45 protein-coding genes and 1 pseudogene (2 of these 46 cut by a window edge) are annotated in these 57,671 nt (G+C 66.6%); 26 read left to right on the top strand and 20 right to left on the bottom strand.

Features of this window, described 5'->3' with window-relative positions; all coding sequences use genetic code 11:
• The 4 genes in view from MKK65_RS26175 to MKK65_RS26160 are tightly spaced (each overlapping or abutting the next) and all read right to left on the bottom strand, a layout consistent with a single transcriptional unit that may run on beyond the window.
• On the bottom strand, positions 1–626 hold the 5' end (the start) of the coding sequence (locus tag MKK65_RS26175) for an O-antigen ligase family protein (RefSeq protein ID WP_243960968.1). The gene continues 910 nt to the left of window position 1, outside the view; the window shows 626 of its 1,536 coding nt (coding positions 1–626); the start codon lies at positions 624–626; the stop codon falls past the left edge of the window.
• Positions 602–1,240 carry a CpsD/CapB family tyrosine-protein kinase gene (locus MKK65_RS26170; RefSeq protein WP_243960966.1) on the bottom strand — a complete coding sequence of 213 codons (639 nt, stop codon included), beginning with the start codon at positions 1,238–1,240 and terminating at the stop codon, positions 602–604. Before MKK65_RS26170 ends, MKK65_RS26175 begins: the two co-directional genes overlap by 25 nt.
• A complete protein-coding gene (locus MKK65_RS26165) occupies positions 1,237–2,811 on the bottom strand; it encodes a Wzz/FepE/Etk N-terminal domain-containing protein (protein WP_243960964.1) in 1,575 nt (524 codons plus the stop codon). Before MKK65_RS26165 ends, MKK65_RS26170 begins: the two co-directional genes overlap by 4 nt.
• Positions 2,808–3,803, bottom strand: coding sequence for a polysaccharide biosynthesis/export family protein (locus MKK65_RS26160; protein WP_243960962.1), 996 nt, complete (start codon positions 3,801–3,803; stop codon positions 2,808–2,810). Before MKK65_RS26160 ends, MKK65_RS26165 begins: the two co-directional genes overlap by 4 nt.
• Positions 3,804–4,435: 632 nt before the next feature.
• On the opposite strand from MKK65_RS26160, the gene MKK65_RS26155 reads away from it, so the two are divergent.
• Entirely contained in the window at positions 4,436–5,539 is a 1,104-nt protein-coding gene (locus MKK65_RS26155) for a helix-turn-helix transcriptional regulator (RefSeq protein WP_243960960.1), read from the top strand.
• 72 nt (positions 5,540–5,611) lie between these two features.
• Entirely contained in the window at positions 5,612–5,812 is a 201-nt protein-coding gene (locus MKK65_RS26150; RefSeq protein ID WP_243960959.1) for a hypothetical protein, read from the top strand.
• Positions 5,813–6,190: 378 nt separating this feature from the next.
• Here the strand turns inward: MKK65_RS26150 and MKK65_RS26145 are convergent, their stop codons facing one another.
• The 9 genes and pseudogenes from MKK65_RS26145 to MKK65_RS26105 form a co-directional block, all read right to left on the bottom strand.
• The gene (locus MKK65_RS26145) at positions 6,191–8,038 is read right to left on the bottom strand and encodes a TniQ family protein (RefSeq protein WP_243960958.1); all 1,848 of its coding nucleotides are present in this window, start codon (positions 8,036–8,038) and stop codon (positions 6,191–6,193) included.
• Complete coding sequence (locus MKK65_RS26140; RefSeq protein WP_243960957.1) at positions 8,035–9,108, bottom strand: ATP-binding protein; 1,074 nt, start codon at positions 9,106–9,108, stop codon at positions 8,035–8,037. Before MKK65_RS26140 ends, MKK65_RS26145 begins: the two co-directional genes overlap by 4 nt.
• Positions 9,109–9,113: 5 nt before the next feature.
• A complete protein-coding gene (locus tag MKK65_RS26135) occupies positions 9,114–9,329 on the bottom strand; it encodes a hypothetical protein (RefSeq protein ID WP_243960956.1) in 216 nt (71 codons plus the stop codon).
• A 51-nt stretch (positions 9,330–9,380) separates the two neighbouring features.
• Complete coding sequence (locus tag MKK65_RS31440) at positions 9,381–11,270, bottom strand: Mu transposase C-terminal domain-containing protein (protein WP_243960955.1); 1,890 nt, start codon at positions 11,268–11,270, stop codon at positions 9,381–9,383.
• Complete coding sequence (locus MKK65_RS26125) at positions 11,267–12,013, bottom strand: Tn7 transposase TnsA N-terminal domain-containing protein (RefSeq protein WP_243960954.1); 747 nt, start codon at positions 12,011–12,013, stop codon at positions 11,267–11,269. The genes MKK65_RS31440 and MKK65_RS26125 overlap by 4 nt, the downstream gene beginning before the upstream one ends.
• A gap of 701 nt (positions 12,014–12,714) precedes the next feature.
• A complete protein-coding gene (locus MKK65_RS26120; protein ID WP_243960953.1) occupies positions 12,715–12,930 on the bottom strand; it encodes a hypothetical protein in 216 nt (71 codons plus the stop codon).
• On the bottom strand, positions 12,923–14,953 hold the full coding sequence (locus MKK65_RS26115) for an AAA family ATPase (RefSeq protein WP_243960951.1): 2,031 nt from the start codon (positions 14,951–14,953) through the stop codon (positions 12,923–12,925). The genes MKK65_RS26120 and MKK65_RS26115 overlap by 8 nt, the downstream gene beginning before the upstream one ends.
• A gap of 183 nt (positions 14,954–15,136) precedes the next feature.
• The gene (locus tag MKK65_RS26110) at positions 15,137–15,502 is read right to left on the bottom strand and encodes a hypothetical protein (RefSeq protein ID WP_243960949.1); all 366 of its coding nucleotides are present in this window, start codon (positions 15,500–15,502) and stop codon (positions 15,137–15,139) included.
• Positions 15,503–15,960: 458 nt separating this feature from the next.
• Positions 15,961–16,212 (bottom strand): annotated as a pseudogene (locus MKK65_RS26105) (hypothetical protein); the annotation flags it as partial.
• A gap of 278 nt (positions 16,213–16,490) precedes the next feature.
• Here MKK65_RS26105 and MKK65_RS26100 point away from each other — a divergent pair.
• The 9 genes from MKK65_RS26100 (at position 16,491) to MKK65_RS26060 (ending at position 25,686) form a co-directional block, all read left to right on the top strand.
• A complete protein-coding gene (locus MKK65_RS26100; protein ID WP_243960947.1) occupies positions 16,491–16,724 on the top strand; it encodes a hypothetical protein in 234 nt (77 codons plus the stop codon).
• A gap of 134 nt (positions 16,725–16,858) precedes the next feature.
• On the top strand, positions 16,859–17,677 hold the full coding sequence (locus MKK65_RS26095) for a cytochrome b/b6 domain-containing protein (protein WP_243961018.1): 819 nt from the start codon (positions 16,859–16,861) through the stop codon (positions 17,675–17,677).
• Positions 17,674–18,606 (top strand): molybdopterin-dependent oxidoreductase, encoded by a 933-nt coding sequence (locus tag MKK65_RS26090; RefSeq protein WP_243960945.1) that lies wholly within the window; start codon positions 17,674–17,676, stop codon positions 18,604–18,606. Before MKK65_RS26095 ends, MKK65_RS26090 begins: the two co-directional genes overlap by 4 nt.
• 268 nt (positions 18,607–18,874) lie before the next feature.
• Positions 18,875–19,663, top strand: coding sequence for an alpha/beta fold hydrolase (locus MKK65_RS26085; RefSeq protein WP_243960943.1), 789 nt, complete (start codon positions 18,875–18,877; stop codon positions 19,661–19,663).
• Between the two features lie 327 nt (positions 19,664–19,990).
• Entirely contained in the window at positions 19,991–21,073 is a 1,083-nt protein-coding gene (locus MKK65_RS26080; RefSeq protein ID WP_243960942.1) for a catalase family protein, read from the top strand.
• Positions 21,074–21,519: 446 nt separating this feature from the next.
• The gene (locus tag MKK65_RS26075) at positions 21,520–22,194 is read left to right on the top strand and encodes a hypothetical protein (protein ID WP_243960941.1); all 675 of its coding nucleotides are present in this window, start codon (positions 21,520–21,522) and stop codon (positions 22,192–22,194) included.
• A 118-nt stretch (positions 22,195–22,312) separates the two neighbouring features.
• The gene (locus MKK65_RS26070) at positions 22,313–23,320 is read left to right on the top strand and encodes a nucleoid-associated protein (protein WP_243960940.1); all 1,008 of its coding nucleotides are present in this window, start codon (positions 22,313–22,315) and stop codon (positions 23,318–23,320) included.
• 10 nt (positions 23,321–23,330) lie between these two features.
• Positions 23,331–24,743 (top strand): hypothetical protein, encoded by a 1,413-nt coding sequence (locus tag MKK65_RS26065; protein WP_243960939.1) that lies wholly within the window; start codon positions 23,331–23,333, stop codon positions 24,741–24,743.
• 160 nt (positions 24,744–24,903) lie between these two features.
• Positions 24,904–25,686: a hypothetical protein gene (locus MKK65_RS26060; protein ID WP_243960938.1), complete on the top strand. Its 783-nt coding sequence runs from the start codon at positions 24,904–24,906 to the stop codon at positions 25,684–25,686.
• A 340-nt stretch (positions 25,687–26,026) separates the two neighbouring features.
• On the opposite strand, the gene MKK65_RS26055 is transcribed toward MKK65_RS26060, so the two are convergent.
• Together MKK65_RS26055 and MKK65_RS26050 are read right to left on the bottom strand one after the other, a co-directional pair.
• On the bottom strand, positions 26,027–26,590 hold the full coding sequence (locus MKK65_RS26055; RefSeq protein WP_243960937.1) for a metallophosphoesterase family protein: 564 nt from the start codon (positions 26,588–26,590) through the stop codon (positions 26,027–26,029).
• A gap of 51 nt (positions 26,591–26,641) precedes the next feature.
• A complete protein-coding gene (locus MKK65_RS26050) occupies positions 26,642–26,878 on the bottom strand; it encodes a hypothetical protein (protein ID WP_243960936.1) in 237 nt (78 codons plus the stop codon).
• A gap of 179 nt (positions 26,879–27,057) precedes the next feature.
• Between MKK65_RS26050 and MKK65_RS26045 the strand changes: the two genes are divergently transcribed.
• The 10 genes from MKK65_RS26045 to MKK65_RS26000 all read left to right on the top strand — a co-directional run bounded on the left by MKK65_RS26045 (position 27,058) and on the right by MKK65_RS26000 (position 46,075).
• Positions 27,058–30,006 carry a DEAD/DEAH box helicase gene (locus MKK65_RS26045; protein WP_243960934.1) on the top strand — a complete coding sequence of 983 codons (2,949 nt, stop codon included), beginning with the start codon at positions 27,058–27,060 and terminating at the stop codon, positions 30,004–30,006.
• A gap of 3 nt (positions 30,007–30,009) precedes the next feature.
• Positions 30,010–34,158: a hypothetical protein gene (locus MKK65_RS26040; RefSeq protein ID WP_243960932.1), complete on the top strand. Its 4,149-nt coding sequence runs from the start codon at positions 30,010–30,012 to the stop codon at positions 34,156–34,158.
• A 252-nt stretch (positions 34,159–34,410) separates the two neighbouring features.
• Positions 34,411–34,818 carry a hypothetical protein gene (locus tag MKK65_RS26035; RefSeq protein ID WP_243960930.1) on the top strand — a complete coding sequence of 136 codons (408 nt, stop codon included), beginning with the start codon at positions 34,411–34,413 and terminating at the stop codon, positions 34,816–34,818.
• 2 nt (positions 34,819–34,820) lie between these two features.
• A complete protein-coding gene (locus tag MKK65_RS26030) occupies positions 34,821–39,395 on the top strand; it encodes a DEAD/DEAH box helicase (protein ID WP_243960928.1) in 4,575 nt (1,524 codons plus the stop codon).
• Positions 39,396–39,398: 3 nt separating this feature from the next.
• Positions 39,399–41,171 carry a DUF1998 domain-containing protein gene (locus MKK65_RS26025; protein ID WP_243960927.1) on the top strand — a complete coding sequence of 591 codons (1,773 nt, stop codon included), beginning with the start codon at positions 39,399–39,401 and terminating at the stop codon, positions 41,169–41,171.
• Complete coding sequence (locus MKK65_RS26020) at positions 41,168–43,336, top strand: UvrD-helicase domain-containing protein (protein ID WP_243960925.1); 2,169 nt, start codon at positions 41,168–41,170, stop codon at positions 43,334–43,336. The genes MKK65_RS26025 and MKK65_RS26020 overlap by 4 nt, the downstream gene beginning before the upstream one ends.
• Positions 43,337–43,373: 37 nt before the next feature.
• Complete coding sequence (locus MKK65_RS26015; RefSeq protein ID WP_243960923.1) at positions 43,374–44,048, top strand: hypothetical protein; 675 nt, start codon at positions 43,374–43,376, stop codon at positions 44,046–44,048.
• Positions 44,049–44,356: 308 nt separating this feature from the next.
• The gene (locus MKK65_RS26010) at positions 44,357–44,566 is read left to right on the top strand and encodes a hypothetical protein (RefSeq protein WP_058191194.1); all 210 of its coding nucleotides are present in this window, start codon (positions 44,357–44,359) and stop codon (positions 44,564–44,566) included.
• A 155-nt stretch (positions 44,567–44,721) separates the two neighbouring features.
• The gene (locus tag MKK65_RS26005; protein ID WP_243960921.1) at positions 44,722–45,252 is read left to right on the top strand and encodes a GNAT family N-acetyltransferase; all 531 of its coding nucleotides are present in this window, start codon (positions 44,722–44,724) and stop codon (positions 45,250–45,252) included.
• Between the two features lie 211 nt (positions 45,253–45,463).
• A complete protein-coding gene (locus MKK65_RS26000; protein WP_243960919.1) occupies positions 45,464–46,075 on the top strand; it encodes a DUF2147 domain-containing protein in 612 nt (203 codons plus the stop codon).
• 16 nt (positions 46,076–46,091) lie between these two features.
• Here MKK65_RS26000 and MKK65_RS25995 read toward each other — a convergent pair whose 3' ends face one another.
• Together MKK65_RS25995 and MKK65_RS25990 are read right to left on the bottom strand one after the other, a co-directional pair.
• Complete coding sequence (locus tag MKK65_RS25995) at positions 46,092–47,315, bottom strand: serine hydrolase domain-containing protein (RefSeq protein ID WP_243960915.1); 1,224 nt, start codon at positions 47,313–47,315, stop codon at positions 46,092–46,094.
• A gap of 57 nt (positions 47,316–47,372) precedes the next feature.
• Positions 47,373–47,882 (bottom strand): DUF427 domain-containing protein, encoded by a 510-nt coding sequence (locus MKK65_RS25990; protein WP_243960913.1) that lies wholly within the window; start codon positions 47,880–47,882, stop codon positions 47,373–47,375.
• Positions 47,883–48,000: 118 nt separating this feature from the next.
• On the opposite strand from MKK65_RS25990, the gene otsB reads away from it, so the two are divergent.
• Together otsB and MKK65_RS25980 are read left to right on the top strand one after the other, a co-directional pair.
• Positions 48,001–48,744, top strand: a complete 744-nt coding sequence (gene otsB, locus MKK65_RS25985; RefSeq protein ID WP_243960911.1) for a trehalose-phosphatase — start codon at positions 48,001–48,003, stop codon at positions 48,742–48,744.
• An 80-nt stretch (positions 48,745–48,824) separates the two neighbouring features.
• Positions 48,825–49,832 (top strand): glucokinase, encoded by a 1,008-nt coding sequence (locus tag MKK65_RS25980; RefSeq protein WP_243960909.1) that lies wholly within the window; start codon positions 48,825–48,827, stop codon positions 49,830–49,832.
• Positions 49,833–49,882: 50 nt separating this feature from the next.
• Here MKK65_RS25980 and MKK65_RS25975 read toward each other — a convergent pair whose 3' ends face one another.
• Positions 49,883–51,355 (bottom strand): MFS transporter, encoded by a 1,473-nt coding sequence (locus tag MKK65_RS25975; protein WP_243960907.1) that lies wholly within the window; start codon positions 51,353–51,355, stop codon positions 49,883–49,885.
• Positions 51,356–51,514: 159 nt separating this feature from the next.
• Between MKK65_RS25975 and MKK65_RS25970 the strand changes: the two genes are divergently transcribed.
• Together MKK65_RS25970 and MKK65_RS25965 are read left to right on the top strand one after the other, a co-directional pair.
• Positions 51,515–51,805 carry a hypothetical protein gene (locus MKK65_RS25970; RefSeq protein ID WP_243960905.1) on the top strand — a complete coding sequence of 97 codons (291 nt, stop codon included), beginning with the start codon at positions 51,515–51,517 and terminating at the stop codon, positions 51,803–51,805.
• Between the two features lie 100 nt (positions 51,806–51,905).
• Positions 51,906–52,847 carry a 2-hydroxyacid dehydrogenase gene (locus MKK65_RS25965; protein ID WP_243960903.1) on the top strand — a complete coding sequence of 314 codons (942 nt, stop codon included), beginning with the start codon at positions 51,906–51,908 and terminating at the stop codon, positions 52,845–52,847.
• 3 nt (positions 52,848–52,850) lie between these two features.
• On the opposite strand, the gene MKK65_RS25960 is transcribed toward MKK65_RS25965, so the two are convergent.
• Positions 52,851–54,830 (bottom strand): acyl CoA:acetate/3-ketoacid CoA transferase, encoded by a 1,980-nt coding sequence (locus MKK65_RS25960; protein ID WP_243960901.1) that lies wholly within the window; start codon positions 54,828–54,830, stop codon positions 52,851–52,853.
• 378 nt (positions 54,831–55,208) lie between these two features.
• Positions 55,209–56,894 carry a 2-isopropylmalate synthase gene (gene leuA, locus MKK65_RS25955; protein WP_243960899.1) on the bottom strand — a complete coding sequence of 562 codons (1,686 nt, stop codon included), beginning with the start codon at positions 56,892–56,894 and terminating at the stop codon, positions 55,209–55,211.
• A 168-nt stretch (positions 56,895–57,062) separates the two neighbouring features.
• On the opposite strand from leuA, the gene MKK65_RS31435 reads away from it, so the two are divergent.
• Positions 57,063–57,671, top strand: partial view of an AraC family transcriptional regulator gene (locus MKK65_RS31435; RefSeq protein ID WP_243960897.1) — the 5' portion only. It continues 198 nt past the right edge of the window; only the first 609 of its 807 coding nucleotides appear in the window; the start codon lies at positions 57,063–57,065; its stop codon lies beyond the right edge, outside the window.

The following is a 57,671-nucleotide window of genomic DNA, read 5'->3' as shown; positions in this document are numbered from 1 at the left end:
TATTGCAAGCCCGCCACCGCGGTCTGCACAAGGCACAGGGCACAGATCGCCAGAGCCAGGGTCCGGATGTCGGCCCCCGACAGGTTCGAGACCGCGACCGAGACCAAGAGCAGGCCCAGGAACCGCCAGGCATCGAACCACAGGTAGGCGGTGTCTGTGGCGTTGCTGAGGGAAAGCAGGCCGGCCGCCAGAAATCCGATCTGAGTCAGGACGAGGGGCCGATCGAGGCGCAGGCCCCGGACGCGCTCGCCGATGCCGGTCACCTTCGACAGGATCAGCGTCAAAGCCACGAGGAGCGCGACGCTGACCGTCAGCCCAGCCCCGCCGCCGATGCTCGGCAGGTATTGGCCATTCGCCTCGAAATGCTGAAAGAAACTGACGTCGAGCTTCACGGTCAGCCCGACCGCGAGGCCGACCAGCAGGAGCGGCGTCAGGCGGTAGCGCTGTCCGGCGATGAGGGCGCTGACCCCGCCGAAGGCAGCCGCCAGCCCGACCACGGCGAATTTGAGAGGCGCAGCGCTCAGCGCCACGGCGCCAGCCGCGGCGGCCAGGCCGAGGGTGGCGATGGGCAAGGCGCGGAGCGCGCGCAGCGAGGCGCCGCTCATCCGAGCCACCGGTACAGCCATTTCGGGATCGGCCGGCGGGTCCCGTTGAGGACGATGCCGAGCGGCGCACCGCCCGCTGCCTTGAGATCGGCGAGCGCCTGCTGCGCCACGGCCCGGCGCGTGCGCTCGGCGCCGATCACCACGACGAATCCGTCCACGAACGGCGAGAGCGCTGCAGCGTCGCCGATCTCGGTGATCGGCTCGCAGTCCAGGATGGCGAGGTCGAAGCGGTCGTCGACCAGCGCCAGGAAGTCCTCCACCCGGCCGTCGTCCAGGGTCGCCCGCTGAATCGCCCTGTCGTTGCCAGCCGGCACGACGCTGAGGCCGTCCGCCACCGGGTGAACCCCGAGGCTCGGTGCTACGTCGCCGGCGACGATGTCGGCGAAGCCCGGGCGGCCGACGAGCCCGTAGGCCTCCGCGAGCGATGGCCGTGACCAGTTCGCCTCAATCAGTACGGCGGTGCGGCCGCGGCGGGCATAGGCGCCGGCGAGTTCCCGGGCGAGGGTACTGACACCCTCGCCGGGCTGGACGGCGGTGATCCCGACCCGGCGGAGCCGGGCCTCGTGGCGGCTGAGCTGGACGAGCGCCGGCTCCAGCACGGCCGGGTCGATCAGCGGGGCGTTGGCGGTGATCATGCGGCGGTTCCGCCGAAACGCGGGCGCCGCCCAGGGCCCGAGCGCAGCGGCACGGCGGCTAGGACCGGCACGCGCAGCGAGCGGGCGACCTCGGATGCGCTACGGTAGGTCTGGGCGAGTATCTCGGCGAGAGCGACATAGGCCAGCGCGGCGAGCAGCCCGAGGCCGGCTGCCAGGCCGAGGATCAAGGGCCGGTTCGGGCCGGAGGGCAGCCGCGGCGGTACGGCGCGCGCGACCAACGCGGAGGAGGTCACGGACTGCGCGTCAAGCCCGGTGCCTGTGCGCAGGGCGTCGATCCGCTTCTGGGTGTCGGTGATCTCGTCGCTGAGCAGGCTCTTCTGCTGCGCCAGCCGGCCATAGGCCAGGGCGGCGTCGCTCTGGCCGATGGCGGCTCTGCGGCGGTTGGCTTCGATCCCCGTGATGGTTTGAATCTTCTCCGACAGAACCGAGAGCCGCGCCGTGTCGGCGGCGATCAGCGCTTGGTACTTCTGCCGGGTCAGGGCCGCGAGGTCCCGGTCGAGGCTGACGAATTCGGGCGCGGTCGGCCGGAACCGGACGGCGATCTCAGCGCGCTTGGTCCTGAGATCCGCCCAGCGCGTGTCGAAGGCCGCGACCGTCGGGTCGGCATCGGGCGGCGTCGGCTGCCAGCGATCGGGGCCGGTCTCGCGGGTGCGCTTGAGCCGGGCCTCGACGCCTTCACGCTCGATCTGCGCGGCCGATTTTTGGCGGGCGAGGTCGGACAGCGTCCCGAGGTCATTCTGCTGCTCGATCTCGAAGCTCGCGGTGTTGTTGCCCTTCAGGGATTTCGCGAGCTGTGCATCGATGGCGGCGAGGTCGGCGCGCGCCCGCTCCAGCTTGCCCTGGTAGAAGGTCGCCGGGGTCTCGTCGGCATAGACCTCGACATGGCGGCGCTTGTAGGCGTCGAGCAGCCGATTCAGGGCCTGGGCGGCGAAGTTCGGATCCGTCCAAGTGAAGCCGGTCAGGATCACGTCCGTCTCCTTGACGAACACGACCTTGAAGGACGCTAGGTAGGCCTCGTAGAGCTTCTCGTCAGGGCTCAGGTGGCGCAGGAGGCCGAGCGCCTCGAACGGGATGCGGGCGATGTCCACGATCCAGGTCTTGACCGCCTTGGCCCCGCGCATGGCGACACGGCCCTGGTAGATCAGCCAATCCATAAAGTCCTCGGGGGGCGGCCCGAGATCGCCCGCCGGGGTGATCGCCTTCAGCGCCGCGAACTCGTCGCGCACGATGCTCGGATCACGCAGGATTTCGATCTCGTTGTTCACGTTCTGCGCGCGCTCGGAGAACATGTAGTTCTGGTTGGCGCCGCTCTGGATCGGGGCGGCCGACTTCTCGCGGCCGAGGCGGATGATCAGCTTGGCGTCGGCGGTGTATTCGGCCGGCGTCAGCAGGAGGTAGATGCCGGCGCCGAGGATCGCGGCGGCCAGGATCAGCAGGGCTGGCCGGATATGCCGGAACAGGGCCGCCAGGGCGTCGCGGAGATCGAAGGCGATATCCTCGAACGCGTCGGGCGTGGTCCGGTCGGGCCGGGACAGGTCGGACTTCGTCACGTCCCGGACCTCACGGTTGCGCTGGTGGAGGTGTTGGCGGACGGACCGGTAATGTAATTCACACCGAAGCCGGTACCGTTGAAGAGCAGGATCTGGCGAACCACCAGATCCACGGCGCGGGCGGTCTTGGCCAGCAGTGATGGCGGCACGTAGACCGTGGCGTTCGGCGGCACGATGATCGTGTCCGCCAGCCCCGGCTGGCCGATATCGACGATGCGGACGCTGCCCGCTGCCTCGGCGTCGAACCGGATGATGCGCACGGCCTCGCCCGCGGCGGTCGGCAGGATGCCACCGGCCGAGCCCAGGACCTGCGCCAAGGTGCGGGCGCCCTGAAGGGTCACGGGCCCAGGAGCCCGGACTTCACCGAACACCATGGTGTTGGCCGGCACCAAGCTCGCGAGCCGCACGCTCGTGCTCACCGTGGCGAGCTGGCGGTGGTAGGCCGCGGTGAGGCTGCCGGCGAGTTCGGTCACGGTCTTTCCGGCGGCCTGGACCGCGGGCACCATCGGCAGGTTGATCTTGCCGTCCGGCTCGATCGCCAGGACCTTCACGCGGCCCATATCGGCCCGCTGGGTGAGTTCACGGAAATCATCGGTCACGGTGCGGAATTTGCGCAGCATGATCGTGACGACCGGGTCGATGAGGACGTCGTCGTAGCTGTTCTTGATCAGCGCGGCCGCGGCTTCCGGCGACAGGCCGGCGACCTTGATGCCGTTCTTGCCCGGCAGCGAGATCCGGCCGTCCGGCCGTACGATCACCGTACGGTTGTATTCTGGGTGGGTGCGGAAATCGACGTCGAACTCGTCGCTGGGGTTGAGACGGTAGGTCGGCTGAACCACGCTGGAATCGATCAGGAACGAGACTTCGAGGTTGTCGCCGACGTTGAGCCGATAGTTGGCCAGTCCCAGGCGCATCGTGCGCCCGACCTCCTCCTGGGCAGCCGCGACCAAGGCGGGCGGCAGACCCTCGGTAATCGAGCCGGTCTGCGTCACGTCCGGGCCGGTTCGCCCGGCGGATGTGAGTTTGCCCGACATACAACCGCTTAGCAGCGGTGCGCAGGTCAGGACCGCCAGCGCGGCCGCACGACTTCGCGGATGAGCCGCGAGGCCGGATGCCCGGGAGACGCGCCGGGTCGCCGCGCTGAGGACCGCAGACAGGATAAACGCCATCGACCTTCAGCCGCACCATGCTCGACTGCGCCCGTCCGATGACAACTCGTGATCGAACCGCGCTGAGCGATACAATCGACGGGTTTGGTTAACGAGGCTTGAAGCTCCCCCGTCTCGAATCTATCAGAAGTTGTGATCTTGGCCGCGTGGCAGAGTACGGAGCTGTGGTCGGGCGGCGGCAGGGCCGGATACCCCTTCTGGGTTCAACCGACGCCGTTCCATCTGCCGGATCGACGGCGCTTACGTTCATTGAGCCACCTGATACCCAGGAGCCACCCTCGGGAATAATCAATCCATCAACCTGGATCGACCTATCAAAATTGCCATCCGTTGAGCTGATTGCTCGGTATTGAGGGTTAAAATGACGAAATACGATTGATCCTCGGGCGTTATTTTGACGAAATGAATGTATAACGATCCTGATGGCCGGTTTTGCCGGCTCGGAGTCGAGCCCCATGCCCGGCCTGAATCATGATCCCGTTGCGCGCTTGCGTGATGATCTGGAGATGACCTTCCGGGAAGATCTGGAAGAGGCGGTGGTCGATCCGGTGCGCTGGCCGGACCTGATGGAGCGAGTTGCACAGGCTTCTGGGAGCGAGGGGGCGCTGCTCCTGCGCACCGACCGGACGGGTCTGGACGCGATCACAACGGCCTCGTTGGCCGAATCCTCGAGGCGCTATTTCGAAGAACATTGGCATCGGGAGGATCACCGCTTTCGCGGACTGCCGATGATCCGGGCCCGGGGCATCGCCGTCGACCAGGATTTCACGACGCCCGAGGAGATTGAGCGGCTGCCGTTCTATCAGGATCTGCTGGCCTCCAGCGGCCTGCGCTGGTTCGCCGGCATCGGCTTCGAGGTGAAGGGCCGGCTTTGGTGCCTGGCCTTGCAGAGGACCGTGGCGCAGGGCCTGTACGAGCCCCATGAGCAGGCGCGTCTCGCCACCCTGTCACCGCTGCTCCGACGTGCCGGGCTCCTCACCGCGGTGGTCGAGAAGGCGCGACTGGCCGGGCTGACGGAGGCTTTCGACGTCCTTGGGCGTCCCGCCATGATCCTCGATTCCGAGGGGAGGGCCATCCGCTGGAACACGGCGTTCAGTACTCTGCTCGGTCGCGATCTGAAACTGGCGGGTGGACGTCTCATCGCCGAGGAGGGCGAGGCTGCGCGACAGCTCGAGGCGCTGTCGCGGCCGTCCGGGCGATCGCCGATCTCCGCCGTGGTGGTGCCGCGGCGCGATGCCCTTCCGATCGCGATCCACGTCGTGCCGCTGGTCGGCCCCAGCCGCGGATTGTTCGCGGGCGGGCGTACGCTGCTGATCGCCAGCGTCCCCGGCGCTCTGCCGGTTCCGCCTGCCGCCATCCTTCAGACCGCCTATCGGTTGACGCCTGCGGAGGCGCGTTTGGCCCAGGCTGTATCCGGCGGTCTCAGCCTCGCCGAGGCGGCGAACCAATTTTCGATCACTGCTGCCACGGCACGCTCGCAGCTGAAGGCGATCTTCGCCAAGACCGGCGCGACCCGGCAATCGGACCTGCTGCGGCTTGTGACCGGGCTGGCGCGGTAGGCTGCCCGAGGGTGGGAAGCGGAACGTCTTCGGTCACGCGGTCGTTGCCAACAACACATTCGGAGAACCGCAATGACATATCGGATTGCACTGGCTTCCGCGCTGGCGATCGGCACTCTCGTGCTCGGCGCGCCGGCCGAAGCGAAAGGCTGTCTCAAGGGGGCGGTCGTTGGTGGGATTGCCGGGCATATGGCCGGTCACGGCAAGATGGGCGCCGCCGCTGGCTGCGCGGTCGGGCATCACCGGGCGAACAAGAAGGACAAGCAGGGCTAATCCAGCCCTCTCGCTCGACCCATGCACCGGCCTCGACGGGGCGGTGACGTTGAGAGACCCACAGCCTCATGAAGCCGGATCCCTGAGGGGGGATCCGGCTTCTTCCGTTTTGGATCCGCGTTCGCCGAGCGGGATTGGCCGAACGGCACCAAGCGAACCGTCGCTCCAAGCTGCTGGACGACCCTAAATTTGTCGAGCACGATCACTCTAAGTCATTGGATATCCTAGGCTGAGGATCAAAAGACATGGGATACCTGTCGATGGCGCCAGTGTATTGGTGGCGAAAATCGGCCACGGATCCTAGTTCGACGCACAAACAAAAAGGCCCCGGAATCACCGGGGCCTTTTTGTTTGTGCATAGACGAGTGTGAATGAGCGTCAGGTTCTTGAAGCGATCGTACGTCTTTCTCGCACCAGTGGCGGCGCGTCGGTTCTCCGGTAAAAAGTCATCCTCGGCGCCGTCGAGAAAATGTCTGGCTTGGCATTCCGGAGCTCGGGATAGCATCGGCCTTCGTTGGAAAGCACACCGCGGGCGATGCACAGATCCTTCCAATCCACGAACGCGTGCTTGAAGGCGACGATGGATTTCTTCGAGATCATCGCCGCTCGGTAACCGCTCAGCGCGACTTCGGCCCTTCCGGTTTCGAGATAGCCAGACCCGACCAAGACCGTCAGGGCTTCCGTGCTGACGCGGAGTTTCTCCGCGGCCTCGGCCCAGGGCAACCCCGGGTAAGCACGCGCTTCGAGGTGCGCCCGGACCTCCTCGGGTCGGACGAGGAGCCCGCGAACGCCCGGACGGTTCACGAGTTGGCCCACGTGGCCGAGCGCCCCTTCCAGCACGAGCATGAAGATATCGATCTCGGCGACCCCTGTGGTGTCAGCCGTCCATGGAATGCCCGCCTCGTCGCCGGCGGGCTTGAGGACCGGCGTGGCAACGGCCTTCATCCGCGCCAGCAGCCGGTCGAGCTCCTCCCTGACGAACATCGGCGCCTGGCTCCCGTTGCCGGGGTTGGAGCGGCTGACGATGCCGCGGGCCATCATCGAACCGAACAGGGCGAGGTCGCAGCGGAGGTGATTGGCCGCCGCCCCGAGGGGCATGTCCGCCCCGGCAAGCTCGGCAGCCCTATCGGTCAGCCCCGTCTGACCGTTGCCCGTCGGCATGATCATGGCTCCCGCCCGGGAGCCATCCGTCGCGAGGAAACGATACTTCTCGTGTCCCATGTCGGTGTCCTTCAGCCTGACTTTGAGGTCGTACGATCCTTCGGCGGCTCGGCCGCGTTTGAACTCGACGTCTGCGTCGCCGCCCTCGGCGAGAAATCTTTCGACGAAGGCGTGGAGGCCGCTGTAGGCCGTGTCTCCCGACGCCTTCTTCAGCCAGGCGCGGAACTTCATGAACGGCGTCTCGGGCGCGGCCCTCGCCCTGAAACCGTAGGGGGTCATGCGCCTGAGTTCGCGCAGGGCATGCCGCACCCCGTCCTGTCCGGCGCAGGCGATGGCCATGCCCGTCGCTCCGGCGAGGTGCCAGTCATCGTCGGTGAGGCGGTGCATCCTGAGGCCCCGGCCGAACAAGACGCTGGCCCCGAGCACCTCACAGAAGCGCGCGGCGGCGTGCAGCTCGATGTCGTCGAGGAAGGGCACCGCCACGGGATCGCCCCTGAGACGGTTCGCGACGTAGCGCTCCAACTCGGACTGCGGCCGAAGGGTCGCGCCCTTGGAGAACGCGTCCAGCAGTCGGAGGCTCGGGCGGATCACCGCAGTGAAGTCGTACACGGTTGAGAAATCGCCAGATCCGAGATCCACCAGCGCCATCCCGTGGACCGGGCAGGTCCGGAACGGGATGACCTGCCAGATCAACCTGCCGTAAGCAGCCGCATCCGGTTCGAACATCGACCCGGCGATGTCGTCCTGCAGGCAGGCCGGACACACGTGGAAGGTCTGGCGGCGGAGAAAGGTAAGTGTCAGGCGATTGTCGCCGAGGAAGAGCCCCTCCCTCCGCCGGACGACGTTGCCGGCGTCGAGATCTGCGATGGAGACGCCCGCCACCTCCGCCAGCCGGTCGATCGCGTCCGGCTCGCCGTTCCGCAGGCTGGTGAACCCGATGCCGACATCCTGGCAGAACAGCCTCGCGAGCTTGATGCCGTTCCGGGCGGCAAGGCGACACACGAACGCGAGGGTCGCCTCGCCGCGCCCGAACGGTACGTTCAGCCTGAGGGGGACCTCGATCACGACTTGTCCCCCTTGCTCTTCTTTTGCTTGCGCTGATCGGTCGAGGCCACGGGCGCCGGTGCGTGGGCGAGCACGCGGGTCGGATCGACGGCGAGATAATCCTGCGCGAGGTAGGGGTTCCACGGCAGGAAATTGCCGGTCCGGGCGGCGAAGGCGTCTGCGAAGTGCTTGCGCTCCAGGATGGTCGCGCCGGACTTCAGGGCTGCCCGGATCGCATCGTGGATCTCCTCGATGGTGATGCCGAGCTGATAGCAGCCGGCATGGATGAGGCGGGGAACCAGGTCCGGCCCAGCGTCGGGCGCGACCTTCAGAGCCGCGGTCTTCGCCAAGTGGACCACCGCCGCGGCGATGGCCTCCTTGTCCATCTCGACGGTGATGGGACCGAACAGGTGCCACCGACCCCTCCGCACCGAGGACCTGTCCGGCCTGAGGAAGGTCTCGAACTCCGCCTGGCCGGACATGATCAGGCCAATGGGGTAGTCCTCGTCGACGAGCAGGCTGCGGAGCAGGTGCCGCAGCTTGACCTTCTCGTCGGCCTTCAGCGTCTCGTGGGCGTCCTGCACCTCGTCGAGGTGCAGGACGAGGATGCCGAGGCTGCGGATCCGGCTGCGCACCATCGTCCAGATCTCCGGCGCGGTGGCCCTCCGTTCCAGGTCCCAGCCAGTCGCACTGAGGACGGCCTTGCCGAGCTCGCCCACGCTGCACGGGCAGGGAACCCGCACCGTGACGATATGGGCGTCGGGACCGCCGTAGTTCGGGGACAGCTTATGGCTGGAGAGGAGCTTCCTCACCGCCGTGGTCTTGCCCGCCCCGCTGCCGCCGAGCACCACGAGGATGTTGCCTTCCAGCCGCTCGGCGCGCTTCTCGGAACACTCCCCCGTGCTCAGGTGCCGGCTTTCGGCCAGATCCTCCATCATCAGCTCGAAGGAGTCCTCCACGGCCTTGTCGCGGTCCATTCGCAGGTAGACGTGCCTCACGCTCTCCATGAGCCCGGACCGCCGGCGCGCATCCTCCCCCAGGGCCGCGCGCATCTGGTTCAGGGGGCCGAGATTGATCATCTTCCTGGTCATGGGCCTCACTCCTCGAACTCGAAGCTGCCCGGCTTGGCGATGGGGTCCGGGACGTCCACGGGGCCAGTGACCTCGATGCCGCCGTCGAGGGGATCCGCGCGGTCGCCGGGCTCCGGCTGAGAGTGGCTGGCCGGCATGGTCCAACCTTGCAGGATCTCCCGCTCGGCTCGTTCGACGTCCTCGACGGTCGGGGGCAGGGACGTGATGCCGATGCGGGCCATTGCCTGGTCCGCGACCATGCGGGCGGCCCGGATCGCGGCGTTGACTGCGGCTTACGTCCTGGCGGCGCCGCGGCGGTGATGAGCGGCGAGGTCGCGGGAGGCCTGGATCCACGCCTCCATCGTGACATCCTCGAACCCCTCGCGGGTGCAGGAAGCCGCATGCCAGGTGCCGTTGATGAGGACGGAGACCTCGGACACGTCCTCCGGGTCGAGACGGACGTCGATGTCCGCGTCGCCCCTGTCCAGGAAGTGCTGCCGGAGCGGCTCGCACCAGTACCGCAGACCCATGAGCAGGATGCCGCCGTTACCGAGCCTCCGCTTCAGCGGGATCCCGAACGTCGCCCGGAGCCGGTTTCTGTCCGGTCCGTCCTGGATGTGGTAGAGCCGGATGTTACGGTTCCAGGCATCGTGCGGGGTCTCCCCGGCAAGTCCGTCGTGGGGACTGCCATGGTAGGCGTCGACGATCCAGCGTGTGATCAGCGACGCCAGCTCGTCGGCCTCGATGCAGGCACGCCCGTCCTCGTAACCGCGGCGGTCGACGACGTTGCTGAAGGTCTTGCCGGGCAGCTTGGCCACAAGCTGCATCCCGATGGTTCGGAAGAAGGACTCGATGGTGCCCCGGAGCAGGGGGACGCCGCCGGACGGGAAGTTGGGGCTCTGCCCCAACATGGCCACCGCACCGATGAACTCCGCGTTGTTGAACTGGGGGCCGCCGTCGGCGTGCAGCGTCTCGAACATGCCGTGCTGGTCCCAGGGCAGCGTCGCGCCAGCGGCCTCGGCGTAGGCGCGCTTGCTCGTCACGGCCATCCGCAGCACCTTCAGCGCCGCAGCCGTGGTGGGGGTTTCCGAGGGGCACGCCCCGACCATCACCTTCGTGCACACATCGACGGCGGCACAGAGGTGCAGGCGAGCGACCTTCTTACGGACGTTTTCGTCGAGAACGTCCCAGATGCCCTTCAACGTCAGAATGCTCTGGACGTCGACCAGCCAGCTGTCGATCTCGATGCGCTCGAAGGGGCGCGTGGCCGCGACGCCGGACGTAGTGACCGCGAACTTGAGCTTCGCCTTCTCCATGCCGTGCCGGCCGGCGTACACCCGGAACTTGCTCAGGCCGGAGATGTAGCGGCGCAAGGCCTCTTCGCTCGGGCAGGCGATCTTCTCGACTTCCGACAGAGTGAGGTTGTGCTCGTCGATGGCGGCCTTGAGCTCGCGTTGGAGGGTTCGCACCGTGGGGCGCTCGGGCGTGGCGTAGCGGTCGCCAGCGGCGACGAGGAGCCGGAGCGCATCGCCGGTGATGCGCCGGGCGCGGCTCCCGCTGCGGTAGCGACCGTCGCGGAGGCTGCTGGGCCGCCAGCCACGGGTTTCCAGCTTGTTGATCCACCGCTGGACCGAGCGGGGGCTCGGCCGCTCGCGCACGACCATGACGACCTTGTTGCCGGTGTAGTTCTTCCGCCCCCGCTTGCTCCCCGACTTAGCCTTCTTCGTCGCGCCCTTGGGGTGCAGGGCGATATCCAGGACCTTCAGTTCCTGAAAGACGTCATCGATGGCCGGCAACATCAGCTCAGCCTCCATCCCGCACTCGCCAGCCTCGTGCAGGCGCCTGATCCGACAGCAGAACTCCCACCGCCAGATCGTGTCGGGCTTCTCCTTGCCCTTCAGGTCTTCAAGGCCGTGCGCCTCGGTCTCCAGGTGCAGCCGCGCGGTCTCGGGGGCGAACCAGAGCGGGTCGTGCCGCCAGTCCCGGCGGCCCTTCAGAAGCCAGAGCTCCTGATGGGTGAACGCCTCGGTCAGGTCCGGGGCATCGACCCTCCGGAGGACGTAGCCGCGGTCGAACCGGGCGGAGTTGGTGTAGTGGATCTCGCCGATCCGGATGCGGTCGGTGGGATCGAGCCGCAGCATCTGCACGCGCGGCGGGACGGAAGGGACGGAAAGGTAGTTCACTGCCGGGCTCCCTGCTGGGTGACGGACGAAACCTCGGTGCCGTAGGCGATGCGGCCGCCGTGGGGTCGCCGCAGGACACCCTTGGCGATCAGTCGGACGATGGCCCTGAACCCACGTCCTTCGAGGCCGCTGGCAGCGACGAGCGCTCCGACGGTGGTGGTGCCGACCAGGCTGATGGCGAGGGCGTTGACGACCCTGTCGTCCTCGGGGCGGCGATCCGCGCGGGCCGAATGGATCAGCGCCGCGTCATGGACCTGGTCCCGCGAGGCCTCGCGGTCGGTCATCATCACGACGCGATCCGCCATTCGCTTGGGCACCTTCCGCGCGATGAGCGCCAGTTCGGGCTCGAACTCGGGATGCCGCAGGACCCAGCCGGAATGCTTCACTGCGACGAGGATCCTCGTGCCGTCGCTGCGCGTGACGAGGAAGTCGAAAGTATGCTTCCGCGGGATACCGTCCGCGTCCGCGTAGGAGACCGGCTCTACCTGCTCGCGCAACTCGACGACGTCCGGCCTCGCGAGCAGGACGAGCAGCACGCGGCGCTCGACGTTGCTCTCGTAGGTGATGACCCTGGGCCGCTCGCTTCGCGTGACGAGGGCGCCGCGGAGCGAGCCCTTGTCCGGCACGACGATCCGGCGGGCGGCGGTGGACCCTTCCGGCGGGGTGAAGGGCGGCGGCAAGGCGCGGCCGCCCTCGGCCGGAGCGGAGCGATCCGCCCGGTTGGTTGCGTTGGATGTGGACACTGGGTTTTACCTCGGCTCAACGAGGTCGGGCCATGCCGGAGCAGCCTATGGCTCTTGCGTTTCGCAAGCCGCCGTGCACGATCGCTCCGTGACCCGCGCTCGCGGGGAACAGACGTCGACCTCGCGGTCGACGGCGGAAACGACGTCACGCGTTGGCTTAGCGGGCACCGGCGTGGCGTCGTTCGAATTTCGGGCGCATCGGGCTTCGAACCTGATGCGCCCTTTTTTCGAAGCTACGTTTTCTTGATCATCGTGGGATTCCCTTCGTTGCTTTCGGCCAGGACGGCCCTGTCCGATCAGCTGGCTAGTTATCGATGGCATCGCCGATAGCGTCCAGGGGCACCCGCCCCATGATGAGAATTCCAGAAAGCAATTTAATCACATGGACTTAGGTCAGAATCCAAGGATCGAATAGTCTATCCTTTGGCTTTGTTTTTAGGAAAATATGACTGATCATAAGAATTTTTAACTAGCAAACTGAGTGGCCCGGGGATCATTTGAAATGCAGCTGATTCAATGACTTGAGGAGACCAGGGCCGCCCGTCACCGGAGCGACGGAGGCCGTCGATCTGAAATTAACCATGATGGCCAAGAGCCTGTTGAGACTCGCTTTTTTAAGTTTCGACGGGATTTTCGAGACGTTCGAGGACCCTGCTCGCTCACCGTTCGTTCGCCGTCCAGACGATGATCATCCCTCACGGTCAGGTATCGGGGGCATGCAGCGCGAACGGGAAAACGATGACGTTACTCATCGCTGGTGTTTGCGCGCGTCTGAATGCGGCACGTTCCGCCTCGACCATCACCTCGGCCGCGATGGCAAGGCGCGCCCGTTCGAGGGCGGCGTCGTAGACGTTCGGACCGAGCTCGGTCTTGATCTCCACCAGGCTTCCTAGAAAGGCGAGCAGGGCCTCATCCATGGCGCGGCACTCCCTGCCTGGGTGCGATGGCCGCGTGGCCATGGAGGTCGGCCAGGCGGAGGAAGGCCTGCTCGTCGACGACGCGCCGCTCGACCAGCAGGCGGGCGACGGCCTCGACGAGGGGCCTGTGCCGGCGGACGAGGACGAGGGCGACCGCGTACAGGCGTTGCAGCTCCTCCTCCACCGCGGCGCGGACCCTGGGATCTCGCTCAAGGACGTCGGCGGCGCGCTCGATGGAGGAGCGTCGCACGAGCGTGCCGGCCATGCCGAGCGCCACGTGGCGCGCCGCGACGAGCGTGGTCGCCTCGCCGAGGTCGCCGTGGCTACCGGACGAGACGCCCAGGCCGAGGGCTTCCTCGGCGGCACGTCCGCCCAGCAGGCCGACGACGTGGGTCTCGATCCCGGCCGGCGTCACCATCGCATCCTCGCCGGGCATGGAGACGGTCATGCCACCGGTATCGCCGGACGCGACGATGCTGATCCGCTTCACGGTGCCGCCGCCACCGGCATGCACGCAGACGCCGTGGCCCGCCTCGTGCACCGCCCGACGCCAGGTCGCCGCCTCGGACCGATCCTCGGCGGGCGCGGCCCGGCGGATCAAGTCCTCGACCGTCATCGCCCTGCCGTCGAGCCTCGCGGCATGCCGGGCACTCTCCACCCACGACCTGGCCTCCGCGCCGGTGGCGCCGACCCCGACCGCGGCGACGCCGTCCAGGTCCGCGCCGGCGAGGTCGCCGCGCAGGTGCTGGCGCAGGATGCCGGCCAGGGCGGCGGCGTCCGGGGGATCGATGCGGATGACGCCGCCGAGCCTGCCGGCTCGCAGCAGCGCCGCGTCGATCCGATGCGGCGCGTTCGTGGCGGCGACCACGATGATCCGCGACGCGTCGGACCCGTGCAGGCCAAGGCCATCCAAGAATGCCAACAATGCGCCCAGGATCGGCATCCAATACGACGCGTGCCGGTCGTCGCCCCCGGCCCTCGTGGGCAACGCGTCGGCCTCGTCGAATGCCAAGATGCAAGGTGCGGCAGAGGAAGCTCGCAGGAGATCGTCCTGCATCCTGCGGATGACGTCGTCCAGGAAGCCGGAACCGGCGAACCAGCTTGCGACGGAGGTGGTCACGACCGGGATCTCGCAGGATCTCGCGAGACTTCGCATGAGCGTGGTCTTGCCCAGGCCCGGGGCGCTCGCCAGGCACGCGTTCAACGTTCCGGCGGGCCATGGGCCATCGCCCGCGCGCCATGCCCGGACGCTGGCGACAACCCTCCGCGCCCATTCGCCGGCCTCGCCGTAGCCCACGAGGTCCTCGACCGGCGGCGCATCGTCCGCACCGCCGGTCACGAACGCCCTGGCCTTCGCGGTCGCCTTCAGGCGCCCGACGGCGGACGCGGCGGTGCCGCCCGTCCGGATCGCCGCGAGGAAGTCGGGGTGGTCAAGACCCTGGACGGACGCGGGCAACCGGCGCGGGCGCGTCCCCGTCGCCGCATGGATCACGGGCCGCAGCACGGCGGCGGTGGGATGGCCGACGACGACCCGCATGTCGCAGGCGTCGACGTACGAACGGGGGGCGTAGCGCTCCGGCAGCCATGAGACGACCGCGACGCGCCTTCCCGCCGCCAGGAGCTCGACCAGCGCCGCCTCACCCTCGTCGGCGCGCATCTTCGGCTTGGCGGCGGCATCGCGCGCCTCGCAATGGTCCCATGATCCCATCGCCGAGACGGCGCGGCGGAGCGGCTGCACCCAGGCCGGGGTCGGGGCCTCGATCAGGACGGACAGGCCGCGGGCGGTGGCGAACCTGCGGGCCTGGGCACGCGACATCGCGGCGGCGAGCGCGGTCTTCGCCAGCGTGTGGACGGGGGAGGCGACGGTTACCGACGCGGCTTCATCGGGCTCGCCCTCGCCTTCGAGGAACTCCTCGGCGGTGGGCAGGTCGCCCGTATCCTCGTGCTCGACGGCGGCCTTGCGGGAGGCGCGCGTCAGGTGGTCGAGGCCCTTTCGCGGAGCGTACTTCTTCGTGGAACTCATGGCGGCCTCCATCGCGAGGCCGCCGAGCGCGTCGATGCGCGCCGGTCAGGCCCCGGGGGGTGTCTCGGGTCGGACGAGGTGACGGTGCGCCGCGGGCATGCGGCGGCCCCGCCGGTCGGCGGTGCGAGGTTTCGGTTTCAAGCGTTCGGGCGGGGACATCGGATGCTCCTGGGCAGCGGCAATCTATTCGGCGGGGGCGATGTCGAACCCGTCGAAGTCGACGCGACGCGCGGTCGCCGAGACCCTGACGCCGGACCGAAGCGGTGCGGCGCGCTCGCGAAGCCTCTCGGCCTGCCGTTCGGCCTCGACGAGGACGGCCTTGCCCAGGGCGACGAGCACCGCGGCCACGATGCGGCCGAAGGCCTGCCCGGGGAAGGTCTCGGCGGCCAGGACCAGCCGCCTGAAGATCTCCCCGACGTGACGGGCCGGGTCCTCGGTTTCGAGCGGGGTTGCCGCGAGGCACGACGGCACGGTGGGGTGCCCGACCTTGGCCGGGTCGTCATCGCCTCGGGGCCGACCGTCGGCGGTGTTGGTGGAATTCTCGATCATGGTGGCTGCCTCCGCGCAGGGGCAGCCAGGCGCGCTCCGGCGCCGGGTCAGCCCTGGGGGGTGTCGGGAAGGCGCGAATGCGCCCGTGACGTCTCGCGGCCGGGACGGACCCGGGCCGAAGGCAGCCGTTTTCGGAAGGGACGGGACGTGATCATCGGGAGGTGTCCATCAAGGGGAGCCTCCCGGAGCGGCGCGATGGTGCGCGCGGCTATCCGCGGGAGGGGGAATCGGCGCGCGCCGGCGAGGCCTGGGCCACCCGGTCCGCCGTGCGTTTCGTCTGCGCGGTCATGAGCCTTAAGTGCAGGCACACGGATGGAAGTGCAAGTCTTCTCGAAAGGGGATCGTCTCGTTACTGTGGAAAAACTTGGCTCAAATCGGTCGATCAAGTGAAGGCTAATGGCCCAGAAATACCGTGGCGATCGGGAAAGCGATTCATCTTCAAGGGCCTGGCACCAGGTCTACCCTCGTCGCGCGGTGATGAGTTCCTTGATCCGCGAGGCGAGCGCCTCCATGGCGAGGGGCTTGGTAAGCACCTCCATGCCGGGTTCGAGGTACCCGTGGCCGAGCACGGCGTTCTCGGCGTAGCCGGTTACGAACGGCACCCTGAGGTCGGGTCGCCCGACGCGGGCCGCATCAGTTTTCTGGCGTCCGTTCATGCCGCCGGGCAGGCCGATGTCGGTGACCAGCAGGTCGATGCGCGCATCGGACTGCGGCAAACCCAGCAAAGCTGCTTGCAAGGGCTCGGGCAGTCATCCGCGGCATCCTGACCGCCGGTGTTGATACCTGAAACTTAAAATCAGCTGGTGTCGTACCGCCTACAGACGACCCATTGACGTTCGTGCCGAAGGCTCTGCTTTGGTAAACGCTACCGCTTGGCCGAATGGTGAATAACCATCAATTGACGAGATTTTATAGATCGGAACAATGCCGGAAAATTCCTGTTGTGACGAAGGTTGAATATGGCATTCAGCACTACAGGAGATCTTGCATGAAGAATTTCACACTCGCCCTCACCGCATTGACCGCCCTTGGCGGCATCGCCCTCGCGTCCGGTTCGGCCTCCGCCGCCCCGATGTCCGTCAACGGCCTCCAGTCCGAGAGCGGCGTCACCCAGGTCCGGATGATGCACGGCGACCGGATGATGATGAAGAAGCGCATGATGCGGAAGCAGATGATGAAGCGCCGCATGATGAAGAAGCGGATGATGAACCGCGGCATGTGATCGCCGACGCATCCGGAGGCCCCGTCACGGGGGCCTCCGCCCTGGACGACCGACATCCCGAGGGAGACCGTTTGCCTCGCACCTACCTGACGCGCTCCGCGCCCGACACGGGCGAGGTCGAGCGCCGCCGATGGATGTTCCGGCACCCGGTCGTGATCCGCGTCACCCACTGGGTCAACGCGATCTGCCTCTTGGTGCTGCTGATGAGCGGCCTTCAGATCTTCAACGCCCACCCGGCCCTGTACTGGGGCAAGGTCTCGACCTTCGATACGCCGCTGATGGGGATGTCCTCCACCGAGGACGATCCGCCCAAAGGCGTCACGACGGTCCTCGGGCATTCCTTCGATACCACCGGGTATCTCGGCTCATCCACCGGTGGCGACGGCGAGGCGGCCGACCGCGGCTTCCCTAGCTGGGCGACGCTTCCGAGCGACCAGGACCTCACCGGCGGTCGCTCCTGGCACTTCTTCTTCGCCTGGGCTTTCGTCCTGAACGGCCTCGCCTACCTGCTCTACGGGCTGGTCAGTGGGCAGCTCCGGTTCCGCGTGATCCCGTCACGCGACCAGATCCGTCACTTCGGGGCGTCGATCCGGGAGCACCTGACGCTGCGTTTCCCGCAGGGCGACGAGGCCAAGCGCTACAACGTCATCCAGAAGCTCACCTACCTCGTGGTCCTGTTCGTGCTCCTGCCGGTTCAGGTCCTCGCCGGCCTCGCGATGTCGCCGGCGATGGACGCAGCCTTTCCGTTCCTGCTGACGCTGTTCGACGGGCGCCAGTCGGCCCGCACGGTCCACTTCGTCGTTGCGGCCCTGCTGGTCCTGTTCGTGGTCGTGCACGTCGCCCTGGTCCTGCTCTCGGGCTTCTGGAACAACATGCGCGGCATGCTCACCGGTTGGTTCGTGATCGAGCGCAAGGTCGAGCCGGCACCCGTCACCGGGGAGACCCGGGCATGAGCCGCCTTCCGAGCCGAAGGGCCCTCCTGACGGGGGCTTCCGCCGCGGGCGCGGCGGCCATGCTCGGCGGGTGCGACCGCCTGGGCAATGAGGAGTGGTTCCGGCGCACCCTCAAGACCGGCGAGGACGCCAACCTGTTCTTCCAGCGCCTGCTGCTGACCAACCGGACGCTGGCCCCGGAATACGCCGAGGCCGACATCTCGCCGTGGTTCAAGCCGAACGGCACCGAGGATCCGCCGGACAGGGACTACAAGGCGCTCGCGAAGGGCAGGTTCGCCAAGTACCACCTGCAGGTGGACGGCCTCGTGGAGGCGCCCTTCAGGCTGTCCCTGGCCGAGCTCCGCAAGCTTCCCGCCCGAACCCAGATCACCCGGCATGATTGCGTCGAGGGCTGGAGCGCCATTGGCAAGTGGACCGGCGTGCCGCTCGCCGACCTCCTGAACCGGGCCAAGCTCAAGCCCGAGGGGCGCTACGTGGTGTTCCACTGCGCGGACACGATGGACCAAGGAGAGGACAACGGCGGAGCGGACACCGCGGAGGATGGCGGCTCCGACGAAACAATCCCTGCCGGCAATGCCAACCCAGCCATGACGAAGCAATCGGGCGGTGGGGAGAGCAGGAAGGACTCAGGCGGCCAGCAGGCGTCTGATGACACTGCGGCCAGTGGTGGATCACCGGTCAGGTACTACGAGAGCATCGACCTCGTGGACGCGTTCCACCCGCAGACGATCCTCGCCTACGACATGAACGACAAGGCGCTTCCGGTCTCGAACGGCGCCCCGCTGCGCCTGCGGGTGGAACGCAACCTCGGCTACAAGCAGGCCAAGTACGTGATGCGCATCGAGGTGGTCGAGAGCTTCGCCCATCTGGGCGATGGCAAGGGAGGATACTGGGAGGACCAGGGCTACGCCTGGTACGCCGGCATCTGAGTTGGCGCGGACGTGACGTCTACGTCTCCGCGAGCATTGGAAGCGCATCTCTCCTGGCGAACTCCGGGGGGGCCTTCGCGGCGACATCCGGCCCTTGCAAAGCTGCAAAGTACAGTCAGCGCCGCGCAGCTGGCTATCAGACCGGCGACTCGGCCTCGAAGCGTCCGAAATGAGCGGCCCGCGAACCTGACCGGCGCATCCGGCCTGACGAAACCTGCGACGGACCAATGTTCGGACTGCAGCGCGAACATTGAAGGACGATGCCGTCATGTCCCTACATTTCGAACGCCTCGGCACGGGCCGGCCGCTACTGATGGTCCATGGGCTGGGGGCCAATCTCCGTACCTGGGATCCGCTCTTGTCCGCATTACGCGGCTCGCGCGAACTGATCTTGGTCGACCTGCCGGGACATGGCAGATCGGCCCCGCTCGCGGGCCGGCAGACGGTGGAGGCCTATGCGGACGCCCTCGACGGCTTCGTGCAGTCGCAAGGCCTGACGACAGCGGACCTCGTCGGCAGTTCGGTGGGGGGCCGGCTGGTCCTGGAGCTGGCGCGGCGGGGCATCGGTCGGCACTGCGTCGCACTTGATCCCGGCGGTTTCTGGCGCGGGTGGGAAACACGCTGGTTACACTGGACGCTCGCGGCATCGATACGCCTGGTGCGATTGCTGCGGCCCTTCCATCCCGGCCTGTCGCGCCACGCCGTCACCCGTACGCTGCTGCTGGCCCAACTGTCGGACCGTCCGTGGGCGCTGCCGCCGCAGCTCGTCGTAGGGGAGCTGCGGAGCCTGGTGGCCACACCGGTGTTCGATGCGATGCTGCGTGAACTGGCACGCGGGCCGTTGCAGCAGGGTTCGGCAAGGACGCCCGGCCTTGTCACCATAGGCTGGGGCCGCCAAGACCACCTGCTGCTGCCGCGCCAGGCTGCACGCGCCCTGGCAGCCTTCCCGTCGGCCCGGCTGCACTGGTTCGAGAACTGCGGCCACTTCCCGCATTGGGATCAGCCTGCCGAGACGGCGCGCGTGATCCTTGAGACGGTTGGGAAGGATGCGCCTTGAAATGGCTCGTCGCACACCCGAGCCCGCGGTCGTCCACGGGTCGTCGAGCATATCGGCCGAGCTTGCCGCCTCCGCCCTGGAGAGGGTCCGTGGTCCGGTCTTCCATGGCCGCAAGAACGTAGCAGCGCTTCAAAGCCAACTTATAGCGCAGCCAAATTCAGGCAGACCTTCTACGGACGCAAGGTCGTCCTTGCCCGGGAACGGCCCCCGGCCCCCTCGATGTTCGGAACGGGATCCCGTTTCCGGCTCAGTACGTCGACCCCCGAATTCGCCGCGCTCTTATCCGCCGCGGTCCGCTTCAGTTCCCCGATCACCGTGAGGAAGATCATGACCTACCTTCGCTACGCACCCGACATCGAGAAGCCCGCCGCGGACGAGCAGGAGACCATCGACGGCATCATCAACGGCATGACGCAGCAATCGGAGACCGTCGAGACACGCGAGCACCATGCCGTGCGCGCCAGCCACGCCAAGAGCTCGGCCTGCGTCACCGGCGAGTTGACGGTCGCCGCCGGCCTGCCGCCCGAACTGGCGCAGGGGCTCTTCGCCAACCCCGGTACCCACCCGGTCGCCGTCCGCTTCGCTCAGGGTCCGGGCGAGACACTGGGCGACCGCGTCTCGACCCATCGCGGCATGTCGATCAAGGTGTTCGATGTCCCCGGCGAGAAGCTGCCCGGCCACGCCGTCGACACGCAGGACTTCGTGCTCGCGACCGGGACCACCTTCCCCTCGGGCACGGCGGCCGGCTTCCTGCGGGACGGCACGGTCATTGGCAAGTCGACGGGTTTGCCGGAGGGGGTCAAGAGCGCGGTCTCGTCGACCATGCGCAACCTCAACCGGGCACTGCACGCCTTCGGGACGGAGAGCGCCCTCGCCGACTTCTTCGGCCATCCCTACAGCCACCCCCTGGCCGACAGCTACTTCAGCCAGGCGCCGGTTCGCTTCGGCGATTACGTGGCCAAGCTCGGCGTCGTGCCGTCGACGGAAGGCCAGCGCGCCCTGTCCGAGTGGCGCCTCGACCCGCACCAGGACGAGGATGGCTTCCGCCACGCCACGGTGGCCTTCTTCCGGGAGAACGAGGTGGTGTTCGAGTTGAAGGCCCAGCTCTGGGCCAACGCCGAGAAGCAGCCCATCGAGGACGCCTCGGTCGATTGGCCCGTCTCGATCAGCCCCTATCGCACCGTCGCGACGCTGCGCCTGCCGCGCCAGGATGCCTATGCGCCGGACCGCGTGCGCTACTTCGACGAGGTCATGACCTTCCGCCCGGCCCACAGCCTCGCGGCTCACCGGCCGCTCGGCTCCGTGATGCGGGCGCGCCTACAGGTCTACCGGGCGTTGAGCGACTTTCGCCACCGCAGGAATGGCGTCGCATCGGAGGATACGGCAAGCATCGGTCTCGTGCCGGCCTAGCTGTAAGAACCCGACGCTTGGTACCCGCTCCGAACGTCCGCACCGAGTGAGCGGCAGACCTGCGCATCGGCTTCGCCCTGGTCCCGCGCATGTTCCGGGACGAGGAGCGGACGCTGAAGGCCCGGATGGGCAACGTGCAGGCTTGACTGGAGCAGGCGGCGCTCGCCGCCTTCATCGACGAGGGCCATTTCGACCGGCACCTGCGATGTCCGAGGCAGGTCTACAGGGCTCGGCGCGACTGCCTCGTCGTGGCGCTGAGGGATACCTTCGACGGCGACGTTCTCTCCGGGCACGATCGTGAGGTTCGCAGAGCAACGGACGGTGCCTCGCCATCGTCCGCAGGAGATCCCGGCGCTCGCCCTCTGACCGGTCGGCCTGCCCCACGGCGTCAAGCGCGGCCCGCCCCACCTCCATGTCCCCGAGACCGACGGAACGAGGACCACGCCTTGCCGACCTTCTTCCGTGGCATCGCCGTGCCTCGCACCTCCGTCGACGAGGTCGTCTCAGACATCCGTTCCGGCGGTCTTCGGGAGAGCGGGCGCTCCTGGCTCATGCGTCAGCAACGTCCGCCCGACCCGGACGTCCTCTTCGGCAAGCCCGACCTGTCGCTCGACGACACGCGCGGTGAGCACGTCGTCGAGCATCCGGCTCTCTGCGCATGCGGGGAGATCGACGGGGCGGCGCACTACGCTTGGCGACACAACCGCACCGACGAGGACGATACGCCGATCCTGATGGAGTTCGCGGCGCCCATCGAGGCCGTCGCGGTGGATGGGCGCGACTTCCTTTACACCGCGTTCCAGCTCCGCGAACCGGATCGAGCCCGGGTTGTCCTGGACCGGCTTTTCGGTCCGCGTGTCCTCAGATACGCGGAGCGTGCCTGGGACCGAAAGGAGAAGGGATACGACATCGCCATGTGCGACCTGGCGATCCACGATCCGGAGGTGATAGCCGCCCATCACGCCAACGCCACGGTCATCGGTGGGCGATACCGGACCGTCTTCCGCAACGCCTTCACGGTTCGGATGCCGATCCCGCCCGAGGCGATCGTCAGCGTGTGGTCGCCGCGCGATAAGCCACCCCGCACCGTACCGGAAGTCACGCTCGATGCGATCCGATGACCGGTTGCGCCGGCGGCGTGGTCGGTCTCGGCCTGTCCTATGCCGGGAATCGTGCTAATTAGAACAAAATGCGAACCGCGTTGGCAGGGCCACCGGTTATCAAGGGGGAGCGGACCGGATGCCGGTATTGACCGACGAGGAAAAGGCGACGCTCCGGGTCGAGCATTTCATCTTCCATTCCGTTCATCACGGGAAGCCCGATCCCACGCTGCGCAACAGGGTGCACATCGGGAAGTTCGAGCCGTTCTTCGTCGCGCGCGTCATCGACACGCTCAAGGGCAACCGCTTCGTCTTCGACACCGCGTCGCCGACACTTGCCGCCCTGCGGGGCGCGGAGGAGGACCCGACGACCTTCGTCGAGATGTCCAAGGAGCTCGCCCGCCAGTTCCATCGCGAGGACGACCAGACCAAGCACGACGGGCGCTTCAAGCGCGGGATCCTGATGGTGGCCATCCTCAGGGCAGGGGATCGCCGCTTCCATTCGCTGATCAAGTTCGACCACGGCGGGCAAGTGATCGACATCGTCGAGGAGGATGCCGACGCTACGCTGGCCGAGGTCCTGAACCCCCTGACCGAGAACAAGAAGGCGCTTCAGAAGTCGGCGCTGATCGAGCTCGACGCCGACGGCGGCAGGCTGGTCGTGATCGACCACAGCAAGCGCTCGGGCATCACCGACTTCTTCCAGGAGTTCCTCGGGGCGCAGCGCGCGAAGGAAGCTCCCGAGCTGACGGACGCGGTTGTCAGGGGTGTCCTAGCGACGGTCCGCGCCCATGCGACCGAACTGCCGCCGCAGGTGTGCGCGCAGTGGCGCGAACGACTGACCGATATCGCCCTACGTCGTCAGGAGTTCGACGCCGATCAGGTATTCTCCGACTTGTTCGGCGCCGGCGGTACCGAAGCCGTCCGGTCGACTTGGGACGCCCAGCTCGCGGCCAACGACGTCGAGGGTGAGGGCTTCTCGTTCGACCACGGATCGCTGCCTTCGACGGGACCGCGGAAATACCGCACGGCCGAGAACATCGAGATCACCGTCCCGCCCGGGGCGAAGGACACCTTCGTTTGGGACGAGCAAGACGACGGCTCGGTCATCGTGACGATCAGGACAAGCTCCCTCGTGGCCCGGTGAGCGTGGCGCGATGACCGCAAGCTTCGACAATACGGTCGCCGATACGCTGCGGACCCTGGCGGGGCAGCCCGGTGCCGTGCTGTCGGAGACCCTGGCGGTCTGTCGCGTGGACGGGGCGTCCTGCCCCGACGCGCGCGCGCTCGCCGATCTTGCGGCGGCGGCGAAATTCGTCGCCGACCACGGGTACGGCGGTCTCGACGTCTTCGGCACCATCACCGGGCAGTTCGATCCCGCCGCCATCCCTTTCGATCAGATCGGTGGAGAGGCGCTTCAGATCGTCCTTCGTAAGGAACGAAGGGATGGTTGGTGCTACTTCGTCACGGCAAAGGGCTTCGGCGCGACACTGAACGACGGCTTGGTCGCGGAACCGCTCACCATCTGGGTATCGGAGACCTTCGAACCCTTCTCGGCGCTCACCTTGACGGTCTCCCCGTGGGACGGACCGACCACGCCGCCGGTCGTGGACCGCCTGCCCGAGCTTCCACGGAAACTCGTTCGTGACCAGAGCCACGGTCGCGCGCCCTCGGCCATCGGGCCGTGGTTGCTCGTCGCTCGCCCTGCCAAGCCCTCGCCGGTCTTCTCGGCCTGGAGCCGCGCGGCGGTCGAACGCCTGGCGTTCGTGCTGCCTTACGAGATCCGCGTCGTCGACGGTCGGGACACGGTGGTGCTCAAGGGGCCGCGTTCGAAACCGGTCGAGGTCTCGGCCCCAGTCGCCGGTCGGCACGAGGAGCTCCTCGGCCCGCTGACGGAGGCGGCGAACTGGGTCTACACATCAGGGCGGGACGCCGAACCGCGCTTCCTGTTCCTCAACAACCACCTGTCGCTGGACTGGCGCGACGGCCAGACATGGCCCGAAGGCGCGCTCCTCGTTCTGAAGGAGAGCCTTTCCAGCGCCCGCGAGGCCTACGCCTTTCACCTCCAGGATCAGAGCAAGGACGCCCTCAAGTCCCTCGGCGACCTGCGCAAGAGCCTGCAGGAGGAGGTGGCGAAGGCGCAGTCCGCCACGCGGGACCTGCTTTCCGCTCTCTGGCGTGACCTCGCCATCGCCGGCGTCGTGCTAGCGCTCAAGTCACCGACCGCGCAGCAGGTGACCGGCTCGGAAGCCTTGCTGGCGATCCCGTTCGCGACGGCGGTTCTATTGGTCCTGAGCCTTCTCGTGACAGTCCTGGCGAACTGGCGGTTCAACTGGCTCGCCGACAAGGGTCGCAGGGACTGGCGTCGGAAGCTGTACGCGTTCGTCCCGGAGGAGGAATGGAGGAGGGTGGTGGAGAAGCCGATCTCCCAAGGCCGATGGGTCTATCGAATGACGTTGCCGTTCGTCGGGGCCTTGTACGCCGCCGCCGCGTGGTACCTGATCTCGCTGACGGATCCGACGGTCCTGGCGGCCATTCGGACCTTCGTCCTTCACCCGTTCGGCGGATAGGACCCGAACCCATCTCCAACCTCTCGGGAAGGGTATGGTCGGTCCGGTGACCTCTCCTTCATCGGTCCTGGCGCATGATGCCACCCATACGACGGGGCGGCCTCCAGCTTGTGTGCGGTTTTCATATGATATTGCAATTTAAGCTGGAAGGATGACTGAAATGACGAAACAACAATGGGACGCGCTTAGTGCACTTGTCGCAGATCGCATGAAGGCGGCCACGAGAAATTTTGTTACGCCAGTAATTCATGAAGCCCTCAATGAACCAACACACATCGGCTCTGCGACATATGTTGAGCTTCCCAGACAGGTAGGTGGCACGACGCTAATTACCTGTGAACACATCACACGTTATCAAGATCAAAAACATCTTCCTTTTGGAAGCAATTCCCCTGTCAATCTCTCTGGAACGACTTGCTCAGATCGCGAGCCCTTGGATGTCGGAACGATTAAGTTGAACGATCCGACATGGCAGCTTCAGAAAGAACAGGCCGCTATGGTTGGCTGGTCCAGATTTTCACAAAATCATTCACCTGTGCCTGACGAATTGCTATTTTTTTATGGACTTTCAGGTGAAAATACTTATTCTGGCTATGGCGATTTTCATAAAATAATGGTTGGTTATTGCAGCCAAGAAAAGCGCGGCACAGGCGATTCGGAGATATTCGAGATATTCTGGGAACCAGAGAACACTAGCATCACACCTGGAACATCGCTAGAAATTTATAATAAAACCAAATATAGCAATGCCGGTGGATACAGCGGGTCTCTCGTTTGGGATACGCGTTTTGTACAAAAAGGATGCGACATAAATTCTTGGAGTCCATCTGATGCAGTTGTTACAGGTCTACTGCGCCGTTGGGATACCGCAACACGTACTCTATTAGTTTGGCGGGTCGAGCATCTCCGGAAGTGGCTCGCGGGGCGACCCACTTGGGCCTAACAAGCGCAATCGGCTAACTGTGAATGCGGTCTTCAGCTTCCTGATGGTACAAAGCCATGCTGTTGCTGTAGCGCTATCCGTTACGCGCTACCCACCGAGTCGTCCCCATCGATCTGCTATGGGAGCGCCGACACGCGGACGGGCACCTCGATCACGGTCTATCCAGGACCCACGAACCTTCATCGAGACGGCCTCGCGGGTCACGGACCATCCGCGCCGTCAGTCCAAGCGATCCGCGACCATGGGCACGTGCGCGTCGTTCCAGGCATCGCGTCTTCACAGGATTCCAGGCGGTCCCGTGTCTGGCTACAAGACTGGCACAAACGCGATCCGGAGGCGCTTACTTCCCGCCCCGCGATCGTTCGGACTCGGCTACGGCGTTCTCGGCCAACCGCTCGCGGATCCGCTCCAGCGTCACGGGTTGGAACCCAAAGCAGTCGACGCCGACGTCGGTGCTCGCCGCCGTCCCCGGCAGGTTGCCGTGGGAATGACCGTAGAGATGGATGGCCCCTCTATGGGCGGCCGGCCACGTCCGATGTGCGTAGTGGCTCAACCAGATCTCCTGCGTGCCGCCATCCGGATCGGGAAGGTGGATCCGAGCCACGTCGCGGACCGGCTCCGCCCACGGCAGGCGCTCGCTCACGCCATCGTGGTTGCCCCGGACGAGGAGCTTGCGCCCGTTCAGACGTCGGAAGACCTTGAGTGCGTAGGCCTCGGTACACTTGTGGGCGAAGTCGCCGAGGTGCCAGACGGTGTCGTCAAGACGCACGACCGCGTTCCAGAGCGCGATCAGGGTCTCGTCATGCTCCTGGATCGAGGCGAACGGGCGCGGCTTCGCGGCCTTCGCGCTGATGACGAGCGGATGGCCGAAGTGATCGTCGGCGGTGAAGAATATCTTGGACATGGAAGCCTCGCGAACACACGGAGGCTCGGCACGCGGCACGACACTCCGGGGTCAATTGGACTGGTGTGCGGCCAAGGCTTTCATGATGATCTCTCCTGATCGGGGCGCATCGATCGCCTGGACGGCGGCCCGGCGCAAGGTCGCCCGTCGACTTGTCCCTGGCCGGCTTGATCCGGTGCCCGGATAGGCCTGACGGTCGAAACCTTCGACCTCGTCGGAGCCGACGTGAGCGGTGCGCCCCAGGCCTTCCCCTGCCTCGACGGAAATATCGCCCAGGAACAAGGGCAAGCCTAAGGTTGCAAAGTTTTGACGAATCCAGCTCCTAACGAAGGGGCCATGGCGCGGCAGACAACGAGCCGGGCGCGAGGCGGGGGGCACGTGGCGAGACCGAGGACAGACAACGCTCCTGAGCGTTACGCGACGGATGCTCCCGGACCAGCCGAGGTCACCTCGATGGCGTGGTTCGCATGAGCTTGCCCAAGGCGTCCTTGGTCGCCGGTGCGCGCATCCGCGTGCGCGATACCGAATGGTTGATCAGCCACGTCGAGCGCAACGCGGTCTCCGGGGCGCTGGTGCACGCCACCGGTCTCTCGGGCATCGTCCGCGACAAGGAGGCGATCTTCGTCGAGGACGTCGAGCGCAAGCGCGGCCTCGGGATCGAGGTCGTCGACCCGGCCGATGTCGCCCTGGTCGCCGATGCCTCGTCCGGCTACCTCGACACCCTTCTCCACGTCGAGGCCGCCCTGAGGAAATCCGCGCCGACCGGCGAGGCGATCCAGGTCGCGGGCAAGGCGGCCATCGACGACCTGGACTTCCAGCTCGATCCTGTCCGGCTCGCGCTCAAGGCTCCCAGGACGCGCATCCTCGTCGGCGACGACGTCGGCCTCGGCAAGACCCTCGAAGCCGGACTGCTCGCGTCCGAGCTCATCCTGCGGCGGCGGGCCAAGCGCATCCTGGTCGTCGCGACCAAGGCGATGCTCACCCAGTTCCAGCAGGAGTTCTGGACACGGTTCTCCATCCCGCTGGTCCGGATCGACAGCACCCGCATCCGTCAGATCCGCACGCGCATCCCGCTCAACCACAACCCGTTCGACCAATTCGACAAGGCCATCATCTCGATCGACACCCTGAAGAACGACCGCCAGTACCGCACGGCGCTGGAGACGGCGTGGTGGGACCTCATCATCATCGACGAGGCCCACAACGTCGCCGAGAGGAAGGGCGCCGGCGGCGTCAGCCAGCGAAACCAGCTTGCCGAACGGCTCGCATCGCGATCCGATGGACTCGTACTGCTCTCGGCCACCCCGCACGACGGATCGCGCCGAAGCTTCGCCAGCCTCATGCGGATGCTCGACCCAACATCCATCGCCGACCCCGAGCGCTACGGCCCGGACGACATCAAGGGCCTATTCGTACGCCGCTTCCGCACGAACCCCGCCGTCCGGGAGGCGATCAAGACCAAGGTAAGGCCCCGCGCCACGGAGAAGCTCACGTTCAGCCCGTCCGGCGCGGAGGAGGCGGCGTACGGGATCCTGGCGGAGCTCACGCTCGCCGAGGACGAGACCGCCCGGAACAAGGGCCAGAGGCTCTTCAAGACCATCCTGGAGAAGGCCTTGTTCTCCAGCCCGCCCGCCTGCGCCGAGACGCTCACGAAGCGGCTGGCAAAGCTCGAAGGCGACACCTCGCCCGGTTCGGTGGCGGATCGCGCCGCCCTGACGGAACTGCTCCATGCGGTGCAGGCCATCGGTGGCGACGACTTCACGAAGTACGCGCGCCTCGTCCGTCTCCTCGCGGACATCAAGTGGCAGGCTCGCCGGAAGGACGATCGGATCGTCGTCTTCTCCGAGCGCATCGCCACCCTCGAATGGCTCGGCGAGCATCTGCGCCGCGACCTCGGCCTCACCGAGGATCAGGTCCGCACGCTCCACGCCTCCGGTCCCGACGCCGACGCGAAGGCCCAGGCGCTGGTGCGCGACTTCGGGTTGGAGAAGTCGCCCGTCCGCATCATGCTGGCCTCGGACATGGCGTCCGAGGGCCTGAACCTCCACTACCTCTCCCACAAGCTGGTCCACTTCGACCTGCCCTGGGCGCTCCTGACCTTCCAGCAGCGGAACGGGCGCATCGACCGGTACGGCCAGGAGCGGCAACCCCAGGTCTGGTACCTCGTCGCGCAGCCGGCGCAGCCGAAGATCCGCGGTGACCTCCGCGTCCTTGAGAAGCTCATCGAGAAGGACGGGGCGGCCGGCGAGAACATCGGCGATCCCTCGGCCTTCCTTGGGACCAACGACGAACTGGAGCAGGAGGACGTCGTCGCGAGCGCCATCGAGAACGGCGTGTCGGCCGAGGCCTTCGACGCCCAGATGGACGCGCGCGCCGCGGCGAACGACAACGCAGGCGACGATCCCTACGCGTCGCTGGAGGCGTTCTTCGGTCTCGCCCAGGACGAGACGACCGTCCCCACCCCGGGCATGGATGGTCGTGGCGAGGGGCGGCCGACGCTCTTCCCCGACACCTTCGCCTTCACCGTCGCCGCACTCCGGCGCCTGGATGTCCCGGGCGCGTCGTTGAGGTGCGAGGTCGCCCAGGGTGAGAGGGTCATCACGCTGCCGATCCCGAAGGACTTCCGTGAGCGGTCCGAGACCGGCGGGCACGCCACCGGGGTCATCAACGCGCGCTTCATGCCGCCCGAGGCCGAGCCGGAGGACGGGATGCTGCGGTTGACCGATGATCGCTCCCTCATGAGCGACCGGATCAGGACGTCCCGGCAAGGCACCGGCGGCGGCTGGCCCGACCTCCAATACCTCTGGGACGTGCATCCGGCGGTCGACTGGCTCGCGGACAAGGTGACGACCGTGTTCGGTCGCAGGTCCGCGCCGGTCGGGCGCCTCGTCGGTCGGCTCGCCAAGGACGAGGCGGCCTTCGTCTTCAACGGCACCGTGCCCAACCTGAAGGGGCATCCCCTGGTCGACGAGTGGCCCGTCGTGGTCTTCCGCGCCGGCGAGGTCGTCGGGGTCGAGCCGATCCGCGCCTTCATCTCACGGACCGGCCTGGGGACCGACGAGATCCCGAACGTCGGCGCCACGGCCGTCGAGGACCTGCGCGCCCTGGTGCCGGAGGCCGTGCAACGGGCCCAGACCTTCGTCCACGAGGCGCGCAAGCGCTACCAGGGCGAGATGGACACCGAGGTGCTTCGCCTGTCCGAGCGTCGAGACGCCCTCCGCGCCCGCCACGTCGAGGTGCTCCAGCTGCGCTTCGACGGGATGGACGAGCTCGCCCCGCAGCGGAAGCGGAAGGCGGACGAGGAGGCCGGCCTCAAGCGGATGTTCGACGGCTGGTGGGACTGGGTGCGTCAGACCCGCGAGACGCCCGACAATCCCGATCCGTACGTGCGCCTCGTCGCTGTCTTCAGGGGATAGGCCATGCCCATCGAGCTCGCCGGCATATCGAACGAGAACGAGTTCTACTCGGAGCACTACCTCACGACGGTGTTCGAGGGGGACATCGAGGAGACGCGCGCCGCCTGGCGCGCGGCCGAGAGGGACGGTCTCCCGTCCCCCCGGCGCAGCCTGGAGAAGGTCGCCAAGGCCTGGGGACGGCTGCAGGCCGACTACGCCGCCGAACGCGACCACGAGAAGCGCCTCCTCCTCGGAAGGGAGTTCGCGCACCAATTCCTGGATGCCCTCGGATACGAGCGCCGCTCTGAACTGATCCTCGACGCGGAAGGCAAGCTCATCCCGGTCCTGGCGCGTCGCAGCTTCGGCGACGAGGATCAGGTCTGGGTCGTCGAGGTGCCGGCGCCTTCCGGCGACGATTTCGAGACCGACCCGCTCCAGGTAAGGTTTCGCTGCGAGCAGTTCGAGAACATCGAGAGCGCGCAGGACATCGCGCGCCGTCGCAAGGACACGGCCGAGACGGCGGTGACGCGGGGCGTGTTCGGGCTGGCCGCGCCGCCGCGCTTCGTCATCCTCCTGAGCATGTCGCAGGCCGTGCTGATCGACCGACGCAAGTGGGCGGACAGCCGCCTCCTGCGCTTCCGGTTCACCGAGATCTTCGGGCGGTCCGAGGGCACGACGCTCGACGTGACCGCCGCGCTGCTACTAGCGGTCTCGCTGGCGCCAGGATCCGGGCCGCCCCTGATCGACCGGATCGACGAGGAGAGCCACCGCCACGCCTTCGGCGTCTCGCAGGACCTGAAGTTCGCCCTCCGGGAAGCCATCGAGATCCTGGGGAGGGAAGCCGCCGAGCTCGTCGTCGCCAAGCGACGCGCGGGCAAGGAAGCCGTCTTCTCGGGCGAGAACATGCTCGACGCCGGCAGGCTCTCCACCGAGTGCCTGCGGTATATGTACCGCCTCCTGTTCCTGTTCTTCATCGAGGCCCGTCCCGAGCTCGGGTTCGCCCCGATGAGGGCCAAGGCCTACCGGACCGGTTACAGCCTGGAGAGCCTGCGCGAGCTTGAGCTCGTGCCGCTGGAGACCGACGAGGATCGCGACGGCCACTACATCTCGGATACCCTGGACGCCCTCTTCGCCCTGGTGTTCGACGGCACGCCGGCCGCCGGGAACGCGGGCGAGGCCTTCACCTTCCACGCGGTCCGTGCGCGGCTGTTCGACCCCGACGCGGTCGCGACCTACCTCGGCGGCCTGCGCTTCCGGAACGAGCCCCTGCAGGCGGTCATCCGCCTCCTGTCGCTCTCGAAGGGCGACCGCGGCAGGAGGCGCGGGCGCATCTCGTACGCCCAGCTCGGCATCTCGCAGCTCGGCGCCGTCTACGAGAGCCTGCTTTCCTTCTCGGGCTTCTTCGCGACCGAGGACCTGATCGAGCTCAAGCCGGCCGGCAAGCCAGCGCCCGGCCCCCTGGAGGCGGCCTTCTTCGCCCCCCTGTCGCGGGCGGGGGAGTTCCTGCAGGCGGCCGACCCGAAGGACGGGCAGATCGTTTACGCGGGCAACCTTCCCCAGGTCCATCCGCGCGGGACCTTCATCTACCGCCTCGGCGGCCGCAACCGCGAGAACTCCGCCTCCTACTACACGCCCGAGCCCCTGGCCCGGGTGCTCGTGAAGTACGCCCTGAAGGACCTCCTTGCCGGCAAGACGGCCGACGACATCCTCTGCCTCAGGATCGTGGAGCCGGCGATGGGCTCCGCGGCCTTCTTGGTCGAGGTCGTCAACCAGCTCGCCGACCGATACCTCGAAATGAAGCAGGCCGAGGTCGGCACGCGCATCCCGCACGAGTCCTTCGGCTACGAGCGGCAGAAGGTCCGCGCCTACCTCGCCGACCGCAACGTCTTCGGCGTCGACCTTAACCCCATCGCCGTCGAGCTGGGACAGGTGTCGCTCTGGCTCAACTGCCTGCATGCCGGTGGCTTCGCACCGTGGTTCGAGGACCAGGTCCACGCCGGGAACTCCCTCGTCGGGGCCCGGCGCGCCGTCTTCCCGGTCGGGTCGCTCATGCGCCGCAAGGAGGACGAGCGCTGGTATCGGCAGCGGCCGCGCGAGATCGGGTGGTCGGGCGAGGCCCGGGCCGCCGACGAGGTCTGGCACTTCCTCCTGCCGGATCCCGGCATGTGCGGCTACGACGCGAAGACCGTCGCGCCGCTGGCCGTGAAGGAGGACTGGGAGACCCTGACGCGGTGGCGCAAGGACTTCGTCCAGCCGTTGACCACCGACGAGGTCCGGACGGTCGTACGCCTCTCCGCCGCGGTGGACGTCCTCTTCGAGGAGGTCGCCGACCGCCTGCGAGAGATGCGCGCCGAGGTGAACGACGACATCTCCATCTGGCCGGCCGCAAGCCAGGAGGGCGAACGGCACGTCGACTTCCAGGAGAAGATGCGCCGGCTGGCGAAATTCCATGGCGACGGGGTTCGGAACTCCGTTCCGTGGCGGCGCCTCCGCGCGGCTATGGACGCGTGGTGCTCGCTTTGGTTCTGGCCCATCGACAAGGCCGACCTCCTGCCGTCCAGGGCGACCTTCCTGCAGGGCCTCGACCTCGTCCTGACGCAAGGCGCGGACGGGCAGAGCGTGACGACCCGCGCGTTCGCCACAGGCTCCGCCCAGGGGCGCTTGTTCGAGACGGTCGCCGTGCCCGCCGGGAAGGGCGGCGACAGCCTCTTCCGCGCGGAGGAACGCGTCTTCGAGATCCGCAAGGATGACCTCTTCGGCGACGTGAACGTCGAGCACCTGATCGAGGCCTCTCCCTGGATGCCGACCGCGATGCGCGTGGCGGGGCGCCAGCGCTTCATGCATTTCGAGCTTGAGTTCGCGGACGTCATGCGCGAGCGCGGCGGCTTCGACCTCGTCATCGGGAACCCGCCCTGGCTGAAGCCCGCGTGGATCGACGCGCACGTGCTCAGCGAGGTCGAGCCGATCTTCGGCATCACCGAGGTGTCGGCCGCCGAGGTCGATAAGCGAAAGCCCGCCCTGCTATCCGATCCCTCGGCCCGCGCCGCCTACCTGGAGGACTACACGGGGACCGGCGGCCTGCAGGCGTTCATCTCCTCGCCGACGTGCTACCCGTTCCTGGCCCAGGGGCAACCCAACCTTTACAAGTGCTTCATGGACCTAGCCTTCCGCGTGACGGCGCGAGGCGGCTACGCGGCCCTGATCCACCAGGATAATCATTTGTCCGACCCGGATGGCGGTTTGCTCCGGCGGACGTGGTATAGGCGCATCCGGCGACACTATCATTTCAGAAATGCCATCACCCGGAGAATGTTCGCAGAAGTAAGCGACCGCAAGACATTCAGTCTCAATGTTTACGCCGGTTTTGAGCAGGAAGTCGGCTTCGATCATATCGCCTCGTTACTTTTGCCCAACATGGTGGATGACAGCTACGAACACGACGCTGTTGGACCCGTCCCCAGCATGAAGCGACCCGAGGGCGGTTGGGACACACGTGGACATCGCAAACGAATAGTTCGTGTCGATCTCGCGACGCTCAAGTCCTTCGCCGCAGTGATCGAGGACGAGAGCACATCAGCAGATATGACCCGTTTTCTATTTCCGTTCTCGACTGAAACGCTTTCTATATTCGATGCATTTTCGAGTTCGCGAACATCATTTACTGAAGCGGCGCGCCCGTTTCAGATGCGTCGTCTATGGGACGAAAGCACCGCCACAAAACGTACACATACCCTTGAACAGACGGTCTGGTTCCCAGGCGCCGCTAATGAGGTAGTTCTTACCGGATCCCTTATCTACGTTGGTAACCCCATGTACAAATGCCCCGATATCAAAGGGCGCAGAGAAAATGAAATTGACCTTTGTGATGTCAATAGTGAATACTTGCAAAGGAACTATTATAGGCGAGTAGCAAGCAAAGAAGTTTATCTTCGTGGCCTCCCTGCCCTTCAGTGGGACACCACGAAGAGGCACATCGACGCATTTCGACTTGCTTTCAGGCGTATGATGAGCCCACCAACAGAGCGCACCCTTATCTGCGCACTCATTCCCCCGGGCGTAGCGCATGTCGATACCGTAGAAAGCCTTGCGTTCGGCGATGATCAGACACTTGTTGATGCGGCGCCGCTATGGATGTCGCTACCTTTTGATTTTATTGTTAAGGCAACTGGGTAAACTGATTTTAGAGAGTCAAGTCTTCGTTTTTTCCCCTGGGCGAATGTTGCTGATACTGCTAAGCATCGCGCTCTACGATTAAATTGCCTAAGCAGCCACTACGCAAGCCTCTGGGATAGGCACATTGGATCTCTCAATGTGATGTCTTGGAGTTCTAGCGATCCTCGGCTGTCAGTTGAAACTCCGCATATTTTCAAGAACGATGCATCTTGGAACCAAGGGGTTGGTCTCCGGTCCGACTTTGCCAGACGTTTGGCCCTGGTCGAGATCGACGTGCTGGTCGCGCAGGCGCTTGGCCTCACGCTCGAACAACTCATCGAGATGTACCGGACCCAGTTCCATGTCCTCGACGAGAACGAGCGCGGGACTTGGTACGATCTCAACGGCCGCATCGTCTGGACCTGCTCGAAGGGACTGAGCGGCCTCGGATGGCGCAAGCCGGACGGAAAGAAACCGAGCGCCCGTGATTGGGTCGAATTCTATGCCGACAAGCCCGAGGGCGAGTCCCTCGACTGCGAGTTGACGGTCGACTTCCTTCCCGAAGGACCGACCACGATCACGCGCAGCTATCCGGCGCCGTTCGTCACCTGTGATCGCGAGGCCGACTATCGGCGCGCATGGGCCTTCTTCTCCGCCCAGAACATGAAGAAGGCTGCCTGACCATGCTTCCTTCGATCCTGGCACGTCAGGTCCGGAACGGCGTGGAGGACCAGCTTCGCGCCACGTTCGCCCCGTCGTCGCCGGGGTTCCACGATCTCATCGAACGCTTCGTGGGCGAGCGCGACAGCTTGGTCAAAGGCCCCTGGCTGTCCCTGGACATGCCCTTCAGGCGCAGCGGACGGGTCGGGGAGTTCTTCCCGGCCATCTCGATGGGCTTCAAGCCGTACAAGCATCAGGAACTGGCGTTCCAGCGTCTCTCGTCGGACCGCCCCAGGTCCACGCTGGTCGCGACCGGTACCGGTTCGGGCAAGACGGAATGCTTCCTGCTGCCCATCCTGGACGCCTGCCGCAAGGCCAGGTCGGAGGGGGGCATCAAGGCAATCTTCGTCTACCCGATGAACGCCCTGGCAGCGGACCAAGCACGCCGCATCGCCAGGTTGATCGCGAAGACGCCGGGACTGAAGGGTTTGAGGGTCGGCCTCTACGCCGACGAACGTTCGAAGCATCCTACGAACGGAATGACCGATCACAGCGTGATCGATGACCGGACGACCTTGATCGGAAACCCGCCGGACATCCTGCTCACGAACTACAAGATGCTGGATTACATGCTCGTCCGACCGGACGAGCGCTCGATCTGGGGCGGGGAGGGGAAACCCGCGCCGCTCCGATATCTGGTCGTCGACGAACTCCACACCTTCGACGGGGCGCAGGGCACCGACCTAGCGAGCCTCGTCCGTCGATTGAAGGCCCGTCTCGCCATAAGCCGCGGAGACCTTTGCTGCGTCGGGACATCGGCCACACTGGGTGGCCCCGAAGCGGTCGACGACCTGATCGCATACGCGGCGGAGATCTTCGACGAGCCGTTCGACAAGGACTCGATCGTCCTGGAGGACCGGCATTCGGTCATGGAGTACCTCCAACCCCTCCAGGTCGAATATTTCGACGTGCCCACCGAGGCCGACGCGCGGTCGGTTGTCGAGGCCATCGACGATATCCTACCCGACGAGCTCGTGCGCCGGGCCTTCAGGCTGTGGTTCGACCAACCTCCGGGTGATCTTTCCGAGATCGACGGTCGTTTCGCGCTGGGGAGGATGATCGACGCGAACCTCTTCTTCCAGAACCTCCTGAAGGTCATGAAAGGGCGTCCGACCTCGTATACCACCCTCCGTGAGGAGCTTCGCGGCAACCGGCTCTACCGCGTCTTCACCGATATCCATCTGGATGCATTGCTCGACACCCTCACGGCGTTGATCGCCCATGCGCGACGCGCCGATCCGGACGTGTGGGACGAGCATGGACGGCCGATGGCGTTGCCGTTCTTCAACGTCCGCAACCAGCTCTGGCTTCGCGAGATGCGCCGCATGGTCGCGACCGTCGAGGCATCGCCCTGGCTAAGGCACCACGACGACCTCGGGCAGGACGAGCAGAGGCGGGCCCTCCCGGTCATCCATTGCCGTGGCTGCGGGGGCGCGGGCTGGGCGACGGTGATGCCGGCCGACGAACGGCGCGCGCTCTGCGCCGAACCCAAGGACGTCTACCAGGCGTACTTCGGGTACTCCGACCGGTTGAGGTTCCTCCTGCCCGAGGAACCGGTGCCAAGGACCAAGAGGAAGCTCTCCAAGCAGACCCTCGGGGCGTGGCTGTGCACACGGTGCCTGGTGCCGCACTACGACGGGAAGCCTGAGAAGGGCTGCAGCTCCTGCAAGGCGGAGCCCACCTCGCTCATCGAGCTCTTCGTCCATAAGCCCGGCCATCTCGCCGACGAGCGCTTCCGGGTCGATCACGATTGCCCGTTCTGCGGCAGCCCGAGCGGGATGGGCATCCTTGGGGCTCAGTCGGTCACCATGGTCTCAGGGATGGTCGGCACCCTCTTCGCCTCGGATCACAACGACGACCCCAAGATTTTGACCTTCTCGGACTCGGTGCAGGACGCCGCGCACCGGGGTGCCGTCCTGCAGGCGAGGAACGCCTCAAGCGTGTTCCGCGCGGCGCTGTCCCGCTTCGTGTGCGAGGAGGTGGTCGCAGACCTCGGGACCGTCTCCGGGCGCGCCCCGGACGCGATGAAGGCCGCGCTCGGACCCGGCGCCGACGACGCCGACTTCGTCGCCACGTACCTGCCCCCCGACATGGAATGGCGCGACGATTACCGGAAGCTCCTCGGGGCCGACGAGCTCCCGGCCAGGAGCAAGCTTCCCGATTACCTGCGCGAGCGCCTCGCGTGGGACACCTTCGCGGAGCTGACGTTCAGGTCCCGCCTGGGCGCGACCGTCGAACGTCTCGGCATCGTCGCGACCCACGTGAGCGTGGAAGCCATCGAGAGGGTGGTGAACGAGTTCGGCCTCCGGATGCCCGAGGCCCTCGGGAGCGCGGCGGACGCCATCGAGCCGCGGGACATCGTCCACTTCGTTGTCGGCGTGCTCGACCACATGAGGGCCAGGGGAGCGGTCGTCACGGACGTCACCCGGATCTACGTCGGACACGAGGCCCGATGGTTCGCGGTGACCAAGGGACATCCGTCAGGGAAGTCCCTGCCGCAGTACGCGCCGGCGTCGCCGAAGCCGGTCTTCCCGTCCAACCGCATCCTGAAGGGCTTCGAGACTGTCGCGAGCGACGGCGTGGGCGGCTGGTACGTGCCCTGGTTCCACAAGTGCTTCGACCACGCCCTCACGTTGACGGGCACGCTCTTTAGGGACGCCTACCAGCTCCTCTTCAGGATCATGGAGCGGCAAGGCATCGCCGAGCGCGTCACGGTGGGCTTGGGGCGCGACCCCGTCACGAACGCGGCCTGGGGGCTGCTGCCCGAAGCGATCCAGGTCCACACGGATACCCAGCAGGTCCGCTGCGACGCCTGCGGGTCGGACCACAACGTCCCGACCTCGGCGACCGTATCCTGGGTTGGGATGCCGTGCACCCGCGTCGGATGCAACGGCAGCCTCGAACTGGCCGAGAACGGCGCGAGGACCGCCATCCGCACCCGCGTGATGACCAGGGGGCGGGTCAAGCGCGTTCTCTCCGCGGAGCACACGAGCCTGCTCGACCGCGAGGAGCGCCAGCGGGTCGAGGAGCGGTTCATGTCCGCCACGCCTCGCACCTGGTATCCGAACCTCCTCTCGGCGACGCCCACCCTTGAGATGGGCATCAACATCGGCGACCTCTCGACCCTGATCCTCTGCTCCGTCCCCCCCGAGCAACAGAACTACGTCCAGCGCATCGGCCGCACGGGGCGTCGCGACGGGAACTCCCTGAACGTGACGGTGGCCAACGGCCGGCCCCACGACATGTGGTACTGGACGGACCCCCAGGAGATGATCTCCGGCAAGGTCCGCACGCCCGGCGTCCACCTCAAGGCCGTGGCCATCCTGAAGCGCCAGTTCGCCGCCTACACCCTCGATTGCTGGGTCAAGGAAGGTGCGGCGTCGAAGGGCTACGGCAAGATCGGCGGCGCCTTGGCGGCGATCCAGACGGGGGACCGCGCCTCGTTCCCGCTCTCGTGGTTCGAGTACCTCGCCGGATCCGGGAAAGCGGAGGCGCTCTTCGATGGCTTCTGCGGCCTGTTCCCGCGGATCCGGGACGACAGCGAGACGGCGGAGACGCTGAGGGCCTTCGCGGTCGGGGGTGAGGACGCAGGGCTGACCCACCTCGTGGCGTCCGAGTACGTGGATGCCGGCAAGGAGATCGCGTCGGTCCTCAAGCGGGTCAACGACTGCGGCAACCTGATCAAGCGCCTCGGCGCGATGGTCCCGCCGCCCCTGGACGTCGACCAGCAGGTCGACGCCCTGAAGGCGGAGAGGAGCGCGCTGCGTCGCATCAAGCAGGGGATCGAGCAGGGCGACAACCTGGGCTTCCTGACCGACCGCGGCATCCTTCCCAACTATGCCTTCCCCGAGCAGGGGGTGACCCTCAAGTCCGTCCTCTATCGTTCCGAGCCCTCGGACGACGCGAACAACGAGCCGGCGGTCACCGAGTACATGCGGCCGGCGGCGGCGGCGCTGTCCGACTTCGCGCCGAACGCGGTCTTCTACGCGCAGGGCCGGAAGATGAGGATCGACCAGATCGACCTCTCCGCCTCGCCCGTCGAGCAGTGGCGGGTCTGCCCGGAATGCACGCACATCGAGCTCGACCAGGTCGGGACGACCGAGGCGCCATGCCCGTGCTGCGCCTCGCCGATGTGGGCCGACACCGGCTCGCGACGGCCGATGATCCGCCTGAAGCAGGTGCTCGCGATCGGCAGCGACCGGAAGTCACGGATCGGGGACGACGCCGACGAGCGCGACCGCCACTACTTCGACCGGGACTACCTGCCCGCATTCGAACGGGACCAGGTCGGTGACGCCTATGCCATCGACAACGGCGAGGCCCCCTTCGCCTACGAACACCTTCGCCGCTGCACCTTCCGGGAGGTCAACTTCGGAGAGCGCGGCGACGCACCGACCGGCCAGAAGGTGGCTGGGGAGAAGCGGTACGGTCACGGGTTCTCGATCTGTCGGAGCTGCGGCAAGGTCCAGGCCGGTGACGAGTTCTGGAAGAGGAAGCGCGAAGGATCGAAGCTCGGCGTCCACGTGCCTCGCTGCTAGGAGGTGAAGTCCGAGAGCGCCGACACCTACGTGTCCGTCGTCTATCTCTACCGGGAGTTCACCTCCGAGGCGATCAGGATGCTGCTGCCGCTCGCGGCCGCGGACGATGCCGACGCCGTCAAGTCGCTGCGCGCCGCCATCGACCTCGGCCTCCGACTGCATTTCAGGGGCAAGGTGGATCACCTGCGCTCATCTCTGGTCGAGACGAAGGAAGGGCCCCTCAGCCGGCGCCATCTCTACGTCTACGACACCGTCCCGGGTGGCACCGGATACCTCAAGCAGCTCGCGACGAAGCCGGAGGAACTCCGGTCGGTCTTCGCGCACGCCTTCGAGCACATGCGGACCTGCGTCTGCAACGACGACCCGGCGAAGGACGGGTGCCCACGATGTATCCGCTCGCACGCCGCGACCTTCGGGCGGGGCGAGATCTCCCGCGATGCGGCCATGCGGATCCTGGCCGACATCATCGCCGGCTGGGACAGCCTCAAGCCCATCGCCACCGTAAACGAGATCAAGTTCAACAAGCTGATCGAGAGCAACCTGGAATACCGGTTCCTGCTGCGTTTCGAGCATGACGTGAAGGCGTCGGATGGCGGCAAGTTCGCCAAGATCGTCATCTCGGGCAAGCCTGGCTACGCCGTCACGTACGGGAGCGGCAAGTGGCGCCTCGAACCGCAGGTCGACCTCCATAAGGTCTATCCAGACGTCCCGAAGACGCGGGCCGATTTCGTGCTCTGGCCCGCGGTGCCGCAGGAGGGGCTCAGGCCCGTCGCCATCTATGTCGACGGTTGGACCCACCATGCCGACATCGTCCCCTACGACCTGACGCTGCGGCAGCGGCTCGTCAGGAGCGGCAGGGTCCACGTCTGGTCCGCCTCGAAGAACGACGTCGAGCAGGGCGCGAGCTCGCCATCGGCGCATTTCTGGGACCCCCTGGCGAAGCTGCCCCACGACGCCCTGGCGAAATTGGCCGACGGCCAGGAGCGGGTCACCGAGATGCGGGCGGCAGTGGACGAGCCGCCATTCCTCCAGTTCCTTCGACTGGTCCGGGAGGCCGACCCCTCCAGATGGACGAGGAGGGCGGAATCCGTCGCCGCCGGCCTGATGCTCCTCGGTCGGGCGAGCGGCCGGGATCCGGTTGCGCTGTTCGATGCCGTGGAGGCGATGGCCGGCGATGGCGGTCGGGCCACGTTGGAGGATCTCGTCGGGAACCACCTCCTCGGCAAGGTCGAGGAAGCGGCCGTGGGGGCCGTCGCCGTCGCCATTGCGCAGGCGTGGAAGCCGCCCGCGTGGCCCCGGGCCGACGAGGTGACCGTGGTCGCCGGCTTCGAGCGGCGGACAACGATATCGCCACACGGGCAGGCGGCATGGAACGGGGGACTTCGCCTCCTCAACCTGCTTCAGTTCCTGCCGTCGTTCTACGTCGGTTGCGCGGAGGGGCTTGATCTACCCGCCATGGAGCAGCCGTCGCCCAAGCCCGGCCCGGCCACGGCGGATGCGGCCTGGGCGGAGGTCGAGGAACTGGCGCTTCCCGAGCTCAAGGGGCTCATCGTCTCCCTGCGCCTGCGCACGCCACCGGTGCCCGTTCCCGAGGCGCTTTACGAGGTCGCGTCGGAGGACGGGCTCGTGCATGGCACCCTCGAACTGGCATGGCCGGACATCCGGCGCGGCGTCGTGATCGACCCCGCGCTCGCCGACGTGTTCCCGGGTTGGGACGTGGTCGTCTACACCGGCCAGGAAGACGTGCTCACCGACGTGATGGGGGTTGCGGCATGACCGCCAGGAAGCGCGACGTCCACATCATGATCGACGCCCTCATGGCCCAGAACCGGCTGCCGAGGGCCGTGCAGGACAAGGCCGCCAAGCTGATCCTGCAGCTCAAAAACGATCCCGGCGCCAACGGCATCAACTTCGAGAAGGTTGTGAACGCCCGCGACCGGCACATGAGGTCGGCGCGCATAGACCAGAACCACCGTGCCATCATCTACGACCGCGGCGGCGCGCTTGTTGTGATGTGGATGGACGAGCACGACGCCGCCTATAAATGGGCGATCAACCGGGTCGTCGACGTCAATCCCGTGACCTCGGCGGTCCAGGTCACCGACATGACCCTGGTGGAGGCCGCCGCCGAACCGCGCACGGCGAGCCCCGCCACCCTGGAAGCCAGCCCGCTCTTCGCAGCCATCAAGGATGCCGACCTCGCTCGGCTCGGTATCCCGGTAGCCCTGATCCCCGCCATCCGGGCCATCCGATCCGACGCGGAGTTGGAGGAGGCCGGCAAGGGCATCCCCGCCGACGTGTACGACGTCCTCATCTGCCTCGCGGCAGACTTCTCGGTCGACGAGACGTTGGAGGAGCTGGAGCGCGGTAAGTCCAAGCCCGTCTCGGACGACGATTTCGCCGCCGCCCTGCGCACCGACGAGAGCCGCCGGTCGTTCTGGCTCGTCGAGGACGACGACGAGCTGCAGCGGATGCTGGACGAGCCGTTGGAGTTCTGGCGCATCTTCCTGCATCCCTCCCAGCGCCGGCTCGTCGAGCAGGCCTGGAGCGGCCCGGTGCTCGTGCGGGGTGGTGCGGGCACGGGCAAGACGGTGGTCGCGATGCATCGCGCCCGTCATGTCGCCCAGAGCCTCGTGGACAGGGGCGACGCGAACGGTCGCGTCCTCTTCACGACCTTCACGTCGAACCTGGCCGCGGACGTCCGGGCGGACCTCAGGAACCTGTGCTCGGCGGACCAGATGACCCGGATCGAGGTCACCCACCTGGATGGATGGGTCACCGACTTCCTGCGGAAGCAAGGCTATGCTCGGGAGATCCTGTACGCCGAGGACGGGAGACAGAAGGAGGCCTGGGATCACGCCATCCTTGCCAAGGGCAAGGACATCGGCCTCGGCGTCGAGTTCCTGAGAGACGAGTGGCGGCAGGTCGTCCAGGCGAACGGCATCAAGGACCTGGCATCCTACCTTCGGGTACAGCGGGCCGGGCGGGGTACCCCCATCGACCGCCGCACCAAGGAAAGGGTCTGGGCGATCTTCGCGGCCTACCGGGCCCGCCTCGACGCGGAAGGCCTGTCAGAGCCCGAGGACGCCTACCGCGACGCCCGCGAGATCCTGCAGAACAAGCCCGCGCTGCTACCGTACAGGGCGGTTGTGGTCGACGAGGCACAGGATCTCGGCATGCAGGCCTTCCAACTCGTCGCCGAGCTGGCGCCTAAGGTCGAGGGCGCAGCGGCGCCGGGGAGCATCTTCATCGTGGGTGACGCTCACCAGCGCATCTATGGCCGCCGCGCGTCGATGACGAAGTGCGGCATCAACGTCCGCGGCCGCAGCAGAAAGCTTCGCATCTGCTACCGCACCTCGGACGAGATCCGGCGTTTCGCGGAGGCCATCGTCCAGGGCGTGCCCGTGGACGATCTCGACGAGGCCACCGACGACCTGAAGGGCTATCGCAGCCTGTTCCATGGTCCGGAGCCGGAGATGATCTCGGCATCCTCGTCCGCCGCGGGCATGGCGGAATTGTCAACGTGGATAGAGCGGTGCCGGGAGCAGGGGATCGAGGACGGCGAGATCTGCGTCTTGGCACGGACCAACGACCTCGTACGCAACGCCGCCGAGGCCCTACGCGGGAGCGGCCATTCGGTCGTGACGTTGGCGAGGAAGACGGCCGACGACCGTAGCAAGCCCGGTGTCCGCGTCGGCACCATGCATCGCGCCAAGGGGCTCGAATTCGCGGCCATCGCCCTGGTCGAGGTCAACGACGGCATCATACCGCCGAAGTGGCTGCTGGATGCCGCGCCGGACGCCGCGATCAGGCGAGCCGTCGTGGATGCGGACAAGGCACTGCTTCACGTCTCGGCGACACGTGCGAAGAAGCGCCTGCTGATCCTCACGACCGGCACGCCCAGCCATTTGCTTCCGCCGACAGTACAAGAAGCGGCGTAGGGCAGCTCAGTGGTTTAAAGGCGGGGAGCAGGGATCGATGGATTATTCGGTCAGGATTTCGGACGAAGTTCTTGAAAGCATGTCTTTGGCGGCCATCGAGGCATACTGCCTGGGAGACGGCAACAAAAAGAACAAGGAAAAGATAGAGACGCTAGGGTATATATGGGGATTTAAGCGCGTCGAAGCAGAGCATACCGTATTCTTTATTTCAAAGTTTTCAATAAGCATATCAGCTCTGAGAAATTCCAGTTGGGTTGCCCCAAATCCTCATGCGCTCACGTTGAAAAATGCTTTCGTGAAAAGGTGGTCGCCTCAGTTGACGCTCTTGGGCGATTTCCATACCCACCCTTATGATGATCTCACTGACGTGAAACGGAATACCGGTTTTGAATTTTCAGATTCTGATTTCATACATTTTAAAAATGAGGATGAAATCTGGAATGACAGCAATGATCAGCCACTGATGCTGGCCATGACAATTTGTCGACTGACGCGTGTGCGGGATAGCTGGGCCACACAACCGCGGGATAACGTCTGCAGCTACTCAGTTGGTGAGTTTAGGTTTTGGGTGAATGCTTCAGTCGGTTTTTTGAACGAAGATGGAGAAAGAGATTGCACGGGCAACGCTCGTTCGCCCGTTTTTGTTGACCTAAACTCGCGTTTCTTCAACATGAGCGGCGATCGGGTCCAGGAACGGCTTGAAGCGATCTAATACCTTCGGTGGCGAATTTTTCTAGAGGATAGCGACCCGGTCACGTTGCTATACCGAGTAGCTCGCCCACGGAGCGCTTAGGCCCGGGGCGAGCAGGTTGGCGCGAATGCCACCGGGGAACCACCGGCACATATGCGTTCGTTTCCTCGCCGACCTTACTCGTCCTACGCCAACTTTACGTTCGTCCTGCACAAGCCGCCGCCGGAGGTCGCGTCGCCCTTGACGCTTCATTGGAGTTGTTCTAATTAAGAACTGAGACAGGCCAACTCGACGACCTGCCGAAGCCTTCACGACGACGGAGAGACACCATGACCGGTACCGCGAACGCCGCGTGCGAGAGCTGCCGCTTCTTCGACGATCACAAGCTTAACGGCGCGCAGGCGCAGGGCGACGAGGGTCTCTGCCGCTTCAATCCGCCGGTCAGCCAGCCCGCACCGCAGTCCAAGGGTCTGTGGCCGGTGGTGGCCTCCAAGGATTGGTGTGGCCACTTCACCGCCGAAATGACCGCGGCCGAATAATCGGATCGCACGGCGTATCGACTGCGGACCGGATTTGCGTCCATCCCCGCGCAATCCGGCCACGGGATATTCCGTGATGATCCGGGCGCGATCGCCCGGCCCCTCGGGGTGATCGCGCATTGCCGGTCTGAGCGTCGGGCAGATAGAAGTGGACCGTGACCCACACGATCCGCCCAGCGATCGAAGCCGATCTCCCGGCCATCGCATCCATCTACGGCGATGCCGTCAGCACCGGCACGGCCAGCTTCGAATTGGAGCCGCCGAGCGTCGTTGAGATGGCTCGCCGTTTCGCTGTCCTGAACGAGGGCGGCTTCCCGTATCTCGTGGCTGTCCGGGATGGCACGGTGGCCGGCTACGCCTATGCCGGCCCTTATCACCAGCGCGCGGCGTACCGCTCGACCCTCGAGGATTCGATCTATGTCGCGCGGTCAGCCCGGGGCGAAGGATTCGGCCGCGCCCTGCTCACCGCGTTGATCGCCGAGAGCGAGCGCATTGGTGGCCGGACGATGGTCGCGGTCATCGCCGAGAGCGACGGCACCGCCTCCGTTGCGCTGCATGCCGGCCTCGGGTTCACGCCGGTCGGCACCCTGGCAGGCGTTGGCTACAAGCATGGCCGCTGGCTCGACGTGACTCTGATGCAGCGGCCGCTCGGGCCCGGCCGCAGCGCACCGCCTACGCGTGCCTGAACCATCCGCCATCGATACGAAGACTTGCCAATACGCCTCAGCCCAAGGCTGCGCCGTCATGATGCGGACAAGTTCGCGCGGGACAGGGCGGGCAGGACGCGCGCGTCGCCAGGTTCTGGACCCGGCGACAGCGCGATGACGCGACCGAGGGGACTTTCCGCATGGCGGGTGGTTGCGCTCCTTCAGGGTCGCGAGGCAAGGGAGTTCGGGTATGACGATGTCTTCGATCGGTCGGCGGATCGCGCCGCTCGCGGTCCTTGCGCTCGCCGCGCTGGCGGCTCCCGCGCAAGCCGCGGCTCCGGCCGACCCCAGCGGCACCTATCTGACCGAAGACGGCCGCGCCCGCGTTCGCCTCGAGAAGTGCGGTGCGGGCAACGACCGTCTGTGCGGCTACGTGGTGTGGCTGAAGGTTCCGCTCAACGATAAGGGCGAGCCGCGGATCGACTTCAAGAATCCCGACCCGAAGAAGCAGGCGCGCCCATCCCTCGGTCACCAGTTGATCATGGGTCTGAAGCCGAACGCTGACGCCCATTACGAGGGCAAGATCTACAATTCCGAGGACGGCAAGTCCTACGACGTGACGATCTGGACGGACGCGCCCAACGAGTTGACGGTGCGTGGCTGCCTGATCGCGTTCCTGTGCAAGTCGCAGACCTGGAACAAGGTCGTCGACCTCGCGCCTGGCCAGCTCACAGGACCCACCAACGCCCCGAACGGCCCGCGCAGCGATCCGGAATTCGCCGCGGGGTCGAAGCCCACCGCCAAGGCGGGCGCGAAGCCGCCGTCGAAGCCAGCCGCCGCGGACGCTCCCGCTCCGCAATAAGCAGGATGCGCGGCCCTCAATCGTCGAGGGCCGCGTAGGTCAGCACGCGCAGTTCCCTCCGGATCGGCAGGGCCGAAGACGGCACAAGCTGCGTCATGAGCACGACCGAGAGATCCTCGGCTGGGTCTATCCAAAAGGCCGTCGAGGCCAAGCCGCCCCAGGCGACCTCGCCGGGCGTGCCGAGGATCTGGGCCCGGGCAGGGTCGAGCATCACTGAGAAGCCGAGGCCGAAGCCGATTCCAGTGTAGGAAGTCTCAGCGAAGCGTGGCGTGCCCATGGCCGCAAGATCCCCCGATAAGTGATTGGCCAGCATCAGCGCCACGGTCTTTCGGCCGAGCAATCGATTTCCATCAAGCGTCCCTTGGTTGAGGATCATCCGGCAGAAGCGCTGGTAATCGGCCGCGGTCGAGACGAGACCGCCGCCGCCCGAGGCGATGGCCGGCGGTTGCGCGAAGACAGTCTCAACGGAATCGTCGAATTGTCTGAGCTGGCGCGCGCGGTCATACGCGTAGGTCGCGCAGAAGCGCGGCATCAGCTCCGGGCGGACATAAAAGTCGGTGTCGACCATGCCGAGGGGCGCGATGACCTCCTCCCGCAGGTAATCGGCGAAGGGGCGCCCGGTGAGAGTGGCCACGTACTGGCCGAGCACGTCGGTGGCGACGCTGTAGTTCCACGCGCTACCCGGCTGGGCTAACAGTGGCAGCGCTGCGACCCGTCGGGTCATTTCGGCGAGGCTGCCCTCGCGCGCCAGAAAATCCACGCCGTGCTCGCGATATTGGGCATCGACGAGAGTCGCCTCCATGAAGCCGTAGGTCAGGCCCGCCGTATGGGTGAGAAGGTCGCGCACGGTGATCGGTCGGCGAGCCGGCTCGGTCTCGATCTTCGACCGGTTGCCGCCCACGGCGACGCGCATCTCGGCAAACTCCGGCAGCACCCGCGCGACAGCATCGTCGAGCTGGAAGCGGCCTTGCTCATAGAGTTGCATGACGGCCACCGAGGTGAGCGGCTTGGTCATCGAATAGATTCGGGTCACCGTATCCAGGGTGAACGGCGTGGCGCGGGTCAGATCCGCTTGGCCGCAGGCGCGGGCGAAGGCCACGCGGCCGCGTCGAGCCACGGTGACAGACAGTCCAGCGAGTCGACCGTCCGCAACCAGCCGGTCCATCCAAGGCACGATCCGGGCGAGCCCGTCCGGGCTGAGGCCTGCACCCTTGGGATCGATCGCAGTCAGCGCGCTCATGTCGTCTCCTTCGGCCGGTGAGGCTCGATCAGGAGGATAAAGCGCGCTCCGGTGAGATCACCAGCCCATCGTGCCCGGGCTACCCTTGAACGGGCCAACGATGCCGGGCGTGATCCAGCCGCCGTAGAAGGTCCCCGGCTGGGGCGTGACCCGTGCGGCTCCCACGAAACAGGAATCCATCGGCAGCGCATAAAAGGCTACATAGCCGGCAATGGCATCGAAACCGGGCGTCGGCTCCGGGTAGGACCAGGCAGCGCTGGGCGCCAGCCGGTCGCCGCCATGCACGTCGAACAGCACGGCCTGCCCCTTCCACTCGCAAATGCCACCGCGACGCGGACCCGAGAGTACGCCGGCCGTTACATCACAGGGCGGTAAGTAGTAGGTCGGTGGGTGGGCGGTCTCCAGAACCCGGTAGCCCGCAGTCGTTTCAGCGATCACGGCACCGCCGAGCACCACCTGCAATCGCTCCGCCACCCGTTCCAGCCGCGGCGGGCGTGGATAATCCCATACGCTCTCATCGCCGGGGGCGGTCGGGTCGGGGATCGGGCGTGAGATCGGTCTAGCCATGACGTTTCCGGCGTATATCGTATCCGGTTGAAGCGATAGGTTGAGGCCCATAGCCGTTTCTCGCGCCGTCGTCGCATGCTAGCGCGTGCCGGACGCTTACCGCCCGGGACCGACCGCGATGGACATCGCCCTCTTCCTCGACTTCGATGGAACCCTCGCCGAGATCGCGCCGCGGCCGGATGCCGTGCTGGTCGAGCCTGGCTTGGTCGAGACCCTCGAACGCCTGCGCGATCGGCTGGGCGGGGCGCTGGCGATCGTCACCGGCCGTCCGGTCACGGTGATCGACGGCTTCCTGGGCCCCGCGCGCCTCGATGCGGCCGGGCTTCACGGCGTCGAGCGCCGGGTCGGCGGGGCGCTGTCGGGCGGCCGCGCCGAGGATCATCCGGAGCTGCGACGGCAGGTGGAGCGCCTGCACACGGAGAGCCGGGGGTTCGACAACGTGCTGATCGAGGACAAGGGCGCCTCGGTGGCGGTGCATTGGCGTCTCGCGAACCCGGAGGATGCCGGCCGGGCCGAGGCGCTGGTCAGGGACACGGCCGAGGCCCTCGGGGGAGCCTATCGGCTCCAGCTCGGCAAGGCTGTGGGCGAGATTGTCCCGGCGCAAGCGACCAAGGCTCACGCGATCCGCGCCTTCCTGGAGCACGCCCCCTATGCCGGCCGCCGGCCGGTCTTCTTCGGCGACGACCGCACCGATGAGATCGCCTTCGCTTCGGTGGAGGAGGATGGCGGCATCGCCGTCCGGATCGGCGACGGCGACACCGTGGCGAGCCGCCGCCTGCCCGACCCGGCCGCCGTCCGCGCCCTCCTGCGGGACTGGGCGGAGCGCGGCACGATCGATCCCGAGGCCCTGCCTCCGGCCTGAGGCCGCCCTATCCTTCGTTAGACGACGGTAGGCACGTGTCCTGCCTGTCGTGAGCCAGCTCAGGAAAAGGCCCTTCGTCGATGTTCGAGTTTCCGGTTCTGATCGGTGACATCGGTGGCACGAACGCCCGTTTCGGCCTGATCGCCGAGAAGGGTGCCGAGCCCCAGCTTCTCTCGCACGAAGCGACCGCCGACCATCCGGATCCGTCGCACGCCATCAAGGCGGCGCTGGCCAAGGGCGGCGATGCTCTGCCGCCGCCGCGTTCGACCATTCTGGCGATGGGCGGGCGGGTCGATGGGCCGGAGCCCCAGCTCACCAACGCGCATTGGCGGATTGGCGGCGAGCGCATCGCGAAGGATTTCGGGCTCTCCTCGGCGGTGGTGGTGAACGACTACGTGCCCGTCGCGGCCGGCGCGGCCGATATCGAGCCCCACGACCTCACGCCGGTCGGGCCCAGTCCGACGATACCGGGCGGCGCCCGGGTCGTGCTCGGGCCCGGCACCGGCTTCGGAGCTGCCGCCCTGGTGCCCTACTCAGCCCACCTCGCCATCGTCTCCACCGAGGCCGGCCACACCGATTTCGGCCCAGCGGACGCATTCGAGGAGAAAGTCTGGCACGCGCTGGAGCGCGTGGAGGAGCGCATCACCGTCGAGGCGGTATTGTCGGGGCCGGGCCTCGCGCGGCTACATGCGGCGGTGGCGCATGTCCGCTCCGGCCAGCCGCACGAGAAGCTCGATCCGGCAGCCGTGACCGAGGCTGGTCTCAACGCTTCGGACCCGCACGCGGCGGAAGCTTTGGAGCTGTTCGGCCGACTGCTCGGCCGGGTCTGCGGCGACCTCGCCCTGACCTTCCTCGCTACCAGCGGCGTCTATATCGGCGGCGGCATCGCGCCCCGCATCGTTACGGTGCTGGAGGAGAGCGGGTTTCGCGAGGCGTTTGAGCGCAAAGCGCCGTTCGCCGAGATGATGCGCCAGATTCCGACCAGCGTCATCACCGTCCACGATCCGGCCTTCAAGGGCCTGGCCGCCCTCGCCAATGAGGGCCGGCGCTTCGTCTATCACGGGCAGGTTTGGCGGAAGGAGAGCTGACAGAGCTTCGTCAGGCGGCCCACAGGGCCACCTGACGGCTCCCGAGGCGTCTACGCCGCCGCCAGCGGCTTCGACACGTCCTCCAGGGACTTGCCCTCCGCGGCCGTACCCCAGACCCCGCCGACCACCGCGGCGATCAGCATGAGCGCTGCGCCGATCCCGTAGCCGAACAGCACCCAGTCCCGGGAGCCAGTCTCGACCAGGCTGCCGAACAGGAGCGGCCCGGAGACGCCACCGATCCCGGTGCCGACCGCGTAGAAGGCCGCAATGGCGAGCGCGCGGATCTCCAGCGGGAAGGTCTCGGAGACGGTGAGGTAGGCCGAGCTCGCCGCGGCGGACGCGAAGAAGAACACGACCATCCACGCCGCGGTCTGCCCCACCGGCCCGACCACGTCGAGGCGGAACAGCAGGCCCACGGCGACCAGCAGCACCGCCGAGATGCCGTAGGTGAAGGCGATCATCTGGCGCCGGCCGATCGTGTCGAACAGTCGCCCGAGCAGCAGCGGTCCGAGGAACGAGCCGAGCGCGAAAGGCAGCAGGTACCAGCCGACGCTGTTGCCCGGCACGTCGTAGAACCTCTCCAGCACCAGCGCGTAGGTGAAGAACAGCGCGTTGTAGAAGAACGCTTGCGCGACCATCAGGGCGAGGCCAACCATCGTGGCCAGCCGGTTCGTGACGAACAGGGCGTGGAACACCTCCGATAATGGGGTGTGGCTGCGCGTGCGGACCTTCATGCGCTTGCTGTCGTCCACCGGCGGCAGGGTGACGCCCTCGTCGGTGAAGCGTTTCTCGATCCCGGTGACGACCCGGTCAGCCTCCGCGGCGTAGCCGTGGGTGGCGAGCCAGCGCGGGCTCTCAGGGATCCAGGTGCGCAGCAACAGGATCACCAGGCCGATGGCGCCGCCGGTGAAGAAGGCCACCCGCCAGCCCCAGGCCGGATCGATCACCTCGGGCCGCAGCAGCACGATCGACATGAACGAGCCCAGCGCGGCGCCGATCCAGAACGAGCCGTTGATAACGAGGTTGGTCCAGCCGCGCACCCGGGCCGGGACCAGCTCCTGGATGGTCGAGTTGATCGCCGTGTACTCGCCGCCGATGCCCGCGCCGGTGAAGAACCGGAAGACGCAGAAGCTCGCGACATTCCAGGACAGGCCCGTGGCCGCGGTCGCGATTAGGTAGAGGGCGAGCGTGATGAAGAACAGCTTCTTGCGGCCGATCCGGTCGGTCAGCCAGCCGAAGCCCAGCGCGCCGGTGACCGCGCCGACGAGGTAGCAGGAGGCGGCCAGCCCGACATCGAACTCCGAGAACGACATCGGCGGCTGGCGCAGGGCGCCCACCAGGGAGCCGGCCAGCGTCACTTCCAGCCCGTCGAGAACCCAGGTGATGCCGAGCGCCACGATGACGAGCACGTGGAAGCGGCCCCAGGGCAGCCGATCCAGGCGTGCGGAAATGTCGGTGTCGATGACGCGGCCGATCTCTGCGCGCTCGGGTGTCCCGGCGCTTCCCTCTACCTTGCTCGCCATGCCTGCGCGTCCTCCCGTCGTGTTCGTTTACCGTGCCTCAAGACCCGGTGTTTACCGCAACTCGACGCAGGTGTTGGGAACAGGTTGGGAATCGATTCGGTTCGATCCCGTCTTCATCCCCGACGAGCAGAACTAGCGTGTCCACGCGAGTTTCCTGCCATGTCCGCCTCATCGCCTCGATCCCGGCCCCTGCGCCGGTCCAGTCACGCCCTGCTTGCCGTCGTCACTCTGGCCGGGCTCGCCACCGTGCCGACCGAGGGCGCGGACCGGCATCTCGAGCGGCCGAAGCCGCCGGTTCCGATGGCGAGCGCCGAGCGCTGGCGCCTGCGGCCCACCGAGGTGGCGGTGCCAGTCACCACCGGCAGCCTGCGCAAGCGCATCACGACTGCGATCCCCGAAGAGCGGCGCCATGTCCGCATCGTCTACCCGGCGCTCGTCGAGGCGCGCTGACCGCGGAGGGTTGCCAGACTTGGCGAGCGCGCCCCGGGCAGGCACAGCGCCTGCATCGCTCTCGGATGGGCGTGGCCTGAGACGCGTGTGGAGTTCGAGCATGGCGGAGGTTGTCGCGCTGGTCGGTTGCAAGGGCCCGGCGCAGGAGGCGGAATATCTGCAGATCCTGTCGGCCGCGATGCCCGGAGAGCGGCTGGTCCCGTTCCGCCGGATGACGGATGCGGAGCGCGCGGGCGCACAGGTCGCCATCGTAGCGAATCCGGATCCCGCCGAGGTCGCCGCCCTGCCGGGCCTCGTCTGGGTGCAGAGCCTGTGGGCCGGCGTCGAGAAGCTCGTCGGCGTCTTCGACCGGCCGCTTCCGATCATCCGGCTGGTCGACCGGGAGATGGCTCGCACCATGGCCGAAGCGGTGCTGGCCTGGACCTACTATCTTCAGCGCGACATGCCGGCCTATGCGAGCCAGCAGCGCGAGCGGCTCTGGCAGCCACATCCGTACCGGAAGCCTACCGACACGACGGTCGGCCTGCTCGGCCTCGGCGCGCTCGGCAGCGCGGCGGCCGAACGGCTCACAGACGCCGGGTTCTGCGTCGAGGCTTGGAGCCGCACGCCCAAGACCGTGACGGGGATCGACACGGTCCATGGCGCCGATGGCCTCCTGGCGATGCTCGGGCACTGCGACATCCTCGTCTGCCTCGTGCCCCTCACGCCGGAGACACGCGGCCTCGTGAACGCCGCACGGCTCGCTGCACTCAAGCCCGGGGCGGCGCTGATCAACTTCGCCCGCGGCCCGATCGTGGTCACCGAGGACCTGATCGCGGCGCTGGATTCCGGCCACCTGTCGCATGCGGTGCTCGACGTGTTCGACGTCGAGCCGCTGCCGGCCCAGTCTCCGCTCTGGGCCCATCCGGCCGTGACCGTGCTGCCGCACATCTCCGGCCCCACCGACATGGATTCGGCCGCCGCTACCGTGGCGGCCAATTTGCGCGAATACCGCACCACCGGGCAGCCCCCGCAGGGCGTCGATGCCGGGCGGGGGTATTAGAGTCTAAGCCGCCGAGGCGACCGCTGGGGAGATCCGCTTGCGGGCCTTCTTGTCGGTGCTACCGAGGAAGGCCTGAGCCTCCTCCTTGCGCTCGAACACGTGGGGAGCGACGCCGCGCTTCGTCAGGGCTTCCTCCATCTTCAGACGCAGGAACGCGCTGGTGACGTAGCGGGTCGTGGTGGCGTAGTAGTTGGCCTGCAGATACTGGATCATCCCGGCATAATCGTCGATCAGGTTCTCGTTGAGCCGGAAGCCGTCGTGGTTGATCACGGCGTTGACCCGCTGGCCAGCCTTGCGGCAGGCGCCGACGATGGTCATGCGCAGCTCGTCCATGTCGCTTTTCACCCGGCAATACCAGCCTTCGAGGTTGATGAAGAGGATGTTGCGCTCGCCGTCGTAGCTGATGCGCGAGGCCAGATCGAGATTGAGCAGGTCCGAGAGAAGCTCCATCGGCTCGTCGCGGAAGATGCGCGGATCCATTGGCACCGGATTGCGCACCACCGGCTTGAAATCCATGTGGGCGAGGATGTCGCGGTCGATGTCGATACCGGGCGCCACCTCGATCAGTTCTAGGCCGTCGGCGGTGAGCTGGAAGACGCAGCGCTCGGTCACGTAGAGGACCGGCTGCGCCCGTTCGACCGCATAGGGCCCCGAGAAGGTGTTCTGCTGGACCTGGGTCACGAACTTGCGGGACCGGCCCTCGCTGACGATCCGGACCACGCCGTCGTCCACGGCAATCTCCAGCCCGCCCGCCGTGAAGGTCCCGGCGAACACCACCGTGCGGGCGTTCTGCGAGATGTTGATGAAGCCGCCGCAGCCGTTGAGCTTGCCGCCGAACTTCGAGGTGTTGACGTTGCCGGCCACGTCGCACTCGGCCATGCCGAGGCAGGTCATGTCGAGGCCGCCGCCGTCGTAGAAGTCGAACATCTGGTTCTGGTCGATGATGCAGTCGGCGTTCGTAGCCGCGCCGAAGCTGGACCCGGAGGCCAGCACCCCGCCGACCGCCCCGGCCTCGGTGGTGAGCGTGATGTAGGGGGTGATCTTCTCCTCGTTGGCCACCGACGAGATGCCCTCCGGCGCACCGACACCGAGATTGACGACGCCGTTCGGCGGCAGCTCGAAGGCGGCCCGGCGGGCGATGATCTTGCGCTCGTTGAGCGGCATCCGCTTGATGCCGGTGACCGGGACGCGGATCTCGCCGGCCAAAGCGGCGTCGTGCATGACGCCGTAATTCATCCGGTGCATCTCGGGCTCGGCGACCACGACGCAATCGACCAGGATGCCGGGGACGCGCACGTCCTTGGGCAGCAGATAGCCGTCTTCGACGATGCGCTCGACCTGAGCGATGACGATGCCACCGTTGTTCCGGGCTGCCATGGCCTGGGCCAGGCAATCGAGGGTCAGCGCTTCCTTCTCGTAAGAGAGGTTGCCCGACGGGTCGGCCGAGGTGGCGCGGATGAAGGCCACGTCGATTTTGGTGGCGGTGTAGAACAGCCACTCCTCGCCATCGACCTCCACCAGCTTGACGATGTCCTCGGTGGTCAGGCTGTTGACCTTGGCGCCCCCATGGCGCGGATCGACATAAGTCTGCAGCCCGACCTTCGAAAACAGGCCGGGCTGGCCCGCCGCGCAGGCCCGGTAGAGCTGCGAGATTACCCCTTGGGGCAGATTGTAGCCGCGGATCAGGTTGTTCTGCGCGGCCTGCGCGACCTTGGGCATCCGGCCGAAATTGGCGGCGATGACCCGCGAGAGCAGACCGTCGTGATGCAGGCGGCCGGTGCCAAGGCCTTTGCTGTCACCCGCACCCGCGGTCATGATCAGGGTCAGACCCCGGGGCGAGCCGGTCTCGACGAAGCGCTTCTCCAGGGCGGCGTGCAGCGCCTCCGGGATACAGCTCTGGACGAAGCCCGTGGTGGTCACGACGTCGTTCACGCGGATCAGCGCGATCGCTTCGTCCGCCGTAATGACCTTGTTCTTCCTCATGAAGCCCACGATCCTCCCTCCGGCCCGGATGTCCGGCCGGCTTCGGTGCCGACCGTCCCCGAGTCTGTTACGGGCCGGCGTGCGGAGCCCGCAGGGTTCCGGCGCACGGTCGACCAAATTTCTGACCGTCCGTTCTGTTGCGCCGCATCAAAGATTTGCGGCATTGCAGTACAAACAAGTCCGTTACATCATGCTAACCCATAATGAGCCGGAGGTGCTGCTGAAAAAGTCTTCGGCGTAAGATCAGAAAAATTGTGCAGCTCCATCGCATGCGAGGGCCGGCCGCACGAGATCTTCCCCGCGTCCCGGCGGTCCAGGACCAGAGACGGGAACGGGGTGATCGACACCCTCGGCCTTTGCTGCGCGGGCAGCCCGGATTTATCGGCAGAGCGATGCGGCGCTGCTCGCAGCGCTCAACACGGCCTTCACGGTTGCGGTCGCCACGTCGTCGTCGATCCCGACGCCGAAGACCCGGCTGCCGTCGACGAGGGTGCATTCGAGATAGGCGGCCGCCTGGGCATCCGAACCGCGCCGGAGCGCGTGTTCCGAATAATCCACGACCGAGAGGGCGATCGCGAACGCGTCGTTCAGCGCCGCGAGCAAGGCCGAGATCAAGCCGTTGCCCCGTCCGGACACCGAGACGTCCTGACCGCGATGGCAAATCCGGCCGGTGAAGATCCGTTCCGAGCCCGCATGGCGGCGCAGGCCGCCCCCGTCATCGAGCAGCTCGAAAATGGTGGTGTCATCGACATGATAGGCCTCCCTGAAGGCGGCCGTGATGTCGGCGGCCGACATTTCCCGGCTCGTCCGGTCTGCCAGGATCTGCACACGTCGGCTCAGGTCGACCTGTAAGGCCCGGGGCAACTTGAGGCCCAGGTCCTGCTCGATCACCCAGGCGACGCCACCCTTGCCGGACTGGCTGTTGACCCGAATGACGGCCTCGTAGCTCTCGCCGAGATCGGCGGGGTCGATCGGCAGATAGGGCATCTCCCAAACGCTATCGTTGCGGCGCGTATGGGCGGCAAAACCCTTCCGGATCGCATCCTGGTGCGAGCCTGAGAAGGCGGTATGGACCAACGCGCCCGCATAGGGTTGACGCGGATGCACCGGCAGGCCGTTGCAATGTTCGACGGTCTTCACGACCTCGCGGATCGCCGGGAAGGAAAGCTTCGGGTCGATCCCCTGTGTGTACAGGTTCAACGCCAGCGTCACGAGGTCGACATTGCCGGTGCGCTCGCCGTTACCGAACAGGCAGCCCTCGACCCGGTCGGCGCCGGCCAGCAGCGCCTGCTCGGCCGAGGCCACGGCGGTACCGCGGTCGTTGTGTGGGTGGACGCTGATGATCACGGCATCCCGCCGGGAGATGCGGCGGCAGAACCACTCGATCTGGTCGGCATAGACGTTCGGCATCGCTACCTCGACCGTGGTCGGCAGGTTGAGGATCGCCGGGCGCTCCGGCGTCGGCTGCCAGACGTCGAGCACGCGCTCGCAGATCTCGAGGGCGAAATCCGGCTCGGTGAAGCAGAAGGTTTCCGGCGAGTACTCGAAGGTCCAGCGCGTGCCGGGCCGCTTCAGGCTCTCCCCCAGCATCGCGGTCGCGCCGGATACGGCGAGGGCCACGATCTCGTGCCGCTCCATCCCGAACACGACCCGCCGGAACAGCGGTGCCGTGGCGTTGTAGAGATGCACGATCGCTTGAGGGGCTCCGTCCAACGACGCGAAGGTGCGGTTGATCAGGTCGGCCCTGGCCTGGGTCAGCACTTGGATCGTCACGTCCTCGGGAACGCGATCGCCCTCGATCAGCATCCGGACGAAATCGAAGTCGGTCTGTGACGCCGACGGAAAGGCGACCTCGATTTCCTTGAAGCCGATGCCGAGCAGCATGTCGTAGAAGCGCAGCTTGCGGGCGACATCCATCGGGTCGGCCAGCGCCTGGTTGCCGTCGCGCAGATCCGTGGACAGCCAGCGCGGTGCGGTGGCGAGGCGCTTCGACGGCCAGGTGCGATCCGACAGGTCGATTGGGGAGACGAACGGGCGGTATTTGGTGGCGGGGTTGGTCAGCATAATGGGATCGGCCGTGGGATCGATGCTTCGGTGCGGCGGCGCGCAGAAGCCGGCCGATGGTCGGCCGGGATCGGCGGCGACGGTTCCGATGCGGAACATCAGCCTTAGGGAAGCCGGCGGTGATATGCGCGCGCGCAGGCATCGAGGTTCGTCGCGAAAGGATCGGCGGTGAAAGACGGTATCCGCATCACGGACGAAATTGCGGTCATCCGCCACGACAGCGATCGATACATGAGCCAGCTCCATCGCCACGCGCAGGCTCAACTCCTTTATGCAATAGAAGGCGTTGTCGCTGTGACGACCGAGAGTGGAACCTGGGTCGTGCCGCCGAACCGAGCGGTCTGGCTCCCGGCGGGCTTGGCCCATGTCACCGCCAGCCATGCCGGGATCCGGTTCCGCTCGCTGCTGATTGACAGCGCCGGGCTCGGCCGGTTCCTGGATCGCTGCCGGGTTGTCGAGGTGACCCCGCTCTTGCGCGAGCTGATCCTCAAGCTCGTGGCCCTGACGGAGACGCCCGGGAACCGGGAGGTCGCGGAGGCGGTGATCCGCCTGCTCATGCTGGAAATGGCGTTCCTGCCTGTACAGCCGCTCGACCTTCCGACGCCGAAACACCCCGGCCTGGCGGCGCTGTGCGCGCGGATCCGCTGCGATCCCGCCCGCCCGCATGCCATCGCAGTGGCCGCCGCCGAGCTCGCCATGAGCCGGGCGACGTTCATGCGGCTGTTCCAGCGCGAGACCGGCCTTAGCTTCGGCCGGTGGTGCCAGCAGGCCCGGATG

It is taken from the genome of Methylobacterium sp. J-001, from assembly GCF_022829565.1.
Classification (GTDB): Bacteria; Pseudomonadota; Alphaproteobacteria; order Rhizobiales; family Beijerinckiaceae; genus Methylobacterium.
Note: the sequence above shows the minus strand (reverse complement) of the source record. Positions and strands in the feature narration are given on the sequence as shown.

Coding starts and splice junctions, on each gene's coding strand:
- MKK65_RS26170 (WP_243960966.1), bottom strand. CDS start 1,240: ATGATCACCGCCAACGCCCCGCTGATCGACCCGGCCGTGCTGGAGCCG.
- MKK65_RS26155 (WP_243960960.1), top strand. CDS start 4,436: ATGCCCGGCCTGAATCATGATCCCGTTGCGCGCTTGCGTGATGATCTG.
- MKK65_RS26150 (WP_243960959.1), top strand. CDS start 5,612: ATGACATATCGGATTGCACTGGCTTCCGCGCTGGCGATCGGCACTCTC.
- MKK65_RS26140 (WP_243960957.1), bottom strand. CDS start 9,108: ATGACCAGGAAGATGATCAATCTCGGCCCCCTGAACCAGATGCGCGCG.
- MKK65_RS26135 (WP_243960956.1), bottom strand. CDS start 9,329: ATGGCCCGCATCGGCATCACGTCCCTGCCCCCGACCGTCGAGGACGTC.
- MKK65_RS26120 (WP_243960953.1), bottom strand. CDS start 12,930: ATGGATGAGGCCCTGCTCGCCTTTCTAGGAAGCCTGGTGGAGATCAAG.
- MKK65_RS26115 (WP_243960951.1), bottom strand. CDS start 14,953: ATGAGTTCCACGAAGAAGTACGCTCCGCGAAAGGGCCTCGACCACCTG.
- MKK65_RS26110 (WP_243960949.1), bottom strand. CDS start 15,502: ATGATCGAGAATTCCACCAACACCGCCGACGGTCGGCCCCGAGGCGAT.
- MKK65_RS26100 (WP_243960947.1), top strand. CDS start 16,491: ATGAAGAATTTCACACTCGCCCTCACCGCATTGACCGCCCTTGGCGGC.
- MKK65_RS26095 (WP_243961018.1), top strand. CDS start 16,859: ATGTTCCGGCACCCGGTCGTGATCCGCGTCACCCACTGGGTCAACGCG.
- MKK65_RS26090 (WP_243960945.1), top strand. CDS start 17,674: ATGAGCCGCCTTCCGAGCCGAAGGGCCCTCCTGACGGGGGCTTCCGCC.
- MKK65_RS26085 (WP_243960943.1), top strand. CDS start 18,875: ATGTCCCTACATTTCGAACGCCTCGGCACGGGCCGGCCGCTACTGATG.
- MKK65_RS26080 (WP_243960942.1), top strand. CDS start 19,991: ATGACCTACCTTCGCTACGCACCCGACATCGAGAAGCCCGCCGCGGAC.
- MKK65_RS26070 (WP_243960940.1), top strand. CDS start 22,313: ATGCCGGTATTGACCGACGAGGAAAAGGCGACGCTCCGGGTCGAGCAT.
- MKK65_RS26065 (WP_243960939.1), top strand. CDS start 23,331: ATGACCGCAAGCTTCGACAATACGGTCGCCGATACGCTGCGGACCCTG.
- MKK65_RS26060 (WP_243960938.1), top strand. CDS start 24,904: ATGACGAAACAACAATGGGACGCGCTTAGTGCACTTGTCGCAGATCGC.
- MKK65_RS26055 (WP_243960937.1), bottom strand. CDS start 26,590: ATGTCCAAGATATTCTTCACCGCCGACGATCACTTCGGCCATCCGCTC.
- MKK65_RS26045 (WP_243960934.1), top strand. CDS start 27,058: ATGAGCTTGCCCAAGGCGTCCTTGGTCGCCGGTGCGCGCATCCGCGTG.
- MKK65_RS26040 (WP_243960932.1), top strand. CDS start 30,010: ATGCCCATCGAGCTCGCCGGCATATCGAACGAGAACGAGTTCTACTCG.
- MKK65_RS26030 (WP_243960928.1), top strand. CDS start 34,821: ATGCTTCCTTCGATCCTGGCACGTCAGGTCCGGAACGGCGTGGAGGAC.
- MKK65_RS26020 (WP_243960925.1), top strand. CDS start 41,168: ATGACCGCCAGGAAGCGCGACGTCCACATCATGATCGACGCCCTCATG.
- MKK65_RS26015 (WP_243960923.1), top strand. CDS start 43,374: ATGGATTATTCGGTCAGGATTTCGGACGAAGTTCTTGAAAGCATGTCT.
- MKK65_RS26010 (WP_058191194.1), top strand. CDS start 44,357: ATGACCGGTACCGCGAACGCCGCGTGCGAGAGCTGCCGCTTCTTCGAC.
- MKK65_RS26000 (WP_243960919.1), top strand. CDS start 45,464: ATGACGATGTCTTCGATCGGTCGGCGGATCGCGCCGCTCGCGGTCCTT.
- MKK65_RS25995 (WP_243960915.1), bottom strand. CDS start 47,315: ATGAGCGCGCTGACTGCGATCGATCCCAAGGGTGCAGGCCTCAGCCCG.
- MKK65_RS25990 (WP_243960913.1), bottom strand. CDS start 47,882: ATGGCTAGACCGATCTCACGCCCGATCCCCGACCCGACCGCCCCCGGC.
- otsB (WP_243960911.1), top strand. CDS start 48,001: ATGGACATCGCCCTCTTCCTCGACTTCGATGGAACCCTCGCCGAGATC.
- MKK65_RS25980 (WP_243960909.1), top strand. CDS start 48,825: ATGTTCGAGTTTCCGGTTCTGATCGGTGACATCGGTGGCACGAACGCC.
- MKK65_RS25975 (WP_243960907.1), bottom strand. CDS start 51,355: ATGGCGAGCAAGGTAGAGGGAAGCGCCGGGACACCCGAGCGCGCAGAG.
- MKK65_RS25970 (WP_243960905.1), top strand. CDS start 51,515: ATGTCCGCCTCATCGCCTCGATCCCGGCCCCTGCGCCGGTCCAGTCAC.
- MKK65_RS25965 (WP_243960903.1), top strand. CDS start 51,906: ATGGCGGAGGTTGTCGCGCTGGTCGGTTGCAAGGGCCCGGCGCAGGAG.
- MKK65_RS25960 (WP_243960901.1), bottom strand. CDS start 54,830: ATGAGGAAGAACAAGGTCATTACGGCGGACGAAGCGATCGCGCTGATC.
- leuA (WP_243960899.1), bottom strand. CDS start 56,894: ATGCTGACCAACCCCGCCACCAAATACCGCCCGTTCGTCTCCCCAATC.